Genomic DNA, 54746 nt, shown 5'->3' with positions numbered 1-54746 from the left:
GATCGCGGTCCTGCGCGAGCGGGAGGCGTCCCGTGCCGGGCGCTGAGCAGCAGTACCTGCGCTACGTGGCCCTGGGCGACAGCCAGACCGAGGGCATCGGCGACGGCGACGACACGACCGGCCTGCGCGGGCTGGCCGACCGCCTCGCCGAGCACCTCGCGCTCCACAGCCCGGGTCTGCGGTACGCCAACCTGGCCGTCCGCGGGCGCCTGGCGGGGCAGGTCCGCGCAGAGCAGCTCGCACCGGCCCTCGCCCTGCGCCCGGACCTGGCCACCGTGGTCGCCGGGGTCAACGACGTGCTGCGGCCGCGGTTCGACGCCGACGAGGTCGCCGGCCACCTCGAGGCGATGTTCGGCGCGCTCACCGCCCAGGGCGCCCGCGTCGCCACGGTGACCTTCCCCGACCTCGCACGGATCACCCCGCTCGCCCGCCCGCTCACCGCGCGGGTCAGCGCCCTCAACGACCGGATCCGGGGCGCCGCCGGCCGCCACGGTGTGGTCGTCGTCGAGACGGGACACCATCCCGTGGTCACCGACCCCCGTCTGTGGAGCGCGGACCGGCTGCACGCCAGTCCGCTCGGCCACGAGCGGATCGCCGCCTCGCTGGCGCACGCCCTCGGCCTGCCGGGCAGCGACGACTCCTGGACGCACCCGCTGCCCCCGGCCCGGGCGGCCTCGCCCACGGTCCTCGCCGAACTGCGCTGGGCCACCGCGTTCCTGGGGCCCTGGCTGGGCCGGCGCCTGCGCGGCCGCTCCTCCGGGGACGCCCGTACGGCCAAGCGCCCCGACCTCCTGCCGGTGAGGCCGGTGACCGGCCGGGCGTAGCGCGTTACGGCGGGGGCCACTGCGTGGGGACGGCCGCCGCCGCGAGGCGGTGGCGCAGCATCTTGCGCGCGTACAGCAGGTGCACGATCGCCTCGGCGGCCAGGAGCAGGACGACCAGCCACGGCGCGAGGTGACCGGCGCCCCGGACGACGAGCAGCGGGATGCAGATGCCCGGAACGGCCCAGACGGCGACGGAGGCCGGCCGGCGGCCGTAGCGCAGCGCGATGCAGGCGTGGGCCGCGTGGTAGAGCGCCAGGCCGCCGGCCAGGGCCCACACCGCCCCGGTCGGCAGATGGGCGTGGCCGGCCTCCTCGACGGCGGTGGCCAGGCCCGCGGCCATGCACAGGACACCCGCGGTCACGAAGAAGTGCAGGAAGCCGCCGATGTCCCGGGCGAGGAGGTAGGCCCGGCGGTCGTCGGCCTTGGCGAGCATCAGTTCGGCCGAGGTCGAGCCGAAGTCGAAGTACGACCACCAGAGCGCGGCGAGCAGCACGAAGCCGAGGATGCCCACGACTCCGGCCTGCAGGGTCCAGGTGTGGTCGGCGGAGGTCACCAGCGCGATCACGGATTCGCCGAGCACGATGATGACGAACAGCCCGACCCGCTCGACGATGTGCCCGGTGTCCAGGCGGCCGGGCACCCCGCGGCCGCGTGCGGTCAGGAGCAGCGCCATCTCGGCGGCGATGAGCACGGCCCAGACCACGTACTGCCAGGGTGCGGGTACCGCGGCGGAGGCGGCCCACAGCAGGCCCGACGCCAGGCAGTAGCTCAGGGGGCGCCAGCGCGGAACGCGCAGGGGCTCGGGGTACTTGGTGGCCGGCCACCACAGCCCGAGCAGCACCAGCCGGGTGCCGGCGTACCCGAGCGCGTAGACGGACCCGCGGTCCGTGTCGGCCTCGGGCACGGATGCGGCCATGACGGCGATGCAGAGCATGGCGGACAGCATGAGCAGCCGGCGGCGGGGGTTGTTGTCCACGAAGATGTTCGCCGAGACCGTGAGGTTGATCCACAGCCACCAGGGCGGGAAGTAGAGCGCCAGGAACACGGCGAAGTCGCGCAGGCCGGGATCGCCGTGCAGCTGGTGCGAGAGCTGGGCGGCGAGCGCGACGAAGACGAGGTCGAAGAAGAGTTCCAGCCAGTCGGCGTGGCGCCCTTCGGACGCGTGGCCGTCCGGGTCCGCGTTCGCGCCCGTCTGAGGTGTGCCCACGGGTCCGCCCGGGTCCGTGACGCCGCTCTCGCAGCCTGCTTCCTCGTATGAGATCACGGTATGACCGGTCGAGGGCGCGTGGTCGACAGCGCCGCCTCGACGGCGGCTTCGGCGTGGATCCGTGCAGTGGGGAAGACCGGTACGGGGCTGTCCTCGGCGCCGATGAGCAGCTCGATCTCGGTGCAGCCCAGGATGATCCCCTGGGCGCCGCGGGCCACGAGGTCCTTGATGACCTGCTGGTACGCGGCCCGCGACGCCTCGCGGACGAGGCCGCGGCACAGCTCCTCGTAGATCACCCGGTGTACGAGCGCACGCCCGTCGGCGTCGGGGACGCACACCTCGAGTCCGCCCGCCGCGAGCCGGCCACGGTAGAAGTCCTGCTCCATCGTGAAGGCGGTCCCCAGCAGGCCGACCCGGGTCAGGCCCGCCGCCTTCACGGCGTCGGCGGTCGCGTCGGCGAGGTGCAGCAGGGGCACCGAGATGCCCGCCTGGACGCGGTCGGCGACCTTGTGCATGGTGTTGGTGCAGATGAGCACCAGGTCCGCACCGGCGGCTTCCAGCCGCCGGGCCGCCGCCGCCAGCACCTCGCCGGCCTCCGCCCACCGCCCCTCGGCCTGCAGCTGCTCGATCTCCGCGAAGTCCACCGAATACAGCACGCAGCGGGCCGAATGCAGCCCACCGAGGCGGTCGCGGGTGAGCTCGTTCAACAACCGGTAGTACTCGGCCGTCGATTCCCAGCTCATTCCTCCGAGCAGTCCGATCGTCTTCATGGCGGCACCCCTGAGCGGCTCGGGCGGCCCGCCCCTGCTGCGGCGCCGCCATATCCATAAGCGGATACCGTAGCAGGCGCGCACATCCATAAGGATTGCTTTGGGTAAATGCCTCCGCCGCCTGCGTGCGGACCTTCCATCGGTCCGGGCGCCGGCGGCGGAGGCGTGGTGTTCGGTGGTTGGTCACCCCCACTGTCAGGACTCGGCGGAGCCTTCCCGCATGACGTTTTGGAAGGCCGTCATGCACGGCCCGCAGTGGTGGTCCGTTTCGGCGTTGCCGCCCGGCTGGAGGGGGCGGCCGCAGAGGGTGGCCCGGCGGTCGCGGGCGACGACGTGCCATACGAGGCCAGGCCCTGTGGCCGCCTCACCGACCTGCATTTCATACATGAGAGTGCTCCATGTGGTGGACAGCTCTTGTGTCCACCAAAGCAGTGCGCGGCGCCGGAAGCCTGACGAGTGAGCCGTCCGGGTGACGTGCGGCCGCCCGCCGGGGCCGGGACGCCCCCACCCGGCGCCGGCGGTGTCCCGCAAAACGAAAAATACCCCGGGACCAATTGACGGTCGGGGTATTCGTCTGCGTATATTTGATGTTTCACGCCCTGATGGAAGCAGTGCGTGAAGAAGCTTTACGAGGACATCATATCGGGTCGGGAGTGGAATTGTCAACCGTGGAATTCCGTAATGAGCAGCAATTCGTCGACGAGCTCTATGCGCGCCTCGACGACCTGCGTGACCAGGCGGAACATGCCGTACAGCGGGCTTTGGCCGCGACGGGGAGCGGGCTTCAGGCGCGCTTGGAGCGGGATGTCCTCGTCGCCGAGCAGTCCGGTCTGCTTTCCGCGCTGAACGCGGGCGAGAACGGTCTGTGTTTCGGCCGGCTCGAGTTCTCCGACGGAGAGGACCACCACATCGGCCGAATCGGAATCAGGCAGGACGACGCGGACCGCGCCCCCCTCGTCCTCGACTGGCGGGCCGAGGTCGCACGCCCCTTCTACCTCGCCACCGGGCACTTCCCCATGGGCCTGCGCCGGCGCCGCCACATCACCACCCTCGGACGGGAGGTCACGGCCCTCCACGACGAGATCCTCGACCTCGCCGACACCGAGCGCACGGGCCACGAGGGGGCCGACGCGGACGCCGTCCTGCTCGCCGCGCTCGACGCCGCCCGCACGGGCCGCATGCACGACATCGTGCAGACCATCCAGGCCGAGCAGGACCACATCATCCGCTCGCCCCACCGCGGGGTGCTCGTGGTGGAGGGCGGCCCGGGAACCGGCAAGACGGCCGTCGCCCTGCACCGCGCCGCCTACCTCCTCTACGAGCACCGGGAGCTGCTCGCCAAGCGCGGCGTGCTGATCGTCGGCCCCAACCCGGCGTTCCTCGGCTACATCGGCGAGGTGCTCCCCGCCCTCGGCGAGACCGGAGTCCTGCTCTCCACCCTCGGCGAGCTGTTCCCCGGCGTCCGGGCGACCGGAGCCGACCGGCCCGGCGCCGCCGCCGTGAAGGGCCGCGCGGAGATGGCCGAGACCCTCGCGCGCGTCGTACGCGACCGGCAGGCACTGCCGGAGACCGTACCCGCGGACAGCGGCGAGGACAGCGCGGTGCTCCCGGAACCGGCCGTGGAGATCGACCACGACGACTACGGCACCCTGCTGCTGGACCGGACCATGGCGCACGAGGCCCGGGACCGGGCGCGCGCCACCGGGCTGCCCCACAACCTCGCCCGCCCGTACTTCGCGTTCCGCGTCATCGACGCCCTCACGGAGCAGCTCGCCGACCGGCTCGGCGCGGATCCGTACGGCGGCCCCAACCTGCTGGGACCCGACGACATCGCACAGCTCGGCAAGGAGATCGCCACCAGCGCCGAGGTGCACGCCGCGATCGACAGCCTCTGGCCGCCCCTCACGCCCCGGCAGCTGATCGCCGACTTCCTCGCCGATCCCACCCATCTCCCTGCCCACGAAGCCGAGTTGATCCGGCGCACGACGGACGACTGGACGCCCGCCGACATCCCGCTGCTCGACGAGGCCGCCGAGCTGCTCGGCGTGGACGACAGCGCGCAGCGCGCCGCCGAGGAGCGGGAGCGGCAGGAGCGCATCGCGTACGCGCAGGGCGTCCTGGACCTGTCCCAGGGGTCGGAGAGTTACGAATTCGAGGACATGGAGAACGAGTTCCTCGCCGCGCACGACATCATCGACGCCGAGCGGATGGCGGAACGGCACGAGGAGGCCGACCACCGCAGCGCGGCCGAGCGGGCCGCCGCCGACCGCACCTGGGCCTTCGGGCACGTCATCGTCGACGAGGCGCAGGAACTGTCGGAGATGGCCTGGCGGTTGCTGATGCGGCGCTGTCCCACCCGGTCCATGACGCTGGTGGGCGACCCGGCACAGACCGGTGACGAGGCCGGGTGCGGATCGTGGAAGCGGATCCTGGACCCGTACGTCGGGGACCGCTTCGAGCTGGTGCGCCTCGGCGTCAACTACCGCACGCCCGCGGAGATCATGGACGTCGCGGCCGCCGTGCTCCGGGCCCGCCACCCCGGATTCGAGCCGCCGAGCTCGGTGCGGTCCACGGGGCGGCGGCCCTGGGTACGGGCGACGGACGACCTCGCCCGCACGGTCGCGGAGGCGGTGCGCGGCGCCGCCCCGGCCGAGGGCCGGGGCGGGCGGCTGGCGGTGATCGCCCCGCGTCCCCTCCACGAGGCGCTGGCGGCCGGGCTGCCCGGCGTACGGGCGGGGGACGAGCCGGACCTCACCCGTACGGTCGTCCTGCTGGATCCGCGCCAGGCCAAGGGGCTGGAGTTCGACTCGGTGATCGTCGTGGAGCCGGCGGACCACGAGCCGAGCGACCTCTACGTCGCACTCACCCGGGCCACCCAGACCCTCGGGGTGGTCCACACGGGCCGGCTGCCGCAGGGGCTGGCCGAACAGCCGTAGCCGCGGGCGCGGGGCGGCCGGGGGAGCGGCGGGGCCGGGGGAGCGGCGGGGCCGGGTGCGTCAGACGGTGGCGGGCTCGAGGTGTTCCAGCCGCTCCAGCCGCTCGAGCCGCTCCAGGCGGGCGCGGCTCTCCTCGTCGACCGGCACCATCGTCACGAGGCGCGGGCCCGCCGCCGGCCCGAGCCACAGATTGGTGTGCTCCAGGTGCAGCAGGCCGACGTGCGCATTGCGGATGTACTTGGTCTTGGCGCCCAGGCCGAGCACCTCGTGCCGTGCCCACAGCTCGCGGAACTCCGGCGACCGGGCCTCCAGCCGCGTCAGCAGGGCCTTCCAGGCAGGCTCGGCGAGGTGCTCCGCCATCGCCGCCCGGAACTTGGCCACGATGGTGCGGTTCACCTCGGCGACGTCGGCCATCGACGCCCGCCAGTCCGCGTTGGTGAAGGCCAGCCACAGGCAGTTGCGGTCCTCGGGCGCCAGCGCGTCCAGGTCGCACAGCAGCCGTCCGTACGTGGCGTTGTAGGCGAGGATGTCGTACCGGCTGTTCTGGATGCAGGCCGGGATCGGCCCGAGCCGGTCGAGCATCGCCCGCAGCGCCGGGGTCACGCTCGGGCACGGTGCGTGCGGGGCCGGATCGAGGCTGCCGGCCAGCGCGAACAGATGGGTGCGCTCACTGGAGTCCAGCAGCAGGGCGCGCGCCAGCGCGTCCAGGACCTGCGGGGAGACCTGGATCTCGCGCGCCTGCTCCAGCCAGGTGTACCAGGTGACACCGACGGCGGAGAGCTGGGCGACCTCCTCGCGGCGCAGCCCCGGGGTGCGCCGCCGGCGGCCGCGCGGCAGCCCCACCTGCTCGGGGGTGATCCGCTCCCTGCGGCTGCGCAGGAATTCGGCCAGCTCGTGCCGGCGTACGTCGCTCTCCGGGGCCACAGTGGTCATGGAACCAGGGTGCCGCACCGCTCATCCCGTTGCCAGGTAGTCCTTGTACCAGGATAAGGAGACTCTGGTACCAGGCTGAGCGGGGGGTGATCGTTTCCGGTGTGAGCGAAGCAACCGTACGCACCCCCCGCCCCTTCCCGTCCGCCCCGACGGGCGGCCGCCCGGCCGACGGTCCGGCCCCTGGGCCCGCCCCCGCGGCGATCGGCCCGCTCGGGCTGTTCACCGTGCTGCTGGGCGCCGCACTGCCCCTGATCGACTTCTTCATCGTCAACGTGGCGCTGCCCGCCATCGACAGCGACCTCGCGGCCGGTCCCGCCACGCTGGAACTGATCGTCGGCGGCTACGGCGTCGCGTACGCCGTCCTCCTCGTCCTCGGCGGCCGCCTCGGCGACACGGCCGGACGGCGCCGGCTCTTCCTGATCGGCATGGCGGCCTTCGGAGTCACTTCGCTGGCCTGCGGCATCGCCCCCACCGCCTGGAGCCTGGTCGCGGCGCGCGTGGCACAGGGCGCCGCGGCCGCGCTGATGCTCCCGCAGGTGCTGGCCACCATCCAGGCCACCACCCAGGGCCCGCGCCGGGCGCGGGCGATGAGCCTGTACGGGGCCACCGCCGGGCTGTCCATGGTCGCCGGGCAGATCCTGGGCGGCGTCCTGGTGGCCGCCGACGTCGCCGGCTCCGGCTGGCGCTCGGTGTTCCTGGTCAACGTGCCGGTGGTGGTCCTCGGGCTGGTGCTCGCCGTCCGGGCCGTTCCCGAGACCCGCTCGGACCGCCCGGCCTCGGTCGACGTCCCGGGGACGCTGCTGCTCGCCCTGTCGCTGGTGTCCCTGCTGCTGCCGCTCACCGAGGGCCGGGCCGCCGGCTGGCCGCTGTGGACGTGGGTGTCGCTCGCGGTCTTCCCGTTCGCCGCCACGGCCTTCTACCTGACCGAGCGCCGCGCCGACCGGCTCGGACGCACCCCGCTCGTGCCGCCGAGCCTGCTGCGCCTGCAGTCGCTGCGGCGCGGGCTGGTCCTGGTGGTGCCGTTCTCGATCGGCTTCAGCGGATTCATGTTCGTCATCGCCGTGGTGCTGCAACAGGGCCTGCGGATGGGGCCGGTGGCGGCGGGGCTCGCACTCGTCCCGATGGCGTCGGCCTTCTTCGCGGCCTCCCTGGCCGGGCCGCGGCTGGTCGGCCGGTTCGGCAGCCGGGTCGTCACCGCGGGCGGCGTCCTCCAGGCCGTCGGCGTCGTCCTGATCCTCCTCGCGTTCCTGCGCGGCTGGCCGGACCTCGGGCTGGCCTCGCTCGCCCCGGGCGTGGCCGTCGCAGGCCTCGGCCAGGGCCTCCAGCTGCCCGTGCTGATGCGGCTGATGCTCTCGGACGTACCTGCCGACCGGGCCGGCGTGGGCGGCGGGGTCATGATCACCACGCAGCAGTCCGCGCTCGCCCTCGGCGTCGCGACCCTGGGCAGCCTGTTCCTGGCACTCGCCCCGTCGATGGGCATGCGGGACGCACTCGCCGTCACGCTGCTGGTGCAGCTCGGCATGATCGCCCTGACGGTGCTGCTGAGCCTGCGCCTGCCGAGGGTCGTGCGGTGACCCGCGGGCCGCGGCCCGGTCGGCAGCCGGCATGCGTCGGCGGAGGTGTCCCCACCGCATCCCGCTGAGGAGGGCGCGCCCGCGACGGGCAGCCGGCCCCCGCGGGCGTGTCCGGCCGCAGGGCCGGTGGCCGTCGGGCTCGCGCCGAGGCGGGCTGTCACGAGACGCGTCGGCTCCCGTACAGTCCGTGATGCCCGAGCTCCGCCAGGGACACAGGACCAGCGGTCGAACAGGAGAAGACCCGTGGCCACCGAAGCCGGATTCGACCCCCGCCCGCCCGCTGCCCGTACGGGGCGGCCGGTTCCCGAGCTGGATCCCGCCCTCGTGGCGCGGTGGCGCTCCGACGGGGCCGAACTGGTCGACCTGCTGGCCCTGGTGCGCGAACGGCTCGGCGGCGTCGCCGCGTTCCGCCTCGGGCCGAACCCCACCGTCCTGGTCACCGATCCCCAGGCGGTCCAGCACGTGCTGGCGCTGCAGCCGGACCGGTACGTCAAACGCTCCCACCGCGCCCGCCTGCTGATCGGCGACGGCGTGCTCGCCGCCACCGGCGAGGCGTGGAAGCGCCAGCGCCGCCTGCTGCAGTCCCAGTTCACCGGCACCGGGATGCGCCGCTACGAGCAGCGGATCGCGCAGGCCGCCCGGGCCACCGCCGAGCGCTGGGACGCGTACGCCCGGACCGGGCAGACGCTCGACGTCGGCCGGGAGATGCGCAGCTTCGCCCTGGACACCATCTGGCGCTCCCTGACCGGACACCCCCTCGACGTCGCCACCGAGCACGAACTGAACTCCGTGGCCACCGTGGTGGCCGCCCTGCCGACGCTGCCGGCCGACGCCGGCGACGCCCGGGACGCCGTCCGCGCCGACCTCGCCAGGATCGACGCCGTCGCGCACCACGCCATCGAGGCCGCCCGCGGCGGCGCGCACGGTCCGGACGGCCCGGGTCTCCTGCACATCCTGCTCGACGCGGCGGCCGAGCGCCCCGAGTACACCGACCGCCTGATCCGCGACGAGCTGATCACGCTGCTCGTCGCGGGCCACGAAACCACCGCCACCACCCTGACCTGGCTCTACCTGCTTCTCGACCGCCATCCCGCGGCGCGCGAACAGGCCCTCGCCGCAGGCGCCCCGGGCTCGGCGGAACGCCGCCGAGCCGTCCAGGCCCTGGTCCACGAGACGCTCCGGCTGTACCCGTCCGCCTGGATCCTGCCCCGGTACGCCACCGAGGCCGACACCCTGGCCGGCTACGCCGTCGAAGCGGGCTCCGACGTGGTGGTCTGCCCGTACCTCACGCACCGCGACCCCGAACTGTGGCCGGACCCCGAGCACTTCGACCCCCGGCGCTTCACGACCCCCGGCGGTCGGCCCACCCACCCGGGCTCCTACCTCCCCTTCGGCATCGGCCCCCGCGCCTGCCTCGGCCTGCAGTTCGCCCTCCGCGAGTCGACCGTGCTGCTCGAGCACCTGCTGCCCGCCCACACCCCGGCCTTCCACTCCGTCCCCACCGAGGCCGCGTACAGCATCACGGTCCGCCCGGACGGGCCCACCCCGGCGACCCTCACCTCCTGCTAGGTCGTGCTCTGCGCACGCGACTGCATCCTTTGGCCTACTGGGTTTTCGGCCCTGAGGAGGACGATCTTGCGGCGCCGCCGCGCGAGGGTTGATCCGTGCGAACAACCATCGGTTACACCCTCGAAAGCATCGGCTACGTCATAGGAGCCCAGGGGCTCGTCAGCTTCGCTTCGCAGACCTTCTTCGGCACGGAGTGGGGCTGGCTGCACAAGCTCGTCGACCTCCCGTCCACCGCGTACCTCGGCATCGTCGCCGTGGGGCTGGCGCTCGTCGTCGGCGGGGTGAAGACGCGGAAGGCGCCCCGGCGCCAGGAGGCCGCCTGACCGGCGGCCCTTTCGGCCCGCGACCGCCCAGGGCTGGTGTGAAGCAATGAATCGATGCTTCAATCCTTCCATGCCCTACCGTCGCCCCCCAGCCGTACAGGCCCGCCTCGACGCCCGGCGCGACCGGGTGCTCGAGGCAGCCGTGCGCCTCCTCTCCCGTGAGGGGTACGGCGGCTGCTCGGTCGCCGCGATCGCGGCCGAAGCCGGAATCTCCACCGGCAGCGTGTACCAGTCGTTCTCCGGCAAGTCCGAGCTGGCCGCCGCTCTCTTCCGGACCCTCGTGGCCCGCGAGCTGGATGCGGTCGCCGCCGCGACGGACCGCCCGGGAGGTGCGGCGCAGCGGGTGGCCGCCGCCGTCGAGACCTTCGCCCACCGTGCGCTGCAGGCACCGCGCCGGGCCTTCGCCCTGCTCGCGGAGCCCGCCGACCCCGCCGTCGACACCGAACGCCTCGTCTTCCGCCGGGCGTTCCGCGACGTGTACGCCGCACAGATCGCCGCAGGCGTGGCCACCGGGGAACTCCCGCCGCAATCGCCCGAGTTGACGGCTGCCGCACTCGTCGGAGCGATCGCCGAAGCACTCGTCGGCCCGCTGGCCGACGGGGACGCGGCCCCGGGGGACGTCATCCCCGGCCTGATCACCTTCACCCTGCGTGCCCTTGGAGGACACGATGCCGCAGACGCATGAGGTCACCAACCAGGTTCCCCCGCACCACGGTTACGACGCGGCCGCCGACCCGGCCCTGCTGGAGGCGGTCGCCCGCGAAGGCGCCGCATGGGCGATACCCGAGATCCACCGCCTCGGCGTCCTCGCCGGCGGCGAACAGGCCGCGGAGTGGGGCCGCGTGGTCAACGAGAATCCGCCGGTGCTGCGTACCCACGACCGCTACGGTCACCGCATCGACGAGGTGGAGTTCCACCCGTACTGGCACGAGCTGATGGGCACCGCCGTCTCCCACGGGCTGCACGCCGCGCCCTGGGCGGACGACCGGGCCGGGGCGCACGTCGCGCGGGCCGCGAAGTTCCTCGTGTGGGGCCAGGTCGAGGCGGGCCACTCCTGCCCGGTCTCCATGACGTACGCCGCCGTACCCGCGCTGCGCGCGACCCCGGACCTCGCCGGTTGGCTGGAGCCGCTGCTCGCCTCCCGGACGTACGACTTCGGGCTGCGCCGGCCGGACACCAAGCAGGGCCTGATCGCGGGCATGTCGATGACCGAGAAGCAGGGCGGCTCCGACGTTCGCGCCAACACCACGACCGCCGTCCCGGCCCCGGACGGCACCTACCGGCTGACCGGGCACAAGTGGTTCACCTCCGCGCCCATGTCGGACGTCTTCCTGACGCTGGCGCAGGCGCCGGGAGGGCTGTCCTGCTTCCTGCTCCCGCGGGTGCTGCCGGACGGCAGCCGCAACCGCCTGCTGCTGCAGCGGCTCAAGGACAAGCTCGGCAACCGGTCCAACGCCTCCGCCGAGATCGAGTACGACGAGGCCTTCGGCTGGCTGGTGGGGGAGGAGGGGCGCGGCGTCGCGACCATCATCGAGATGGTCAACATGACCCGCCTCGACTGCGTGCTCGGCGGGGCGTCCGGCATGCGGCTCGGTGTCATCCGTGCCGTCCACCACGCCACCCACCGGCGGGCGTTCGGCAAGGCGCTGATCGACCAGCCCCTGATGCGCAACGTCCTCGCGGACCTCGCCCTCGAATCCGAGGCGGCGACGGCGGTCGCCCTCCGTCTCGCGGGCGCCACGGACCGGGTCGCGCAGGGCAACCAGGACGAGGCGCTGCTGCGCCGGCTGGGGCTGGCCGTCACCAAGTACTGGGTCTGCAAGCGCGCCCCCGGGCATGCCGCCGAAGCCCTCGAATGCCTGGGCGGCAACGGGTACATCGAGGACTCCGGCATGCCGCGGCTCTACCGGGAGGCCCCGCTGTCGTCGATCTGGGAGGGCTCCGGGAACGTGGCCGCCCTGGACTCGCTGCGGGCCATGGCCCGGCAGCCCGAGACCGTCGAGGCCTTCTTCGAGGAGGTCGGCCGGGCGGCGGGGGCCGACCGGCATCTGGACGCGGCGGTGGCCGGTCTCCAAAAGCAGCTGGCCGACCCCGCCGAAGCCGAGTACCGGGCCCGGCAGCTCACGGAGACGATGGCCCTCGCCTTCCAGGCGTCGCTCCTGCTGCGCCACGCCCCGGACGCGGTGGCGGGGGCCTTCTGCGCCTCCCGCCTGGGCGGCGAGCACGGCGGCGCGTACGGCACCCTGCCGACGGGCGTGGACACGGAAGCCATTCTGGCCCGGGCCAGGACCGTGGCCGCGGTGTGATGCCGGTGCGCTGACCTGCACTGACGTGCGTTGGTGCACGGGCTGCGGCGCGGGTCCCCGCCGGACGGCGCGGGCCCCGCGCCCCCAGTCGTGCGGCGGCCCTTCGCCGCCGCCGCGCCCGCCGGTCAGGCGCGGCGCCGCCGGGTGCGCAGGGCCACGTACCCACTGAGCCCGCCCAGCGCGACGCACAGCGGCGAGTACAGCAGCAGGTCCCAGTGGCGGAACTCGGGCGGTGCGGACCCCAGGCCGAGCCCCGAAGCCGCCAGACCGCCGAGTCCGCGTGCCGCCAGTACTCCGGACACCGTCCACAGCCCGGCCCGTACCGGCCGCGACCGGCCGAACCGGCTCGCCGGCCGGGCCCCGGTCACCACCAGCCCGGCGGCGGCGCCCAGCAGGCCGGCCACGGCGAGCGTCAGCGGCCCGGACGGCAGTTGCGCCTCCTCCACGCCGACCACCACGGCCGCGAATTCGGCCCGCGAGGCCAGCGGCCACGGGGAGAACACCCACACCGCGTGCAGGGCCCCCGCCGCGAGCAGCCCCCCGGCCGCGACCGCCGCCGCAGCGCGTACCGCGGCGCCCGCCCCCTCCGCGCGGACCTCCGCGGCCGCGTTTTCCCCTGCACCGACACCCCTGATCGTGGTGCTCATGCCGTCACCCCTCTCCCCGGTTCCATACACCTCTGTATGGATTTTCCGTACAGTACTGTACGGAACATGGCCAAGGGGAGAGTCACCAAGGACGACTGGACGATGGCGGCGCTGCGCGCGCTGGCCCGCGGCGGGCTGTCCGCGGTGGCGGTGGACGTACTGGCCCGCGAACTCGCGGTCTCGCGCGGCAGTTTCTACTGGCACTTCGAGAACCGGGAGGCCCTGCTCGTGGCGGCCCTGGAGGCGTGGGAGCGGCACGCCACCGCGGAGGTCATCACGGCCGTCCGGGAAGAAGCCGATCCGTGGACGCGGGCGCGGGCGCTGTTCGCGGTCGCTCTGGGCACCGAGGAGATCGCCGGGCTGGAACCCGCCCTCGTCGCGCACACCGCCCACCCGGCGGTCGCCGAGGTCGTCGCCCGGGTCACCCGGACCCGGCTCGACTTCCTGGCCGAGATCTTCGGGGGAGTGGGTTTCGGGCCGCAGGAGTCCCGCCACCGCGCCCTCGCCGGGTACGCCGCCTACCTGGGCTGGCTGGAACTGCGCCGGACCGCCCCCGACACGGCCCCCGAGGCGCTGCCGGAAGCCCCGGGCGCGGCGGCGGCCCTCGACCACCTGATCGGCATGATCCTCACGCCCCCGCCGGCGCCGGCCCCGTAGGCCGCGCGACTCCCGTCCCGGTGGGCGAGGAGTCTTGTCGGGATGCCGCGACCGACACCCCCTAGGCCGGGTCCCGCGGAGCCGTGATGCGGCGTACGGCCTCGACCACCGCCGCGCGGTGCCGGGCCAGCCGCTCCGGCGCCCAGCCGGTGCCCGAGTCGCCCGCGGCGGGTCCGCCCACCGCGCCGAACCAGGCCTGGGACAGGCCCATCACGAGCGTGAGGACGTCGGCGGGGTCCAGTGCGGCGTCGACGCGCCCCGCCCGCTGCGCCTCCTCCACCACCGCGATCTTGCCGCGGTAGGAGTCCGCCTCCGTGTCCGTGACGCCGGGCCGCTCCAGCTGCTTCCACACCACGAGCCGCATCAGTGACGGCTGCGCGATGAGGTGGTCGAAGACGGCGCCCGCGTACCCCGGCAGGTCTTCGGCGCTGAACGGGACGGACTCCGATCCCGTCTCCAGCGCGCGTTGGAGCACGGCGTCGAAGAGCTGCTCCTTGTTGCCGTAGTAGACGTAGATGAGCCGCTTGTTCGCCTGCGCGGCCTCGGCGATGCGGTCGACCCGCGCGCCGGCGATGCCGTACGCGGCGAATTCGGAGAAGGCCGCGTCGAGCAGGCGTGCCTTGGTCGCGCTGGAATCCCGTGCCATGGGGCGAAGCCTAGCAAGTAACTATCTGGTTATTGACATGCGGCGCGAGCCGGGTGCATAGTCAAACTATCCAGTTAGTTACTTACGGAGGAAGCACCATGGAGATGCGCGCACTGGGCGGTCGGGGACTCGAGGTCGGCGTCGAAGGCCTCGGCCTGATGGGCATGAGCGCCCACTACGGAGCCACCGACGAGACCGAGTCCCTGGCCACCATCGACCGCGCCCTGGAGCTGGGCGTCACGCTGCTCGACACCGCCGAGGGCTACGGCCCGTTCCTGAACGAACAGCTCCTCGGCAAGGCGCTGGCCGGCCGCCGCGAAGCCGCCGTGATCGCCACGAAGACGGGGGTCGAGTTCACCGACGAGGGTGTGCTGCGCGGCCACAACGGGACCCCCGAGTACATCCGCAGCTCGGCCGACCGCTCCCTGCGCCACCTCGGCACGGACCACATCGACCTGTACTACCTGCACCGCGTCGACCCGGACGTCCCGATCGAGGAGAGCGTCGGGGCCATGGCCGAACTGGTCGCCGCCGGCAAGGTCCGCCACATCGGCCTGTGCGAGGCGGCGCCCGCCACGATCGCCCGCGCCCACGCCGTGCACCCGCTGGCCGCCGTACAGACCGAGTACAGCCTCTTCGAGCGGGGCATCGAACACGACGGCGTCCTCGACACCCTGCGCGATCTCGGCATCGGGCTCGTCGCGTACTCGCCGCTCGGCCGGGGCTTCCTGTCGGGCGCGATCACCACCCCGGACGATTTCGCGGCGGACGACTTCCGCCGTACGGACCCCCGTTTCCTGGGCGAGAACTTCGACCGCAACCTGGCCGTCGTCGACCGGGTCCGACGGCTCGCCGCGGACAAGGGGGTCACCCCCTCGCAGCTGGCCCTGGCCTGGACCCTGCGCCGGGGCGCGGTCCCGATCCCGGGCACGAAGCGCCGCCGCTACCTGGAGGAGAACGTCGCCGCCACCGCGGTGACGATCACCGACGCCGACCTGGCCGCCATCGACGAAGTCGCCCCGCACGGGGTCGTCTCGGGCGACCGCTACGCCCCGGAGCTGATGAAGACCCTGAACGGGTGACCGTGGCGGGCCCGGGACGGCGGCGGCCCGGATGACGCACCGGAGGACGGGGACACGGTCCGGCCGGACCGGACCGCCGCGCAATCGCGCCGGGCGGCAACCGGAGGGGTGGCGCGGGCGTCTCCAGCCTCGGCGGCGCGGTGCCGCACGGCGACAGGGGTGGGTCATGGGACGCGGGCGCAGCAGCAGGGTGATGCTCGGAGCAGTCGTGGCACTGGCGGCGCTGGGGGTTTCGGCGTGCTCCCCGGAGGAGGCGCCCGGGCCCGGCGGTGCTGCGGGGGCCGGTGCCGCATCTCCGTCCGTCGCGCCGTCCGCCACGCCGCTGCCCACCGGCGCTCCGCCGGGCAGCCCCCGGCCGTCGGGTGCGCCGTCGGGTGCGCCGTCCGGCCCGGCGGCGGCAAAGCCCGTCGTACGCACCGGAGTTCCGTGGAACCTCGACCGCCTCGACCAGCGCACCCGCCCGCTCGACGGGAAGTTCACCTCGCGCGCCGACGGGACCGGCGTGCACGTCTACGTGATCGACACCGGACTCGACGTCAAGCACGCCGAGTTCGGCGGCCGCGCGGCCCTCGGCGCCGACTTCGTCGGGGATCCGGACGCCGGCGACTGCTTCGACGGCGGCGGACTGGGCCACGGCACGTTCGTCGCGGGCATCATCGGCGGCGCCACGTACGGCGTCGCCCCGAAGTCGGACATCGTGCGCGTCCAGGGCATCGCCTGCGAGGAAGGCAGCGGCCCGCACACCAAGGACACCTCCCCGAGCACGGGCACCGCGCCGGAGGACTCCGTCGTCAAGGCCGTGGAATGGGTGACCGCCCACGCCCGGCGCCCGGCCGTGGTGAACATGTCCCTCAACCTCAAGAACCGTTCCGCGGCCGTCGACACCGCCGTCCAGCACATGGTCGAAGCGGGGATCACCACGGTCGTCGCCGCCGGGAACTTCAACGACGACGCCTGCGGTCACTCCCCGGCCGGCGCCCACGGCGCGATCGTCGTGGCCGCCGCCACCGCCGACGACCGCCACTGGACCGACGGGGACGCATTCGGCTCCGGGTACGGCCGCTGCGTGGACCTCTACGCCCCCGCCGAGAAGATCACCTCCGCGCTCGCGGGCGGCTCCACCGCCACCAGCGAAGACGGCGCCACCTCGTGGGCCGCCCCGCACGTCACCGGCGTCGCCGCCCTCTACCTCTCCGCACATCCCACCGCGACGCCCGCCCAGGTCCGCAGCTGGCTCACCGCGCAGGCCGTACGCGACGTCCTGACCGGCGTCCCGGCCGAGACCCCCAACCGGCTGCTCCACACCGGGGGCCTCTGACGCCCCGGGCCGGGGCCCGACCTCATCCGCGCGGGTCCACGGGCGTGAGGACCCCGAGCCGGTCCTCGACCGCCTGCGCGGCGTCCAGGCACAGGTCCTCCCGGAACGCCCGCCCGACGATCTGGACCCCGCACGGCAGCCCGTCGGCCACCCCCGTCGGCACGGCCACCGCCGGCACGCCCACGAAGCTGGTCACGCTGCACAGGCGCATGCCCGCCGCCACCCGGTCGCGGCCCGCCCCGTCGCGCGATTCCAGCCCGGGCTCGACCGGCGGCTCGGTGAACACCGGGCCGAGCAGCAGCGGGTACTCGTCCAGGAATTCGGCCCATGAGCGGCGGATGTTCAGCCAGTTGCCCATCAGCTGCACGAGCTCGTCCGCGCTCGCGGGCGGGGTCCGCTCCATCGCCATCGCGATGTACCGGTCCCCGCCCGGCCCGAGCAGCGTGCGCACCACCGGCCAGCTCGGGGCGAACTCGGTCACGGTGATCCGGCCGTAGGCCTCGAGCGCCTCGGCCATGCGCGGTACGTCCGCCACCTCGCGCACGTCGTACCCGGCGTCCCGCAGCGCGGCCGCGGCAGCCTCCACGGCCCCCCGTACCGCAGGGTGGACGCCCTGCCCGCCCGGGTCCGCCACCACGGCGACCTTCACCGGCCCGGGCAGCGGTTCCCCGTAGAGGGGCACCGGTACCGCCCGCGGGTCGCGCGGATCGGTCCCGGCCAGCACCTCGTACGCCAGCCGCAGGTCTCCCACCGACCGCGCCAGCGGCCCGTCGGTGACGAGCATCTGGGACGCCGGGCCCGGGTCGTCCGGGCCGAGCACGCGGTGGTCCGCCGGGAACCGGCCGGTGGACGGCTTGAGCCCCGCCACACCGCAGAACTGGGCCGGGATGCGCACCGATCCGCCCGAGTCGTTGCCGAGTCCGAGCGCCGCCATGCCCGTGGCGACGGCCACCGCATCGCCCCCGCTGCTGCCGCCCGGGGTCCGGCTGCGGTCCCACGGGTTGACCGTGTCGCCGAACAGCTCGCTGCGGGTGTGCATCCCGGCCAGGATCAGGGTCGGCACGTTGCCGTGCCCGATCGGGACCGCTCCCGCCGCGCGCAGCCGTGCCACCGGGGGAGCGTCGGCCGGTGCCACCAGATCGCGGAAGCGCGCGGCACCGAAGGTGGTCGCCACGCCTTCGACGGCGGTGGTCTCCTTCACCGTGAACGGCACACCCGCGAGCGGTCCCAGCACCGCGCCTTCGGCCCGCAGCCGGTCGGTGTGCGCCGCGGCCGCGCGTGCGCGCTCCGCCAAGACCTGAGTGACCGCGTTCACCTGCGGGTTGACCTCCGCGATGCGCGCCAGGTGGCTGTCGACCAGCTCCACGGCCGACACGTCCGCGCGGCGCACCGCCTGCGCCTGTGCGGCGGCCGACATCTTCCACAAGGGATCCGGCATGGCGTGAACCCTCTCCTCTCCACGTTCCGATGCAACTGCATCGGAACACTAACCCGGGAACCGATGCGGCCGCATCGAATAAACTCGCCCGTACGACGGAGGAGCGCGGGAGGAGACCGGGCATGCCCAGGCAGGTGGACCACGAGGGCCGACGCCGCCTCATCGCCGAGGCCGTCTGCCGCCTCGCCGACGAAAGCGGGCTCGAAGGCGTGACCCTGCGCGATGTCGCCGCCCGCGCGCAGGTGTCGATGGGCGCCGTGCAGCGCTGCTTCCGCACCAAGGACGAGATGCTCGTCTTCGCCCTCGGGTACGTCGGCGAGCGCATTGGCGAGCGCGTACGGGCCCGGCTCGTCAGGAGCCCGGCCCAGTCGGCCGGCACCGCCCTGGGCCATGCGGCCACCGAGATCTCCCTGCTGCGCGAGGAGCACCGGGCCGAGGCCAGGGTCTGGCTGGCCTTCGTCGCACAGGCGGCCGTCAGCGAGCCGCTCGCCGAGACGCTGAAGGCCAACTACGCGGCCCTCCAGGAGTCGTTCACGCAGCTCATCGCCGAGGCGGTGGAAGATGCCGACTGCGCCGTACCCCTCGATCCGCAGCGCGAGGCCCGCACCCTCCTCGCCCTCGCGGACGGCCTCACCGCGCACGTCCTCATCGGCCACCTCACCCCGTACGAGGCGCAGGACGTCCTCCACGCGCACCTGGGCGGCCTCTGGACGCACTCCGGGTGACGGTCGTCGCGGATGCGGGAAACCCTCCGGCGCGCCGTGGCCGCGGCACACCCTCCGCGCTCTAATGTCGCGGCATGGCTGACACGTTCGATCACAATCCGCAGGTGTGGACCGCTGGCCGGCTCCGCGAGGCACTGGCTGCGCTGCCCGACGAGACGCCGATCCACATCGGTGTCGCGGACGGCCCCGGGGACTTCGAGGGCTACGGGGAGTACGTCCTCGTGGACGCCGAGCCGGTCGAGGTGGACCTCGACGGCGAGGACGAGGGCGAGGCCGGCCACGGCGGCGAGCCGGGACCCCGCGTCCAGTTCACCTTGTTCGCCGACGCCGCGGCCGGGGCCTACCACCTCGACCTGGACTGACCCCCGGGCCGGCCCAGGGCCGGTCGGCGGCCGTGAGGAACTCGCAGACCAGGCGGTTCGTCTGTTCCGGCGCCGTCGCGGGCAGCGCGTAGTGGGTGAGGTGCGGGAGCGTCTCGATCCGGGCGTGCGGTACGGCCTCGCGGGCTCGGGCCGCGACCCTCTGCGGATCGTGGGCGCCGCTGCGGCCGGCCAGGAGGACCAGCAGCGGGGCGGCGAGCGCCCTGGGGTCCGGGCGGCGGCCGACGATCAGCTTGCGGCCCGCGAAATCCGAGGCCGCCAGGACGAAGAGCCGCTTCCAGTCCGGGTCGGTGTCCGTGCCGGCCGTCTCGCGCTCGAGATGCGCGAGCACGCGTGCCTCCGTCGGACGTACCAGCACGGGCAGTGAGCGCAGCAGGAAACCGGGCCGGTGGCCCGCGAAGCACCGGGTCGGGTCGAGGAGCACCAGCCGGTCGACCCGCTGCGCCGCGTGCAGGGCGTACGTCAGGGCGATCCAGGCACCGTACGAATGGCCCAGCAGGCTGACGCGCCGGGCGCCGAGGCCGTCGAGGAGCGCGTCCAGCCAGGCCATCAGGTCGGCGGTGGTGCGCAGCGGGCGGCCCGCGCGCACGCTGCGGCCGGCGTCGCCGAGGATGTCGACGGCGAGCACCCGGTGGTGCGCGCCGAGCGCTGCGGCGTTGGCGAACCACACGGCGCCGGTGGAGCCGCCGCCGTGCAGGAGGAGGAGCGGAGCGGCCCCGGCGGGCCCGTACGCGTGGACGCGGGTCGTGCCGTACGGGGTGGGGACGTCGATCTCGGCGGTGCCGGCCGGCCACCGGGCGAGCAGTGCGTCGTAAGCGGCGAAGAATGGACGGGATGCGGACACAATGGCCCCCCTGGGCATCGTCTCGTTGACCAATTATCTCGCTCGGCGAGATAGTAGCCGAGTGAGCGATGACGACACCCCCGCCATGCGCCTGGTCCACCTCCTGCGTGCGGTCGCGGTGGAACTCCACCTGCGCGGCGGCGAGTTCGCCGGGCGCAACGGCCTGCACCCGACCGACCTGCGGGCCCTGATCCGGCTGCTCGACGCCGACCGGGCCGGTGAGACCGTCACCCCGGGGCGGCTCGGTGAGGCCCTGAAGCTCAACTCGGCGGGCACCACGGCCCTGCTCGACCGGCTCGAACGGCTCGGCCTGGTCCGCCGCAGTCGCGACGGGCGCGACCGGCGCCGGGTGCTGCTGGTGGTGGAGCCGAAGGCGGTCGAGCTCGGCTGGTCCTTCTTCGGCCCGCTCATCGGAGGCCTGGTCCGTGCGGCCGAGGAGTTCACACCCGATGAACTGGACGTCGTACAGCGCTACTTGACCGCGGCCCTGCATGCCGCGGCGCCCCCCGACGCGCAGCAGGGTCCCGCCCCCGGGTGAAGCCGGCCGGCCGCGGGGAAACCCCTGGGCGCGCGGGAGCCGGGAAGCCGGGGTACCGGGACGGGCCCCCGGCACCCCGGCGGCGTACGCGGCCCCCGGAGGCCGGGCACACCCCGTGGCCCGACGACCCCGGGCGGTTCCCGGCGGCCACCGCTGCATTCCTCGCCACCCCGGCAGCCCGGAACCCGGCGTAGCCTGGTCTGACCGCCGTATCCGCCTGTGACCAGGGAGGCGGCGTATGACCGACCCGTACGGCTTCCTCCGGACCCCCCGGAACCCCGTCCCGTCCCGCCCCGCCGACCAGCGGCTCGGCGACTGGCGCGAGGTGCACGCCGGGCAGACGCTGCTGCCCCTGGTGTCCGAGCAGGCGAACCGCTGCATGGACTGCGGCGTCCCCTTCTGCCACGGAGGCTGCCCGCTGGGCAACCTCATCCCCGAGTGGAACGCGTACGCCGCGCACGGCGACTGGCGGGCCGCGGCCGAGCGGCTGCACGCCACCAACAACTTCCCCGAGTTCACCGGCCGGCTCTGTCCGGCCCCCTGCGAGGACGCCTGCGTCCTGGCGATCAACGCCGATCCGGTGACCATCAAGAACGTCGAGCAGACCATCGCCGACCAGGCCTGGGAGCTCGGGTACACCCCGCCGGCACCGCCCGGCCGCCTCAGCGGGCAGACCGTCGCCGTCATCGGCTCCGGCCCGGCCGGGCTCGCCACGGCCCAGCAGCTGACCCGGGCCGGGCACACCGTCGTCGTCTACGAACGGGACGACCGCATCGGCGGTCTGCTCCGCTACGGCATCCCCGCGTTCAAGATGGAGAAGACGCACCTGGACCGGCGGATCGCCCAGATGCAGGCGGAAGGCACGGTCTTCCGCACGGGCGCGGACATCGGCGGCCGGACATCGGCGGCCGACATACGGCGGCGCCATGACGCGGTCGTCGTCGCCGTCGGGGCCGCGGAGCGCCGGGAGCTGGCCGCGCCGGGCCGCGAGCTGCACGGCATCCACCAGGCCATGGACTACCTGACCTGCGCCAACCGGGTCGGCGAGGGAGACCTGGCGGAACCCGGGATCACGGCCGAGGGCCGGCACGTGGTGATCGTCGGCGGCGGGGACACCGGCTCGGACTGCCTGGGCACCGCCCTGCGGCAGGGAGCGCTGTCGGTGGTCCAGCTCGACATCCGCCCCGAACCCGGACCGGAGCGGCCCGAAGGGGAGCCCTGGCCGCTGGTGCACCCGCAGGTGTACCGGATCTCCCACGCCCACGAGGAGGCGCGCGGACGCCACGGCACCGATCCCCGGCTCTTCTCCAGCGCGACCATGCACTTCGAGGGCGATGCGGCAGGCCGGGTGCGCGCCCTGCACCTGACCGCCGTCGAACCCGCCGGGAGGAGGCCGATGCCGGGCACCGAGCGGGTGCTGGAGGCCGGGCTGGTCCTGCTGGCGCTCGGTTTCTCGGGTCCCGAGCGGGCCTGCGGGCTCGCCGAGCAGCTCGGGCTCACCCGGGACGGCCGCGGCAACTTCGCCCGGGACGCGGACTTCGCGGCCCTCGGCGAGCCGCCGCCGTCGCCCCCGGACGGCTCGTCGTCGGGTGGTTCGCCGCCGGGCGGGTCGGGCGGGGCAGCCCCGCAGGTCAGGACGCCGCCCTGGGCCGAGGCGCCGGCCCCGGGCGTGCCGCCGACGTGGGGCAAGCCTCCGGAGCGGCCGTTCCGGCGCCGGCCCGACGGGGTCTTCGTGGCCGGTGACGCCGGGCGCGGACAGTCCCTGGTGGTGTGGGCCATCGCCGAGGGCCGGGCGGCGGCCGCCGCCGTGGACCGTTACCTCACCGGCTCGACGGCCCTGCCCGCCCCCGTCGGCGCCCACGACCGGCCCCTGTCGGCATGACCGGCCCTCCACCGGCCACCGGACCCCGGTAGCCCGACGCGGCTCCGGCGGGTCCCGCGGGGCTGCACAATCATGGGGTGACTGTTGAAGATCGTTTCCTGTGGCTGGAAGACGTCGAGGGCGAGGCCGCGCTGGCCTGGGTGGGGGAGCGGAACGCCGAGACCGCCGCCGCGCTCACCGGCGACCCGCGCTTCGAGCCGCTGCGCGCCGAGCTGCGCGAGGCCCTCGACGACGCCGACCGCATCCCGTACACCGTCCGCCGCGCCGCGCACCTCTACAACTTCTGGCGGGACGCGGAGCGCCCCAAGGGCGTGTGGCGGCGTACGACGCTCGAGCAGTACCGCAAGGACGACCCCGCCTGGGAGGTGCTCCTCGACATCGACGCGCTCGCGGCGCAGGAGGGCGAGGAGTGGGTGTGGGCCGGCGCCCGGGTGCGCCACCCCGACTACCGGCGGGCGCTGGTCCAGCTCTCCCGGGACGGCTCCGACGCCGTCGTGGTCCGCGAGTTCGACCTCGAGGACCGCGCCTTCGTCGAGGGCGGCTTCGAGGTCGCGGAGGCGAAGACCCGGATCGGCTGGATCGACGAGGACACCGTCTTCCTCGGCACCGACTTCGGGCCGGGCTCGCTGACCGCATCCGGCTATCCCCGTACGGTCCGGCGCTGGCGCAGGGGCACCGCCCCGGCGGACGCCGAGCTCGTCTTCGAAGCCGAGACCGGGGACGTGGCCGCCTCCGGCTGGCACGACGCCACCCCCGGCTACGAGCGCGACTTCGTCTCCCGCTCCACCGACTTCTTCCACGACGAGCTCCACCTCCTCGCCGACGGCGACCGGCTCGTCAGGATCGACGTGCCGGACGACGCCGGGAAGTACGCGTACCGGCAGTGGCTGATCGTCACCCCGAAGACCCCGTGGCTGGGACATCCGGCCGGCTCGCTCCTCGCCTTCCGCTTCGAGGAGTTCCTCGCCGGGGACCGCACCGCGCACGTGCTGTTCGCGCCGGACGAGCGCACCGCCCTGGCCGGGCACAGCTGGACCCGCCACCACCTGATCCTGGAGACGCTGGCCGACGTCGCGACCCGCATCGAGGTCCTCACCCCCGGCCCGGACGGCTGGAGCCGCCGGCCGCTGGCGGACGTGCCGGCGCTGTCCTCGGCGACCGTCACCGACACCGACCCGGACGTCAGCGACGAGTACTTCCTCAACGTCGACGGCTTCCTGCAGCCCTCCACGCTCGCGTACGGGCACATCGGCGCCGACTCCGAGCCGCTCAAGCAGGCCCCCGCCCGCTTCGACGCCCGCGGACTGTCGGTCCGGCAGTTCTTCGCGACCTCCGCCGACGGCACGCAGGTCCCGTACTTCGTCGTCGGCCCGGCCGGCCAGGACCGGCCGGGGCCCGCGCTGCTCTACGGGTACGGCGGCTTCCGGGACCAGCAGACCCCGTACTACAGCCCGGTCACCGGCCGCGCCTGGCTCGCCCGCGGCGGTACGTACGCGGTCGCCAACATCCGCGGCGGCGCCGAATACGGCCCCGCCTGGCACCGGGCCGCCCTCGGCGCGAACCGGGTACGGGCCTTCGAGGACTTCGCCGCCGTCGCCGCCGACCTCACCGCCCGGGGCATCACCACCCCCGGGCAGCTCGGCATCACGGGCGCCAGCAACGGCGGCCTGCTCATGGGCGCCATGCTCGTCCGCCACCCGGAGCTGTTCGGCGCGGTCGTCGCCAAGGTGCCCCTGCTCGACATGCTCCGCTACCACCGGCTGCTCGCCGGGGCGTCCTGGGTCGCCGAGTACGGGGACCCGGACAGCGAAGCCGACCGGCCCCACCTCGAGGCCCTCTCCCCGTACCACAACCTGTCCGCGGACCGGCCGTACCCGCCCCTGCTCCTGATGACCTCCACCCGCGACGACCGCGTCCACCCCGGCCACGCCCGCAAGACGGCCGCCCGGCTGCGGGAACTGGGCCACCGGGTGCTGTTCCACGAGAACACCGGCGGCGGTCACGGCGGAGCCAGCGACAACGAACAGGCGGCCGCCAACCAGGCCCTCGCGTACACCTTCCTGTGGCAGCACCTGGGAGCGGAAACGACATGAGGTGAAGTGATGGGGTGAGGTGATGACGTGAGGTGAGGTGGTGCGGTGGGGGGACGCGAGGTGCGGGGCCCGGGCACGGGAAAATCCGTTGCCCGGGCGGGAGCCGGTCACGCACGATGATCCGCTGTGAGTACCGCCCGTTCGTCCCGCTTGCTTCCCGACCTCTCCCCCTGGCGTTCCAGCCGTGATTTCCGGCTGCTCTTCTTCCAGGGCGCCGTCACGTTCTTCACGTCCTTCATGGCGATGATCGCCCTCCCCCTCCAGATCAAGCACCTGACGGACTCGCCGTTCGCCGTCGGCGCGATGGGCGCGGTGGAACTCGTCCCGCTGGTGGTCTTCGGCCTGTACGGCGGAGCCCTCGCCGACGCGATCGACCGGCGGCGGATGATCCTGCTGAGCGAGGCCGGGCTCGGGGTGCTGGCCCTCGTCCTGCTCGTGAACGCCCTGCTGCCGAACCCGCTGCTGTGGCCCCTGTACGTCGTCGCGGCCGGCGTCTCGGCGCTGGCCGGGCTCCAGCGCCCGGCCCTGGACTCGATGATGGCCCGGATCGTGCCGCACGAGCAGCAGACCGCGGCCGCCGCGCTCAACGCGCTGCGCTACCAGATCGGCGCCATCGCCGGACCGGCGCTCGCCGGACTGGTCGTCGCCTACGCCGGCTACCCGGCGGCCTACGCCGTCACCGTCTGCGGCTTCGTGCTGTCCGTCCTGCTGTGCACCCGGCTGACCCCGGCGCCGCCGTCGCCCGACGCGGACCGGCCCTCGCTGCGCGGGATCGCCGAGGGGGCGCGCTACGCGTGGAGCCGGCCGGTGCTGCTGGGCACGTACGCGGTGGACCTCGCGGCGATGTTCTTCGCCTTCCCGAACACGATCTTCCCCTTCCTCGCGGACGAGCTCGACGCGGTGTGGGCGCTGGGCCTGATGTACTCCGCGGGCGCCGTGGGCTCCCTGGTCCTCGGAATGACCAGCGGCTGGACCTCGCGGGTGCGCAGGCACGGCCTCTTCGTGGTCTTCGGAGCCGTGGTCTGGGGCGCGGCGATCGCGGGGGCGGGCTGGTTCGCCGACATCCGGGTGGTGCTGGCGTGCCTGGCGGTGGCCGGGGCCGGCGACATGCTGAGCGGCCTGGGCCGGGCGACGATCTGGAACCAGACCATCCCCGAGGAACTGCGCGGGCGGCTGGCCGGCATCGAGGTGCTGTCGTACAGCGTGGGCCCGCAGCTGGGCCAGGTCCGCGCGGGCAGCGTGGCGGGCTGGACGGGCACCCGGCCGGCCTTCTGGAGCGGCGGCCTGATGTGCGTGGCGGCGGTGGCAGCCCTGTCCGTACTGCTGCCGAAGCTGGTGACGTACGACGCGGACACGGACGAGGACGCGCTGCGGCGCCGCGAGGCGAAGCGCGCGGACCGGCTGGCGGCCTGACCCGTCCCGTCGTGACGAAACGGTCATGGTCCGGTCATTCTGCGCGCATGCGTGCAGCGGAGGGTGGAGACGAACGGGAACGCGAGCGGCAGCTGAGGAGGACCGGATGAAGAAGGGTGTGCAGCGGACGGCCGTGACGGTGGCCGTGGCCCTGGCCGCCGGAGCCCTGTCCGCGTGGATCGCCGTCGCGGGTGACGGCGACGGGCTGAACGTGACCGCGGCGAGCCGCTTCGCATCCGGGTACGCGCCGTACGCACTCATCGTGGTCGCCGTCGCGGCCACCGCCCCCACGGCAGTGCATGCCGTGCTCCGCGCCGTGCTCTCCCAGCTGCTGATGATCTGGGGCTACTACACCTGGGGCCCGATGATCACCTTCGACCGGACGCCCACGCAGGCCGTGCACTACGCACAGGAGTGGGCGCTGGTCGCCGTCACGGCCGTTCCGGGGGCGGCGCTCGGGACGTACGGGCTGGTCCGCGGCGTCAGACGGCTCGCCGCCCCCCGCCTGCCCGTGAACCCCGCGCCGAGGGAGACGGCCTAGCCCGTCGGCCTGAACCGGGTCGGCGGGTGGGGGGCCGGGCGGGCCGCAGCCCGGTCGGAGGGTTCCGGCGGGGTCTTCGGGCCGACGGCGTACTGGTTCTCGACGAGGTGCTCGTAGATCTCGAAGTCGACGGCCTGCCACCGCCCCATGTCTCCGTGGACGGCCCGGAACTGGGCCGGAGTCGGACTGGTCACTGTTCTCACCTCTCCCGTCAAGGGTGCGGGATCGCAGGTCGTCCTGCACGCCGTACGGACTGGGCCGTACGGGTGACGGCGGGGCCGGCTCTACGGGGCGGGGACGGCGTCGGCCGAGAGGCCGGCGAGATGCAGTGCGCGGTGCACGGCGGGCAGGTCCCAGTCCTCGTCCCGGCCACCGTTCCCGGTCTCGGCGACCAGCAGGTCCAGCGCCCCGGGCGTCAGCCGGTAGTGCTCCGCGGCCTCCAGCAGCCCCTTCGCGGCCGGCCCGTGGCCGGCCAGCAGCCAGAGGAGCTTCTCACTGTCCACGAAACGGCTCATTCCACAGTCCAGGCCGTCGTCCTCGAGGCTCTCGGGGTAGGGCGCGCGGGCCCAGGCGCCGTTCTCGTACCAGTAGACGCAGCCCAGCTCCCAGCCTTCGAGCAGGCCGCGCAGGGTCTCGTACGGGAGCCAGTCCGGGGCCTGCGCCAGCATGTCGACGGGGGGCTCGTGCCACTTGACGCCGCTCGACTCGTCCTCGCCGTAGAGCACGAAACGACCCTGGCCCATCCGGGCCAGGGTCCACCACGTGCAGCCGGAGTCGTCGAGATGGAGCCCGGCGCCGTCGATCCAGTGGCCGGTGCGGTGGACCCCGTGGCTCTCCGCCTCGGTGGTCGCCTCGAGTACCGCGACGAACGCCCACCGCGCCCAGAGCAGTTCCGCCGCGGGCAGGTCTCCGGGCCGGCCCGGCCGGTGAATCGTCATGCTGTCTCTGCTCCCCTTGCCGGTGACACGCGCCTACCGCCTACCGGAAGGATCGTATCGGCAGTCAGCGCGGCGCCGGAGCACCGGAGTTCGGCTGACGCCGTCACACCGTCAGGGCTTCGCCGTCCGCGGGACGTCGGTGCACAGGGCCCAGATGACGAACACGCCGATGGCGATGGCGATGATCGACCAGAGTGGCTGGTACGGCAGCCACATGAAGTGCAGGATCACGTAGAGGCTGGTCAGGGCGATACCGGCGATACGGCCGGCCTCCCAGCCCTTGAGGATCGCCGCGCCGGCGCCGACCACGAGGATGCCGACGATGAGATGGATCCAGCCCCACGCCGTCAGGTCGAACTTGAAGGTGTAGTTGCCGATGCGCTGGTACACCTCGTCGTTGGCGATGGCGACGATGCCTTCGATGATGCCGAAGATACCGGTGATGATCATCACGACGCCCGCGAACGTCGTACCGCCCGATGCCCAGGCTCTGCTGGTAGCGCTCGGCGTCGTACTCGGCGTGCTGCTCATTGCGCCGCCTCTCTCTCGAGTGCGGGACCCAGGTCTCCGTGACGCACCGGTCCCGCAACCCATCGTGCGCACCCATCGCGCGGCGCGCACGTCGGGGAGCCGACGCCGGCCGACCCCGGGGGGCCTGCCCGCCGGCGCCGCTCTGGAAGGATGACGCCATGACACGTGATCGGCAGATGGTCAGCTCCGGGTCCCCTCTCGAACCGCAGATCGGCTTCTCCCGAGCGGTTCGGTCGGGCGAGTACGTCGCCGTTGCCGGGACCGCACCCATCGGGGACGACGGCGCCACCGTGGGAACAGGCGACGTGTATGCCCAGACGGTGCGCTGCCTGGACATCGCCGAACGCGCGCTGAAGGAGGCGGGCGCCGAACTGGGGCACGTCGTGCGAACCCGCGTCATGCTCACGGACATCGAGCAGTGGACGGAGGCTGCGCGAGCGCACGGCGAGCGATTCGCATCCATCCGTCCCGCGTGCACGTTCGTCGAGGTGTCCCGCTTCATCGACCCCGCATGGCTCGTCGAAGTCGAAATCGACGCCGTCGTGGACTGAGCCGACTTGACCGGCGGTTCCCCCTGCTCTGCCCGCCCGTGCCCGACGCCGAGAAAGGCCCCCGCGCGAGCAAAGGCGCAGGACTCAGCGAAGGTCAGGTGCAACCCGGCGACGGGAGAGGGACAGCCTGCGTCGCTCGCGGTCGACTTCGGTGATGACGACCGACACCTCGTCGCCGACCTGGACGACTTCCTCGGGAGTGCTGACGGGTGTCTCTGCCAGCTCCTGAAGGTGGACCATCCCCTCGATGTCGTCGGCGACCCGGACGAAAGCGCCGAACGGGACCAGCTTCGTGACCCGCCCATGCATGGTCTGGCCCACCACGGTGCTGTCCGCGAACACCTGGAACGGATCCGGCTGAGTCGCTCGCACGGACAGCCTGGCCTCTCCGTTCCACGTGTCGAAGTAGAGGAACTCGCCCGAGACGCGCTGTCCGATCCGGACGATGTCCGATGCCGCTTCGAAGCGCCGCCAGGACAGTTCGGGGATCGTGATGAACCCGACGCCTGGGAAGACCGGGTGGGCCGGGCCTTCGTCCAACGCCACGAACACGCCGAACCGCTCGATGGCGGCGACTGTGCCGGAGAGGAGTTCGCCAGGGCGAAGGGAACTCAGGAACTTCCAGAGCTCCGGGCTCTCGGCGGCGGCCATCGACAACCAGGCGATGCCCTCATCCGGATCGACGGCCACGACCTCGCCGGTTATTCGCTGGCCGACCTGCACAGCCCCGGCCGCACGCCCCCGCCAGGACAGTCCCAAGTGGCCGACCATTCCCAGCGGACGCCGCGGAAATCCATCCAGGGTCACCGCCACCCCTCGCGACCGTGTGACCTCTGTTGCGGTCCCACTGCAGAGGTCGCCGACGCGGATCGAGGCCAAGAAGTCCCGGCAGTCTTGATCGTCCAGCTCAGAGCTCATGCCGCCCAGCCTCTCATCCGGAACCGTGCGCAGACCCAGAGGCGGAAAGGATCTGCCTGATCCTGCCTCGAGTACGGCAGGCCTGGCGACCGGGTTGTTGCGCCTGATCAGTGGCCGGGCTGAAGGAATTCAGTGGCTGTGCCGGATGGTGGGAAGGGCGGGCGAAGTCATGGGGGCCTGCGTCAGAGCGTGGGTGCTGCTGTCGTCGGGCTGGTCCCCCTCGTGGTGGGGTTCGCCGTGGTGGTGCTGCGTGCAGACGGTGGCGGTGGACGGGCCGTGGGTGTCGTCGCCGGCGAAGGTGGCGGTGTAGCAGGCTTCGTCGTCATACCTGTGCGGGACCTTGCAGAAGGTATGGCCCCTGCTGTCCGTCGTGTCGGTGCACAGGGAGGTGGAGTCGGTGGTGAACGCGATCCGCTTGCCCTCCACGGGCTCGCCTCCGGCGGTCAGCCTGGCCTTCAGGGTGCGGTCGCCGCCGGCCAGGACCCCCGGCCCGTCCTTGCCCTTCCCTTCCTTCTCCTCGGCCTTCAGCGTCAGTGTGGTCGCAATCCGCGGCTGCTCCAGCACGGGGATGGTCGCGATCGCCACGCCGACGGGGCCGTCGCCGACGTCGACGGTGGCGGCGACGGTATGGGTGGCGGTGTCGATCACCGACACGGTGTCCGAGCCGACGTTGGTGACGTAGACGCGGGAGGTGTCCGGAGTGACCGCCACGCCCTGGGGGAGGGCGCCGACGGGAATGGTGGCGGTGACGGTGTTGGTGGCGGAGTTGATCACCGACACGGTGCCCGGCGAGGTGGCGTTGGTGACGTAGACGTTGGCGCCTCCGACCAGGGCGGCCGCCACCCCCAAGGGGGAGTCGCCGACGTCGACGGTGGCGTCGACGGTGTTGCCGGTGGTGTCGATCACCGACACCGTGGCGTCATTGGTGTTGGTGACGTAGGCGGAGTCCGGATTGACCGCCACACCTTGGGGGAAGGTGCCGACGTCGACGGTGGCGGTGACGGTATGGGTGGCGGTGTCGATTACGGACACGGTGTTCGATCCGGCATTGGCGACGTAGACGCTGAATCCCACCGCCACACCACGAGGGGCCTCGCCGACGTCGACGGTGGCGGCGACGGTGTTGGTGGAGGTGTCGATCACCGACACGCTGCCGCCGATGGAGTTGGTGACGTAGGCGCGGGTGCCGTCCGGGGTGATCGCCACCCCGCGGGGTCCCCTGCCGACGTCGATGGTGGCGGTGACGGTGTTGGTGGCGGTACTGATCACCGACACGGTGGTGCCGTTGGAGTTGGTGACGTAGGCGCGGGTGCCGTCCGGGGTGACCGCCACCCCCTCAGGGCCGCTGCCGACGTCGATGGTGGCCGTGACGGTGTCGGTGGCCGTGTCGATCACCGACACGGTGCCTGCCGCGTTGTTGGTGACGTAGGCGAGGGTTCTGGTCAGCGCGGCGGCGGGTGTTGCCGCGGCGAGGGGGACGACCATCCCGGCCAGTACCGCCAGCCCGGTCACCCAGGACCGCAACAGCGTCCACCAGGAAGCCCGGGCCCCTCGGCTTCGCCGCGCATTCCCCTGTTCCGACGCCGCCGATACCGCACTACCCGACATCACAACCTCCTGCAGTGCACGACACCGAAGTGGCGTTGCCGTGGGCCACGAGCGATGCGCTGACAGGCATGTCAGGGTCGGCCGCGGCGCTGATGATCGCCGCAGCCGACGCTAACGCCGCCCCTCGCCCGCGCCTGCTCAACACCCGTGAAGGCGGGCTGTGCGGACGAGCGGATACCCCCGACGGGCTACGTGGGCTCCGGCGAGGCGGAACGGCAGCTCGTCGGCAGCTCCGTCGCTCGGCGTCGACGCGGTCGCCGGCCGCGGTGCGCTACAGCGAGGGAGGCGTCCAGCAGTCGGGGCCGCCGCCGCGCCAGTCGACCAGGGCGGGGTCCGTGACGTCGAAATCCTCGGCGTCCTCCATGCCCGTGGCGGCGAGGAAGACGGCGATGTCGCTGATCCGGTACGCCGTGCCGAGGCTCTGGCCGTCGCACCGCACCCGGCGCCACCCGCGGTGGTCCGGGGGATGTACGACCACGCGGGGAGCCGGCGCCGGCGTCCCGGGTCCCGGGTCGTTCCCGGGGCAGGCGCTCGTCATGCCGCCCTCACCCAGCCTCGGGCCCTCGCCACGCGGCGGAGCTCGACCGGGCCGCCCGCCGTGCGGGCCGGGCGCGACCAGTACGGATGAGCGGAGATCGCACACGAGAGGGTGATCAGCCGACGGCGGAGCGTGGTCGTACTGGCTGCCGCTGGCCGCCCGGCCAGTTCCCGGTAGGTACGGAGCCAGTCGGCCTGGAGGGTGACCAGGTCGTCGGGGAAGGAGATGCACTGCATTCGCCAATTCAAGCATGTGTTCGATTTATGGCGCGAGTGGAGCGGCACGGGCCAAGTACCGGCCAAAGGGTTGTGCCGCGGGCTTGGCCGGGGGAGGGGCGGGCAGGAGTCGGGGCATGTTGAGGCATCAGCGTGAGCTGCCCCGTCAGATCTCCGACGCCCATGTCGACGCCCTGGTCGCGCTCGACCCGATCACCGGGACGTACCTCGGGACGTCCGTCGGCGCCGGGAGACTGCCCGACTACTCGCCCGACGGGGCCCTGGCCGAGGCCGAGCTCGCGCGCCAGACGCTCGTACGGCTCGGCGGCGCCCACCCGGACGGCGGCGCCGACGTCGAGCGGCGGTGCGCGCGGCTGCTGCGGGAGCGGCTCGGCGCGGGACTCGCCCAGTACGACGCCGGCGAGCACCTGCGCGCCGTCGACAACATCTCCTCGCCCCTGCACCGGGTGCGCAAGGTCTTCGCGGTGATGCCGACCCGTACGCCCGAGGACTGGGCGGCGATCGCGGAACGGCTGCGGGCCGTGCCGGGGTGCCTGAGCGGCTACCGTGCCTCCCTCGCCGAGGGCGCGCGCCGCGGAACGACCGCGGCGCCCCGCCAGGTACGGGCCAACGTGGCGCAGCTGGAGGAGTGGCTGGGCGCCGAGGGCGGCGGATTCGGCCGCCTGGCCGCCGGTGCGCCGCCGCAGACGGCCGCCGAGGTCGGGGCCGCGGCGCGGGGGGCGACGCTGGCCTTCGCGGAGCTGGGGGAGTGGTTCCGGCACGAGTACGGTGCGCAGGCCACCGGCGCCGGCACGGAGGACGCCGTCGGGCGCGAGCGCTACGGCCGCTTCGCGCGCTACTACACGGGCGCGGACCTCGACCTGGACGAGGCGTACGCCTACGGCTGGGAGGAGTTCCACCGGCTGCTGCCCGGGATGCGCACCGAGGCGGAGCGCATCCTGCCCGGCGGGCAGGACCCGTGGGTGGTGCTGGCCTGGCTGGGGGAGCACGGGAAGAGCGTCCACGGCGTGGAGGAGACCAGGCTGTGGCTCCAGTCCCTGATGGACGAGGCCGTGGAGGCGCTGGACGGGCGGCACTTCGACATCGCCGAGCCGGTCCGGCGCGTCGAGTCGTGCATCGCGCCGCCCGGTGGCGCCGCGGCCCCGTACTACTCGCAGCCCTCGCTCGACTTCGCGCGCCCGGGCCGGACCTGGCTGCCCACGCTCGGCCGGACGCGCTTCCCCACCCACAACCTCGTGTCCACCTGGTACCACGAGGGTCTGCCCGGCCACCACCTCCAGCTGGCGCACTGGACGTTCGTCGCAGCCGACCTGTCGCGCTACCAGACGAAGGTCGCCAAGGTGAGCGCCACCACCGAGGGCTGGGCCCTGTACGCCGAACGCCTCATGGACGAGCTGGGGTTCCTCACCGATCCGGCCCACCGGCTGGGCCATCTCGACGCCCAGATGATGCGGGCCGTCCGCGTCGTGATCGACATCGGCATGCACCTGCGGCTGCGCATCCCCGCGCACTCGCCGTTCCGGCCCGGGGAGCGGTGGACTCCCGCGCTGGCGCGGGAGTTCCTCGGCCGCTACTCGAGCCGGCCCGTCGCCTACCTGGACAGCGAGGTCGTCCGCTACCTGGGCCGGCCCGGCCAGGCCATCTCGTACAAACTCGGTGAACGGGCCTGGCTGGAGGGCCGGGAGCGGGCCCGGGCCAAGCAGGGACCGGACTTCGACCTCAAGCGCTGGCACATGGCCGCGCTCTCGCTCGGCTCGCTCGGTCTCGGGGATCTGAGCGACGAACTCGGATCCCTGTAGGCACCGCCCGGCTAAGGGCGCGCGGCGAGGTGTTCGAGGATGGTGCGGACCTCCGCGGTGATCGCGGTCTCGTTCTGTTCGAACTCGGGGCCGGTCAGCAGGTTCGGGTCCGCCGGGAGGCCGGTGAGGACCGGGGTGTGCAGGTGGCCGCCGGGCACGTGCGGGGCGATCTCTCCCCGGAGGCGGTTGGAGCGGTAGGCCACCTCGTTGGACAGGTAGCCCCCTCCGCCGCCCTCCACCGCGCGCGAACCCGGCGTCGGGCCGTCCTCCCGGTCCACCGGCTCGGCGGCGCCCGCGGGGATCTCGGTGACGGCGGTGTTCAGGAGCACCGGGTACGGGCTCTGGACGGCGCGGGTCGCCGCGTCGGTGGGGAGCGTGGTCCGGATGAACTCCGCGCCCGGGCCGAGACCGGGAGCGGTCACGGGGTGCTCGCGGGTGCCGCCGGAGAGGGAACGGGTGTTGTCGGGGTACGGATCCGCCGACCGGGACCGGCCCGCCCAGGCTTCCAGGGTGAAGATGCCGGGGTAGCCCTGGCTGATGGTGGTGATCACGTCCGCCGGACCGGGACCGCCGGCCAGGCGCGGGGCGAAGGCCCGCTCCACGATGCCGGCGTCGAAGTCGGCGTACCGCACCGGCAGGACGACGGCCCGGATCTCGGCGCGGCTGCCGTCGGCGAGGGTGATGCGGCGGCCGTTGAGCCGGAGGGCGGCGGAACCGGAGGGGTTGGCGCGGCGGAGCTCGGCGTCCAGCCCGAAGGGGTCGAAGCCGCTGATGAAGACGCGCCGTACGCCCGGCGCGGTCCGGAAGGCGCTGTCGGTGAGGCCGCGCGAGGCGTCCTCGAAGCGGGCGCGCAGCGAAGCGCGGTCGACGGCGAATGCCGGCTCCCAGCGGGCGAGCGCGGTGGTCATGGCCAGGCGGGTCCAGTACAGCGGCCGGTCGTCCCCGGCCGGGAGGTCACCGCCGGGCCGCTGCCCCTGGGCGCGGCGTACGGCGGCCTGCCAGAGGGCTCCGCCCCAGCTGTCGAGCAGCTGCCCGGCCTCGGCGGGGCTCCGGACTGCGCACAGCGCGGCGGGAAAGCGCCGTACGAAGTCCCCGAACCCGGCGCGCTCCACGAGCGCGGTGGTCCGCGCATCCGTGAGCCGCGCCTGCTCGGCGTCGAGGGGCGGCGAGGGCGCGGTGCGGCACGAGGAGGTGTCCTCCGCGTGCGCGGGCGCGGTGACGGCCAGGGGGAGGATGGTGGCAACGAGGACCGCGAAAGACGCGGCACGGCGTAAGAGCATCATGCAATGTGACATTACATAGATGGGGTCGGCCCCCACCAGACGCCTTTTCCGGTCACTCCGGCACGGGCGTGTCGCGCCGCCGCCGGTGCAGCGTCGCGTCGAGGGCGGAGGACAGTTCGGGGATCGAAGGCCTCGCCGCCGGGTCGGGCCGGAGGCAGTCGTCGATGGCCGCAGCCAGGGCGCGCGGGAGGCGCCGGCGGGCGGTCACCGGTGGGGCCGCCTCTTCGAGCTGCGGAAACCAGTCCGCGCTGCCGCTGCCCGAGCTCCCGCCGTCCGTGGTGCCGCCGACCGTCTCGCCGATGTCGAACGGGACGTCCCCGGTGGCGAGTTCGTACAGCGTGATGCCGATGCCCCAGACGTCGGCCGCCGCCGACAGCGGCCCCCCGCGCGCCTGCTCGGGGGCCAGATAGCCGAACGTGCCCACGCCCGGCGGGGCGGTGCCCGGCGCGCGGGCGACGCTGAGGTCGAGCACCTTCGCGTGGCCGCATTCCACCACGACGTTGGCCGGCTTCAGGTCCAGGTGCAGCAGGCCCTGCCCGTGCAGGTAGTGCATCGCGGAGCACAGCTGCACGCCCAGGACGGCCACGTCCTCGGCGGCCGCCCGCCGGGGCAGACGGCCGATGAGGTGCGACAGCGTCTCGCCCGTCAGCGTCTCGAGGACGACGAGCGGCTCGGGCGACTCGAACGTCTCGTACGCGCGGACCAGGTGCGGATGCGTGAAGCGCTGGAGCCAGCGGCCCTCGCGGACGAGCCGGTCGCCCAGCCGGGGCTCGCCGCGGCAGTCGGGGCGCAGGACCTTCACCACGCACCGGCAGTCCCGTTCCGCGCTCCAGGCGTCGTAGAGGTCGAGCCAGCCGGTCCGGGCCAGGTGCGCCAGTACCTCGTACCCCGGCGCGGGGGCCGCACCGGGCGCGAGGGGCGGGGCCGCCGGCCGGGTGGCGGTGGCGGGGCTCATGACGGGACCTTCGGGCTCACGACAGGACCTTCAGGGGAGCTGCTGCCGTGGTGGCGCCGGCGCCGGGCGCGCCGCCGTTCGCGCGGTGCAGGCGGGCGTAGGCGCCGCCCCGTACGAGCAGTTCCTCGTGCGTGCCGCACTCGGCGACCCGGCCCCGGTCCAGCACCACCGTGGTGGTCGCGTCGCGCACGGTGAGCAGGTTGTGCGAGATCACGACGGTGGTCCGCCCGGCCATCAGCCGGCGCAGCGGTTCCATGATCCGGCGGGCCGACTCGGCGTCCAGGCCGGTGGTCGGTTCGTCCAGCAGCAGTACGGGTGCGTCCCTGACCATCGCGCGGGCGATCGCCAGGCGCTGCGCCTGCCCGCCGGACAGCGTCCGGCCCCGCTGGCCCACCACGGTGTCGTAGCCCTCGGGGAGCAGCCGGATGAACCCGTCGGCGTCGGCCGCACGCGCCGCCGCGACGATGTCCGCCTCCGTCGCGCCGGGCCGGCCGTAGGCGATGTTCTCCCGTACGCTGCCGTGGAAGACGAGCGTCTCCTGCAGCACGACCGCGACGTTCTCGCGCAGTTCGGACAGCTGCAGCTCCCGCAGGTCGGTGCCGTCGAGGAGGACCGCCCCCTGGTCGGGGTCGTAGAAGCGCAGTTGCAGCTTTCCGACCGTGGACTTGCCCGCGCCGCTCGAACCGACCAGCGCCAGCGTCGTACCGGGCTCCACACGGAACGACACGTCGCGCAGCGCCCACCGCTCCGTGCCCGGATAGCGGAACGAGACGCCGCGGAACTCGACATCGCCCCGGGCGCGGCCGATCCTCCGGGCACGGGCGGCTTCCACCTCGACGACCTGGGGGCGCTGGTCGAGCAGTTCGATGATCCGCTCGGCCGACGCGGACGCCGCGTAGAAGGTGGTCGTGAGCTGGGACAGGTCGCGGATCGGACTGTAGAGCTTGCTCAACAGGGCGATGAAGACCAGCAGTCCGCCGAGCGTGAGCTGCCCTTGCGCGAGCTTCCACGTGCCCAGGCCCATCACGGCCAGCGCGCCGGTCAGTTCGATCACCTCGACGATCGGGCCGTAGACGGAGCGGATCCGCGCGGAGACCATCTCCGCGCGGAAGCGGCCCATGCTCTCGCGGGTGAACCGGCCTTCTTCGGTCCCCTGCCGGTTGTACGCCTGCACCAGAGCGATGTTCCCGAGCGATTCCTCGGCTATCGCGCTGATCGAGCCACTGCGCCGGCGCCGCTCCCGTGATGCGGCCTTGACCAGCCGCGAGAAGCGCCGGGCCGAGGCCCAGAAGAGCGGCACGATGATCAGCGCGAGGAGGGTCAGGTCCCAGCTCAGGTAGAAGAGCAGCCCGAGGAAGACGCCCAACTGAATGACGTAGTAGAGGGCGTTGGCCACTCCGGAGAGGAGGAACGTCTCGATCGCGTCGACGTCGCCGGTGATGCGCGACAGTACGTCTCCCAGCCGCCGCCGTTCGAAGAACCCGAGCGAGAGCCCTTGGACGTGCCGGTAGACGTCCGAGCGCAGGGCCAGCAGGAATCGCTCGCCGACCCAGGTGGACATCACGTCGTCGGCGAACTCCAGAACGCCGGAGAGGACGACGAGCCCGAGGTAGGCGAGCGCTATCCAGAGGAAGGGGCTCAGATCGCGCGGAACGAGGACCTCGTCCACCACGATCTTGAAGAGCCAGATCTCGGCCGCGTCGACGAACGGGCCGATCATGCTGAAGAGGAGGATCGGCACGAGCCAGCGCCGGCCGCCACGGGTGTAGGGCCAGAACCGCCGGAACGCCTCGCGCGGGGCGACCGGCGGCGCGGCGGCGACGAGGGCATCGGGATCGTCGGCCACCGACAGCAGCCGGTGCAGCGCATGCCACGCGACACGTCTCATGGACGCGTTCCTCAACGATTGCCGGCTGGGCGGGTCAAGGAGCGGGGTCCGCCCAGCCGTTCTCGGTGGTCAGCAGCCGGAACCGTGGCGGCCGTTGTTCCCGTGGTGGCCTCCATGGCCTCCGTGGCCGGTGTTGCGGTGACGACGGTGACCGTGCCTGCCGGTGTTGTCGTCGCGCCCCGAGGTCATGTCCCTCTTTCCGTGACGGCGGTTTGCTGGGATGAGATGAGTGAAGATCGCCATGAGCTTTCCTCCTGGAGAGGCTTCTACAAGGGCATACGGTCCAGACGGGCCGGGAGATTGCGTTCTCCGGGAAAATCTCCTGATCGGCATCTCATGGCACCGGGTGGCATCTCGCCGCGGACGGGGCCCACGAGTGGGTGAATCGGACAGGTTCGGGCCGGGCTGGTATGAGATGGCCCGGCACACCCTCATTCGATGGGAGATCCACATGAAGATCCGTACCCTGGTGGCCGGAGCCGCTCTGGTCGTCGGTGCGACGCTCGGCGGGATCGGCAGCGCCGCCGCCGACGCGGGGGCCGAAGGCTACGCCATCGGCTCGCCGGGCGTTCTCTCGGGCAACGTGGTCCAGATCCCGATCCACCTCCAGCTGAACGCCTGCGGCAACAGCGTCAACCTCATCGGTCTGCTGAACCCGGCCGGCGGCAACGTCTGCGTCAACTCCTGACCCACCCTGCCCGCGGTGTCACCGGCCCGTCCGGTGGCACCGCGGGTGCACGTCGGTGCCGGTGCCCGCACCGCCGCTACGCGACCCCTCGGATACGGCGGACCAGTACCGAACCCGCCAGCGCCAGAGCCCCCGCGAGCGCGTACAGCGCGGTGTACCCGCCGAAGTGGGTGACCACCGGCGCGGCGATCACCGGAGCCAGCACCTGGGGCAGCGCATTGGCGATGTTGATGACGCCGAGGTCCCGGCCCCGGTCCTCCGCCGTCGGCAGCACATCCGTCAGCAGGGCGAAGTCCACCGACGTGTAGACGCCGAAGCCGACCCCGAGGACGAGCGAGGCGACGATCGCCCCCGTCCAGGTCTGCCAGACGGCGAGCAGCAGGGTGGCCGCCGAGATGACCAGCCCCGACCCGATGACGTAGACCTTCCTGCGGCCCGTACGGTCCGACCGGACGCCGCTGATCACCACCGTGGCCAGGAGGGTGAGCGCGTTGAGCGCCGTCAGGATGAGCACCCCCGTGTCCGCGTCGTCCTCGTAGTGCACGGCATCGGTCAGGTAGTACAGCAGGTACATCGTGCTGACGGAGTACGACAGGTTCATCAGGAAGCGCGTCAACCAGGCCCAGCCGAAGTCGGGATGGCGCCGCGGATCGATCCAGAAGCCGGCGAGGAAGGTCCGCCACCGAAAGGCGGGCCGGGCTTCGGGCCACAGGCGCGTGTCGCGCCGCATCACCACGTACGGGACGGCCGCGAGCACCGAGAAGGCCGCGCACGCGAGGTACCCGGCGGTGACGCCGCCCGCGACCGTGGCCAGCGCCGTGCCGACCAGGATCCCGCCGACCTGGGAGACGCCGAGCCAGCCGCCGACCAGGCCGCGCCGGCGAGCCGGGACCTGGTCGGGCACGGCGGCGGTGAGGGCGGCGAACGCCGCGTTGAGCGCGAGCTGGACCAGGCACCAGCCCGCGATCACCCCGGAGACGCTCGAAGCCCGGGCGAGGACGAGCAAGCCGGCCGCACCACCTGCAACTCCCGCCACCACCCAGGGGATCCGCCGGCCCGCCGGCGACGTCGTACGGTCCGACAGAGCCCCGAAGACCGGGTTGGCGACCATCGACACGGCCGCTCCCACACCCGTCACGAGGGCGAGGGTGGACGCCTTGTGGTCCGGGGCGAGCTGTTCCGCCTGGCGGGCCAGGAGCAGTTGGAGCGGTCCGAACCAGCCGACCCAGACACCGAGATTCGCGAGGGACAGCGCACCGACCCAGCCCCCGCCGACCGGGCTCGCGGTCTCCTCGGCCGTCCGCCCGACGGTCATCTGCCGCCCTTGATCAGGTCGCGGTACCAGGCGTACGACTCCTTCGGGGTCCGCTCCAGCGTCTCGTAGTCGACGTGGACCAGCCCGAACCGCTGCCGGTACCCCTCCGCCCATTCGAAGTTGTCGAGGATCGACCAGATGAAGTAGCCGCGGACGTCCACCCCTTGCGCCATCGCCCGGTGCAGGGCGGCCACATGGCCCTCGTGGTAGGCGATCCGGCGCGCATCGGCGATCCGGCCCGTCGCGGGATCCGGTCCGTCCCCGTACGAGCAGCCGTTCTCGGTGACGTACAGCGGCGGCAGCCGGTCGCCGTAGCGCCCGCGCAGGGAGACGAGCAGTTCGCGCAGCCCGTCCGGGACCACCGGCCAGCCGAAGTCGGTGTGCTCGCAGCCCTCGATCGGCCGGATGCCGAACGGGAGGTCCGCGGGGATCTCGATGCCACCGAACTCGCCCGCGGGGGCGGCCGGTTCGGGGGCGCCGACACGCATCGGGTTGTAGTAGTTGATCCCGTACCAGTCCAGCGGGGCCGAGATGGTCTTCAGGTCCTCGGCCACCGGGCCCGGCAGCAGCGAGGCCAGGCCCTCGTCCGGATACGCGCCGGTCAGGACGGGGTCGGCGAAGAGGCGGTTCGTGAGCGTGTCGTACAGCTCGGCGGCGGCGCGGTCGGCCTCGCCGTCGCTCGCGGCCCACACGGGGCTGTGCGAGGCGGCGATGCCGATCTCGCGGGCGCCCGCCGCACGCAGGGCCTGTACGCCCAGGCCGTGGGCCAGGAGCTGGTGGTGCGCCGCGGGCAGGGCGTCGAAGACGAGACGCTTGCCGGGCGCGTGCTCGCCGAGGCCGTATCCGAGGAGGGTGACCTCGGCGGGCTCGTTGATGGTGATCCACATCGGGACGCGGTCGGCCAGCCGCCGCGCGACGACCGAGGCGTACGCCGCGAACCGCTCGGCGGTGTCGCGGCTGAGCCAGCCGCCCTTCTCCTCGAGGGCGAGCGGGGTGTCCCAGTGGAACAGGGTGGGCACCGGGGCGATGCCGGCGGCGCAGAGCTCGTCGACCAGCCGGTCGTAGAAGTCCAGCCCCTTGCGGTTGACCTGCCCGTGGCCGTCCGGCAGGACCCGCGACCAGGACACCGAGAACCGGTAGGCCCCGACGCCGAGTCCGGCCATCAGGGCGACGTCCTCGCGGTAGCGGCGGTAGTGGTCGGTGGCCACGTCCGCGTGCGAGGCGTCCCGGATGCGCCCCGGCTCCTTGGTGAAGGCGTCCCAGGAGGAGGGGCCCCGGCCGTCGGCGGTGGGGGAGCCTTCGATCTGGAAGGCCGAGGCGGACACGCCCCAGAGGAAATCGGCGGGGAACGCGGGTACGGGCGCTGTCATGCGGGCTCACTTCGGTCGCAGGTGCATCGCTGACGGCACACTTTTGGGCCCCGGAGCCCGCCCTGTCAATGGAAAGTGAACAATCCTCAACTTTCGTCGCGGGGAGTTGGCGGCGGTGTGACGGAACGTGCCGGGCCCGGGTGCAGGGGGCACCCTGGAGGTATGCCCCGGGCCAACGAGCAGGTCGAGGCACTGCTCCAGGAGTACGCCGACCTGATCGCGATCAGCGGCGGCGACGCCTTCAAGGCGCGCGCGTACGAGAAGGCCGCCCGCGCCGTCGGCGGCCACCCGGCCGATGTCGCGCAGCTCGACGCCAAGGGCCTGCGGGAGATCCCGCACGTGGGCAAGTCCATCGCGGACAAGATCGTGGAGTACCTGAGCACCGGGCACGTCCCGGACATCGAGGCGAGCCGGGCCGCCGTCCCGGCCGGGGTGCGGACCCTGACCGCCATCCCCGGGCTCGGGCCCCGCAAGGCCCTCGTCCTGTACGAGGAGCTGGGCATCTCGTCCGTCGAGCAGCTGGAGGACGCCATCCGGGAGGAGCGGCTGCGCGACCTGAAGGGCTTCGGCGAGCAGACCGAGCAGAACATCCTGCACGGCATTTCCGTACTCCGGAACGCCGACGGCCGCATCCTGCTCGGCGCCGCGATGGACATCGCCGAGCAGATCGTCGCCGAGATGGAGCGCATCCCGGGGTGCGTGCGGTGCACGTACGCGGGCTCGCTGCGCCGGATGCGCGAGACGATCGGCGACGTCGACGTCCTGGTGGCGGCCGACCGGTCCGCACCGTTCATGACGGCCCTCGCCGAGCTCCCCTACGCGGCGGAGGTCATCGCGCACGGGGCGAAGAAGACCTCCATCCGCACCGGCGCCGGCCTCCAGGTCGATCTGCGCGTCCTGCCGCCGGACTCGTGGGGAGCAGGGCTGCAGTACTTCACCGGTTCGAAGGCGCACAACATCCGCACCCGCGCGCTGGCGGTGCGCCAGGGGCTCAAGCTCTCCGAGTACGGGCTGTTCGACGCCGAGAGCGGCAAGAACCTCGCCTCGCGGACGGAGGAGGAGATCTACGCCGGGCTGGGCCTGCCCTGGATCGCGCCGCCGCTGCGGGAGGACCGCGGGGAGATCGCGGCCGCGCTGCGGGGCGAACTCCCCGACCTCGTCGCCGACGGCGACATCCGGGGCGACCTGCACACCCACACCGACCTCACCGACGGTCTCGCCTCCCTGGAGGAGATGGTGGCCGCCGCTGCCGCCCGCGGCTACGCGTACTACGCGGTCACCGACCACGCGCCGGACCTCGCCATGCAGCGCATGACGCAGGAGAAGATCCTGGCGCAGCGCGAGCGGGTACGGGCACTGGACCGCACGGTGCGCGGGATGCGGCTGCTGCACGGCACGGAACTCAACATCGGCCCGGACGGCGGCCTGGACTGGCCCGACGAGTTCCTCGGGGACTTCGACCTGTGCGTGGCCTCCGTCCACTCGCACTTCGGTCAGAGCCGGGCCGCCATGACCCGGCGCTTCATCCGGGCCTGCGAGAACCCGAACGTCGCCGTCATCGGCCACCCCACCACGCGGCGGATCGGCCGGCGCCCCGGTGTGGACGCCGACTTCGACGCGGTCTTCGAGGCCTGCGCGCGGACGGGCACCGCTCTTGAGATCAACGCGCATCCGGAGCGGCTCGACCTGCGCGACGAGGACATCCTGCGCGCGAAGGGCCACGGGGTGAAGTTCGCGGTGAACTCGGATGCGCACGCGACCACGCACCTGCCGTACCTGCGCTACGGGGTGGGCACGGCGCAGCGCGGCTGGCTGACGAAGGACGATGTCGTCAACACCTGGCCGTGGGCCCGCCTGCGCCGGTTCCTGCAGGGGAAGCGGGCCTGACACCCTTGTCCGCCCGGTCGCCTACGGCTTTCCGGCCCAGGCGGACAGTGCGTGGTGCCGCTGTGTGCGGCGGGCCGCGGCGTCCGCGGTCCGGGTGGCCCAGGCGATGTGGCCGTCCGGGCGTACGAGGACTTCGGCCACCCCGTCGAGGGCGGCGTGGCCGGGCCGGCCGGTGGTGGTGACGGCGCTGACCCGGTCGGACCGTCCGCCGTCGCCGCCCGCCTTGCCGGCGACGGCGAAGTCCTGCTCCTGCGCCAGGTTCAGCAGCACGAAGCGGCCCTCGTGGAGCAGCTCGTACACCCGGGACGCCGTGGAACCGGCGATGCTCAGCGCGATGTCGGGCATCCGGGCGCCCACGAGCGGATCGGCGCCGGGGCCGGGGGCGGGGTAGCCGACGCCGAGCGCGGAGACCAGGGCGGCGAGCCGGCGGTTGACCTCCGCGCACGCCTGACCGCCCTGGCCCGCGGCATGCGGACGGCTCTGCTCGCGCACCGCGACGGCGCACGGGTCTACGCGGGAACCCACTCGACCGGACCGAACACCCTCGGCTTCGCCGAGACCCTCGTCGGGGTCCTGCGCGAGGCGGGCTTCGGCCACGAGGACGCGGCGCGCACCGCGCTGACCGTCGTCCACTTCACCGTCGGCCACACCCTCGAGGAGCAGGCCGCCCTGCAGCCCGGGGACCAGGGGCCCGCGGACCCCGAGCAACTGGGGGAGGCGCTGACGGCAGCCCGGTTCCCGCACCTCACCGCGGCCCTGCCCGTGTTCACCAGCACCGACTTCACGGCCCACTTCGAGTTCGGCCTGGGCCTGCTGGTCCAGGGTCTGCGCGCACTGCACCGGCCCGAGCCCGCCGGGTGAACGCATCCGGCCCGCCCCCGAGGATCGGGGGCGGGCCGGGGTGCAGGCGGGTGGGTCAGTTGTTCTGGGCGGCGTCCGAATCCGCCTGCGCCGCCGCACTCTCGGCGTCGTCCAGCTTCTGCTGCATGTCCTTGACCCGGGCGTCGTCGGAGCTCACGGACCGGGTGTCCTGGGGCTGGGCCTTCGTGCCGGACGTGCAGCCGGTGAGCAGCAGCGCGGCCGCCGTGATCAGAGTGGCGAGACCCGCGGCGGCGCGGCGGTGCACGGTCACTTGGACCCCTGCGCGGCGCACCAGGTGCTGACGGCCTTGAGGTCGTCCTGCCGCTTCTGCAGGGTGGGCAGCAGGCTCTTGCGGAAGGTCAGGCGGTCGTTCAGGTAGGTGTGGACCTCGGTGTGGCCGGCGGTCTGGGCGTTCGCGACGCGCTGCTCGAGCCGCGCGACGGAGCCGAGGACGGTGACGTCGCCGTTGAGGCGGTTGATCGCCGCGCTGACGCGGGCTTCCGTCTTCGGCAGGCGCTTGCAGATCGCCTGCGCGCCGTCGCCCTTGGGCGCGGACTTGGCCGACTTCGGGGCGGCGGGGGCGGGGCTGCCGCCATCGGCCTGGGCGGGGGCGGCGCTGAGCAGCGCGCCGGCCAGCGCCACGGCGCCGATCGCGGCGGCGGCGGTCCTACGGTTCGGGAGCATGGCTGTATCCCCTTCGGTACGAACGGGCCGGCTCACGGGCGGCCGACCGGTCAGGACGGTAGGAGGTGTCTTTGTGGAATCTTTGTGAGTCCACGGGAGCCCCCCCGTCAGGCCCGGGCCCGGCCGGACCGGCGCCGTTCAGTCCCCCCGGGAGATCCAGTCGCGGCGCCTGGGCAGTCGCAGGGTCGGGGCGTCCGCGGCCGACAGGGGCAGGCGCACTTCCACGCGGGTGCCGGTGCCTGCGGGCGGTGTCCCGATGGCGACCGTGCCCTGGTGCAGCGCGACCTGCTGGGCGACGAGCGTCAGCCCGAGCCCCGATCCGGGGCTGCCCGGGCGGTGGTGGAACCGCCGGAAGACGGCTTCCCGCTCGCCGGGCGGGATGCCGGGCCCCGCGTCGTCCACGGTGAGTACCGCGTACCCGCCCTCGGCGCGCAGCCGTACCGCGATCCTGGACGGCTCGTCCGGCAGGTGGCCGTGCACCACGGCATTGCCCAGCAGGTTGGCGAGCAGGATGGCCAGCCCGGCATCCCATCCGAACACCCGCAGTTCCGGCGGGAGTTCGACTTCGAGCCGGGCCGTGGGATGGCGGCGGGCGGTTTCGCCGACGACCGTGTCCACCAGCTCGGGGAGGTCGAGCGGGGCGAAGGCGGACACCTCCACCAGATCGCCCCGGGCGAGCATCCGCAGGGCCGTGAGCAGGTCCAGCAGCCGGGCGTGGTCGCTCTGCAGGTCCCGTACGATCTCCGCCCGTTCGGCGGGGGAGAGGTCGGGATGGGCGGCGAGGACGTCCAGGTCGGTCCTCATGCTCATCAGCGGTGTGCGCAGCTCGTGCGAAGCGGCGGAGGAGAAGGAGCGGGCGGTGTCGAGCGCCTGCGCCGTCCGGGCGGCCTGCTCCTCGTAGCGGGCCAGCAACTGGGCGATGGCGGCGGACAGTTCGTCCACCTCGGCGATGTTCACGGGCGCGGTGGCGAAGGCGGCCGCGCCCGCGCCCGGGTCGAGTTCGGCGGCCCGGCGGCTCAGCCTGCGTACGGAGGCGGTGGCGCGGCCGGCCAGCCCGTACGCCAGCAGCCCGGAGACCGGCGCCGCGAGCAGGGCGACCAGCAGGACCCGGCGGCGCACGGCGACGACCTGCGGGTCGGCGGCCGAGGCCGGGGTGAACAGCCAGAACGTGCCCGGCGCCGGTCCGGCCACCGGGACGCTCAGCACCCGCCAGGCATGTCCCTTGGCCCGGACCGTGACCGGCCCGCCCGGGGTCTGCTCGGGCAGTCGTACCGGGTCTGCGGGCTGCGGTCCGCCCTCCAGGACGACCGTTCCGTCCGTGGACCGTACCCGGATCCCGGCGTCGAGGACGTCGCCGAGGACCTTGCGGTGCTGGTTCTGCTCCGCCTTCGGCCGCCCGTTCAGGTCGGCCGTGAGCATCGCCTTGACGTCCGGCAGGACGGCCGAGGCCCGGTCCTGCAGGCGGGTGTCCTGCTGCTGGTGCAGGTCCCGGCTGACCAGCCCGAGCACCAGCAGGCCCGCGGCGAGCACCAGCAGGGGCACCACCACGGTCACGGAGAGCGCGATGCGGGTGGCGAGCTTCACGAGCCGCTCCGGGCCCCGGGGACGCGCAGGACGAAACCGACACCGCGCACGGTGTGGATCAGGCGGGGCCGCCCGCCCTCCTCCAGCTTGCGGCGCAGATAGCTGACGAAGGTGTCGACGGCGTCGCTGCGCACCTCGAAGTCGTAGCCCCACACCCGGTCCAGCAGCTGGTCCCTGGTGAGGACGATCCCCGCGTTGCGCACCAGCTGGACCAGGAGCTCGAACTCGCGTCGGGTGAGGTGGAGTTCGGTGCCCTCCTGGCGTACCTGCCGGCTGGCCTCGTCGATCACCAGCGGGCCGGCGCGCAGTACGTCCGCCGCGGGAACCTGGGCCGGCCGGCGCCGCAGCAGGGCGTGCAGCCGCAGCACGAGCTCCTCCAGGGCGAAGGGTTTGACCAGGTAGTCGTCGGCCCCGGCCTGCAGCCCGGCGATCCGGTCCGCGACCTCGTCGAGGGCCGACAGCATCAGGACGGGGGTCTCGTCGCCCCGGGCGCGCAGGCTGCGGCAGACCTCCGTGCCGGTCAGGCCGGGCATCGAGACGTCGAGCACGAGGACGTCCGGGGTCTGGTCGGCGAGCAGGCCCAGCGCGGCGGGCCCGTCCTCGGCGAGGAGCACGGTGAAGCCACTCAGCCGCAGCCCGCGTTCCAGCGAGCGGCGGATGGCGGCGTCGTCGTCCGCCACCAGTACCAGTCCGGTGGATGTGCTGCCGGTCACACTGCCCTCCTCGCGCGCGGCCCCGTCGCAGGCCGGGCGCCGACCCTCTCACGGCGGCCGGACCACCCGGAAGCCGGGGTGCCGGGCGGGGTGGGCGTGACCGCCGTGCCATCGCGCGCAACAACCCTCCGGGGCCCCTGGCGATGTCGTGAATCCTTCCTTGACAGGGTAGAGGGGCACCCTCACACTGGCGTTGCGTTCACCGCAATCCGTTTCGCTATACGCACCGAGGTGTCATGAAGATTCCCGTGTGCCGACTCGCCGATCTCCCGCGAGGCGAGGCCTGCAGACTCGATTCCGATCCTCCGATCGCGGTGTTCCGTACCGAGGACGGCGAGGTGTACGCCATCGACGACACCTGCACCCACCAGGACGCCGCGCTGTCGGACGGCTGGCTCGAGGGGTGCGAGGTCGAATGCCCCCTGCACGCCTCGAAGTTCGACCTGCGCACCGGGAGCGTCGACTCCCCGCCGGCCAAGCGCCCCGTCCGCACCCACCAGGTCCTCGTCGAGGACGGCACGGTGTACGTCCTGCCGTCCCCGGCGCCCTGTGCGGCCGTCCAGCGGGCGGAAGGCCGCGCGTGAAGACCGTGGCCGTCGTCGGCGCCTCGCTGGCCGGCCTGTCCGCCGCCCGCTCGCTGCGCGAGCAGGGCTACGACGGGCGGCTCGTCCTCATCGGGGGCGAGCCCCACCGCCCGTACGACAGGCCCCCGTTGTCGAAGGAGTTCCTCGCCGGCGAGATCGACGAGGACGCACTCGCCCTCGAAGCGGAGGGCGAGGACCTCGCGGCCGTGTGGGAGCTCGGCGTGCGAGCCGTCGGGCTCGACACCGGGTCGTGGGCCGAGCACCACGTACGGCTCGCCGACGGCCGGTCGGTCCGGGCCCACGGCATCGTGATCGCGACCGGCGCCGCCGCGCGGACCCTGCCGGGGAGCGGGCCCCTCGGCGGAGTGCACGTCCTGCGCACCCTGGACGACGCCCGCGCGCTGCGGGCGGATCTGGCCCGCGGCGGCCGGCTGGTGGTCGTCGGCGGCGGATTCATCGGAGCGGAGGTCGCCTCCACCGCGAGGCGGCTCGGCCTCGACGTCACCGTCGTGGAGGCGGCGCCCACGCCGCTGGCCGGCCCGCTCGGTACGGAGATGGGCTCCCTCGTCTCCCGGCTGCACGGCGACCACGGCGTCCGCCTGCTGTGCGGAACGGGCGTGAGCGCACTCGCCGGTACGGGGAGGGTGGAGGCCGTCGTACTCGACGACGGCCGCCGCCTCGACGCCGACACCGTGGTCGTCGGAGTGGGCGCCCGCCCGTCCACCGACTGGCTGGCGGGGTCCGGACTGGACCTGGCCGACGGCATACGGTGCGATGCGGCCGGCCGTACGAACATCCCCGGCATCGTCGCCGTCGGGGACTGCGCGGCCTGGTACGAGCCCGCGGTCGGGGCCCACCGCCGGGTCGAACACTGGACCGGCGCCCGGGAGCGCCCGGCCGCGGCGGTCGCCGCCCTGCTCCGCGGAGGGCAGGGCGCAGCGCAGGCGCCCCGGCCCCCGTACTTCTGGTCCGACCAGTACGGGACCCGGATCCAGTTCGCCGGGTACGCCGCCGAGGCCGACAGCGTCACGGTCGAGGAGGGCGCGGCGGCCGACCGCAGTTTCCTCGCCGTCTACCGCAGCGCGGGCCGGCCGGTCGCGGTGCTCGGCCTGAACCAGACGCGGCTGTTCACACGGTGGCGGCGCCGGCTGGCCACCGCCGAGGCCCGGACGGCCGGTTGACCCACGGCGGGTCCTGATCCGACGCCACGACACCACGACGCCCCCAAGCGCCGCACCGCTGCCCCCGACGCCCCGAACCACGACGTTCCGCGAGGAGTGCACGTGACCACGACCGGCCTGCCGGAAAGCCTGATCGCCACCCTCCCCGGCGACTACTACACCGCCCCGGCCGTCTTCCGGCTGGAGCAGGAACGCATCTTCGAGACGATGTGGTTCTGTGTGGGGCGCTCGTCCGAGCTGGCCAAGCCCGGCGCCTTCCGGACCGTGGACGTCGGCCGCGAGAGCGTCCTGGTGACGCGGGCGCGCGACCATGCGGTCCGGGCCTACTTCAACGTCTGCCGGCACCGCGGCGCGAAGCTGTGCACGGAGCCGGCCGGCGAGGTCAGACGGGCGTTCCAGTGCCCGTACCACGCCTGGACGTACGACCTCGACGGCAAGCTGATCGCCGCCCCCAACCTCACGAAGATGCCCGACGTCGGCCGGACCGAGTTCGGGCTGGCGCCCGTGCCCGTACGGGAATGGCTCGGGTACGTCTGGGTCTGCCTCGCGGACAGCCCGCCCTCCTTCGAGGAGCAGGTCATGGGCGCGGCCGTCGAGCGGCTCGGCGACGCGCAGTCCATCGAGCGGTACGGCATCGAGGACCTGGAGGTCGGGCGGCGGATCGTCTACGACGTCAAGGCGAACTGGAAACTGATCATCGAGAACTTCATGGAGTGCTACCACTGCGCCACGATCCACCCCGAACTCACCGAGGTGCTCCCGGAGTTCGCCGACGGCTACGCCGCGCAGTACTACGTCGGACACGGCGCGGCCTTCGGCGAGGGCATCCAGGGCTTCACCGTCGACGGCTCGGAGGGCCTCGACCGGATCCCCACCGTCTCGCCGGACCAGGACCGCAAGTACTACGCGATCACCGTACGGCCGCAAGTCTTCATCAACCTGGTGCCGGACCACGTGATCTTCCACCGGATGTACCCGGTCGCGGCCGACCGCACGATCGTCGAATGCGACTGGCTCTACCTCAAGGACGTGGTGGACGGAGGCAAGGACGTCAGCCGGTCCGTCGAGCTCTTCGACCGGGTCAACCGGCAGGACTTCGACGCCTGCGAGCGCTGCCAGCCCGCGATGAGCTCCCGCATGTACGCGAAGGGCGGTGTGCTGGTGCCCAGCGAGCACCACATCGGAGCGTTCCACGACTGGGTCCGGGCCCGGCTGGGCACCGGGCACGAGCAGCCGCCGCAGGAGCGGTGAAGCGGACGCTCAGCCCAGGTGGCCCATGCGGTGGCTGATCTCCTGTGCGCCCTTCAGCAGCAGCGGCGCCAGCTCGTGCATGCGCTCCTCGGTGAAGCGGTAGCTCGGCCCCGACGCGCTGATCGCGGCGATGACCACGCCGTCCCGGTCGCGGATCGGGGCGGCCATGGCGTGCAGCCCGATCTCGTACTCCTCGAACGTCATGGCGTACCCGCGGTCCAGGGACGCGACGAGGTCCTTCTCGAGCTTCGTCCTGGCGGTCAGGGTGCTCGGCGTGTACTTCTTCAGGCCCGCCTCCGCCAGCAGCTGCACGCGCTGCTTCGCCGGGAGGTGGGCGAGGAGGACCTTGCCGCTGGAGGTGGCGTGCAGCGGGGTCAGCTGGCCGACCCAGTTGTGCGCCGTCACCGCGCCCGGGCCGCGCACCTGGCAGAGGTTGATCGCGTACTGCTCCTCCAGGATCGCGATGTTGACCGTCTCGCCGAGCTCCTCGGCCAGCCGCTCGCACACCGGGCGGCCCACCTGGGTGATGTCGATCCGCCCCGTGACCGCGCCCGCCAGCCGCACGATGCCGAAGCCGAGCCGGTACTTGCCGCGCTCGGTGGCCTGTTCGACGAGGCCCCGCGCCTCCAGTGCCCCGAGCAGCCGGAACGCCGTCGACTTGTGGACGTCGATCTCCGCCGCCACCTCGCTGACGCCCGCCTCGCCGCGCTGGGCGAGGATCTCCAGCACGCTGACGGCGCGGTCGACGGACTGCACCCCGCCCGCCGGGGCGCCCGCTGTTTCGGTGGCTGCCTCGTAGTTGCTCATGGCGAAACTATACGCGCCGTCATCAACAGCAGGCCGGGGCGAGCCGAGGCCGAAAAGTTGCGCGGAACGCAACCTGGTGCGCCTGGCGATACCCGTACTAGCATGCGCCGCATCTTGACGGCTGGGGGCAGCCCTCGGCCGGAGACGACGGAGGGACGAGACTCCGATGGTGCCCCAGCAGTACGACTTCGTCATCGTCGGCGGCGGCTCGGCCGGCAGCGCCCTGGCCGACCGGCTCTCCGCGGATCCCGGCAACCGCGTCCTGGTCCTCGAAGCCGGCCGCCCGGACTACCCGTGGGACGTCTTCATCCACATGCCCGCGGCGCTCACGTTCCCCATCGGCAGCCGCTTCTACGACTGGAAGTACGAGTCCGAGCCCGAGCCGCACATGAACGGGCGGCGCATATACCACGCCCGCGGCAAGGTGCTGGGCGGGTCGAGCAGCATCAACGGAATGATCTTCCAGCGCGGCAACCCCCTCGACTACGAGCGCTGGGCCGCCGACCCCGGCATGGAGGCCTGGGACTACGCGCACTGCCTGCCCTACTTCAACCGGATGGAGAACTGCCTGGCCGCGGACCCGGCGGACGAGTTCCGCGGCCGCTCGGGGCCCCTCGTCCTGGAGCGCGGCCCGGCGAGCAGCCCCCTCTTCCCGGCCTTCATGGAGGCGGTCCGGCAGGCCGGGTACCCGCTGACCGACGACGTCAACGGCTACCGGCAGGAGGGCTTCGCGGCCTTCGACCGCACCATCCACCGAGGGCGGCGGCTGTCCGCCGCCAGGGCCTACCTCCACCCGGCCATGAAACGGTCCAACCTCGACGTGCGGACCAGGGCCTTCGTGACCCGGATCCTGTTCGAGGGCAAGCGCGCCGTCGGCGTCGAGTACCGCCGCGGCCGCGGGGCGCCCCGGCAGGTGCGGGCCGGCGAGGTGATCCTGTCCGGCGGCGCGATCAACTCCCCGCAGCTGCTCCAGCTGTCCGGGGTCGGCCACGCCGACGAGCTGCGGGCCCTGGACATCGACGTCGTCCACGACCTGCCGGGCGTGGGGGAGAACCTCCAGGACCACCTGGAGGTGTACGTCCAGTACGCCTGCAAGCAGCCGGTGTCGATGCAGCCCTACCTGAAGTGGCGCCACCGCCCCTGGATCGGCCTGCAGTGGCTCCTGCGTACGGGCCCCGGCGCGACCAACCACTTCGAGGCCGGCGGTTTCGCGCGGAGCAACGAGGACGTCGCGTACCCCAACCTGATGTTCCACTTCCTGCCCGTCGCGGTCCGCTACGACGGCTCCGCGCCCGCCGGGGGCCACGGCTACCAGGTGCACGTCGGCCCGATGTACTCCGACGCCGTCGGCTCGGTCAAGATCAGGAGCAAGGACCCCCGGGTGCACCCGGCCCTGCGGTTCAACTACCTCTCCACCGAGCAGGACCGCCGCGAGTGGGTCGAGGCGGTCCGGACCGCCCGCACCATACTCGGCCAGCCCGGGCTGGCCCCGTACAACGACGGCGAGATCTCGCCCGGGCCGGAGGTCGAGACCGACGAGCAGATCCTCGACTGGGTGGCCAGGGAGGGCGAGACCGCGCTGCACCCGTCCTGCACCGCCAGGATGGGCACCGGCGAGGGGGCGGTCACCGATCCGGCGAGCCTGCGCGTGCACGGTCTGGAGGGGCTGCGCGTCGTGGACGCCTCCGTGATGCCCTACGTGACGAACGGGAACATCTACGCACCCGTCATGATGGTGGCCGAGAAGGCCGCCGATCTCATCCTGGGCAACGAGCCGCTGCCGCCGTCCAGGGCCGAGTTCTACCGGCACCACCGCCTCCGCAGCGAGGCAGAGCAGGGGCAGAGCCCCGGCCACACCTGAGGAGGAGCGGCATGTCCGCCCGGCCCGCGCCGTATCCCGAACGCCCCGTACACGCCCCGGTCACCGGGGGCGGCCTGGCCGAGCTCCTGCGCCGGGTCCGCTACGAGGTCCTGCCGGCGAAGGCCACCGAGGACAAGGTCCTGGCCCACGTCCCGGCGGACGTGCCCGTCACGGTCACCGCCTCCCCGGCCAAGGGCCTGGGCCCGACCCTGGACCTCGCCACCCGCCTGGCCGGGCACGGCTACCGGGTCGTCCCGCACGTCCCGGCCCGGCAGATCGCCGACGCCGGCCACCTCCAGGACATCGTGGACCGGCTCGTCGCCGCCGGCATCGAGGACGTCTTCGTACCGGCCGGCGACGCCGACCCGCCGGCCGGGGCGTACGGCGCGGCCCTGCCCGTCCTGCGCCGGCTCGGCGAGCTGGGCAGCCCGTTCGCGCACGTGGGCATCACCGGCTACCCGGAGAGCCATCCCCTCATCGACGACGACGTCACCGTCCAGGCCATGTGGGACAAGCAGCCGCACGCGACGTACATCGTCAGCAACCTGTGCTTCGACCCGGCGACCCTGCGGCAGTGGCTCGGGCGGGTACGGCGCCGGCAGATCGTGCTGCCCGTGCACGTCGGGGTCGCCGGGCCCGTCGAGCGCGCGAAGCTGCTGTCCATGGCCACGAAGATCGGCGTGGGGGAGTCGGCCAAGTTCCTCACCCGGCACCCCTCGTGGTTCCTGCGCTTCGCGGCGCCCGGCGGCTACTCCCCGGAGCGGCTGCTGCGCCGGAGCGCCCCCGCGCTCGGCGCGCCCGAGGCCGCGGTGGCCGGGCTGCACCTGTTCACGTTCAACCAGATCGCCGAGACCGAGCGCTGGCGCCGCGCGATGCTGGAGCGCATCGGCGGCTGACCGGCTGACCGGCTGACCGGCTGAACGGCCGGGCGGGGCGCCGCACCACCGCCCTGCCCGGCCGCCCGTCCCCCTTGACGTACCGCACCCCGTGGGCGATCGTGTCGTTCCATTCCGAGCAATACGATGCGCAATACGCAACTCGCATACCGGTGTTATCCGGATGGAGGCTCCGCGCGTGGCAGATCTGTACGTCGGTGGGAAGTGGCGCGAAGCGGTGGCGGGCGGCCGTCGGGACATTCACTGCCCCGCCGACGGCGCGCTCGTGCGGACCGTGTCCGAAGCGACGCGGGCCGACACCGAAGCCGCGATCGCCGCCGCGCGCAGCGCCTTCGACGAGGGGCCGTGGCCGCGCACACCGGAGCGGGAGCGCGGTGCGCTGCTGCTGCGCACCGCCGAGGTGCTGGAGCGGGAGGCCAAGGAGTTCGCCCGCGCCGAATCCCTCGACACCGGCAAGCGCCTGGTGGAGAGCGAGTACGACGTCGCCGACGTCGCGGCCTGCTTCCGGTACTTCGGAGGGATCGCGGGCACCAGCGCGGGCCGGGTGGTCGACACGGGCCGCGAGGACGCCGTCAGCCGCGTCGTGTACGAGCCGGTCGGGGTGTGCGGGCTGATCACCCCGTGGAACTACCCGCTGCTCCAAGCCGCGTGGAAGGTCGCGCCCGCCCTCGTCGCCGGCAACACCCTGGTCCTCAAGCCCAGCGAGCTCACCCCGTCCACCTCGATCCTGCTCGTGCGCGCGCTGGAGGAGGCCGGACTGCCCGCCGGCGCGGCCAACCTCGTCCTGGGAGCGGGGGCCGAGGCCGGCGCGCCGCTCGCCGAGCACCCGGGCGTGGACATGGTCTCCTTCACCGGCGGCCTGGAGACGGGCAGGCGGGTCATGGCGGCCGCCGCGGCCACCGTGAAGAAGGTCGCGCTGGAACTGGGCGGCAAGAACCCCAACGTGGTCTTCGCCGACGCCGACTTCGAGGCGGCCGTGGACTTCGCCCTGACCGCCGTCTTCCTGCACTCCGGGCAGGTCTGCTCGGCCGGCGCCCGTCTGGTCGTCGAGGACCGGCTGCACGAAGCCTTCGTCGACGAGCTCGTACGCCGCGCCCGCACCATCCGGCTGGGCGGCCCCTTCGACCCGTCCGCCGAGACCGGGCCGCTGATCTCCGCCGCGCACCGGAACAA

At 73.2% G+C, this 54746-nt stretch carries 55 protein-coding genes (2 of these 55 running past the window's edge); 29 read left to right on the top strand and 26 right to left on the bottom strand.

Translation table 11 applies throughout. From position 1 onward, the window contains the following. Both ACFYXK_RS11470 and ACFYXK_RS11465 read left to right on the top strand, forming a co-directional pair. On the top strand, window positions 1-46 hold the 3' portion of the coding sequence (locus ACFYXK_RS11470; RefSeq protein WP_389410927.1) for a PadR family transcriptional regulator. It extends 524 nt beyond the left edge of the window; the window shows 46 of its 570 coding nt (coding positions 525-570); its start codon lies beyond the left edge, outside the window; its stop codon occupies window positions 44-46. Beyond that, complete coding sequence (locus ACFYXK_RS11465) at window positions 33-824, top strand: SGNH/GDSL hydrolase family protein (protein ID WP_389410926.1); 792 nt, start codon at window positions 33-35, stop codon at window positions 822-824. The genes ACFYXK_RS11470 and ACFYXK_RS11465 overlap by 14 nt, the downstream gene beginning before the upstream one ends. A 4-nt stretch (window positions 825-828) precedes the next feature. Here the strand turns inward: ACFYXK_RS11465 and ACFYXK_RS11460 are convergent, their stop codons facing one another. From ACFYXK_RS11460 to ACFYXK_RS11450, 3 genes are all read right to left on the bottom strand, one after another. Beyond that, window positions 829-2031 carry a low temperature requirement protein A gene (locus ACFYXK_RS11460; protein ID WP_389410925.1) on the bottom strand — a complete coding sequence of 401 codons (1203 nt, stop codon included), beginning with the start codon at window positions 2029-2031 and terminating at the stop codon, window positions 829-831. Between the two features lie 53 nt (window positions 2032-2084). Next, entirely contained in the window at window positions 2085-2801 is a 717-nt protein-coding gene (locus ACFYXK_RS11455) for an aspartate/glutamate racemase family protein (RefSeq protein WP_389410924.1), read from the bottom strand. Window positions 2802-2996: 195 nt separating this feature from the next. Further along, a complete protein-coding gene (locus ACFYXK_RS11450; RefSeq protein ID WP_053787543.1) occupies window positions 2997-3188 on the bottom strand; it encodes a hypothetical protein in 192 nt (63 codons plus the stop codon). 215 nt (window positions 3189-3403) lie between these two features. On the opposite strand from ACFYXK_RS11450, the gene ACFYXK_RS11445 reads away from it, so the two are divergent. Then, window positions 3404-5737, top strand: a complete 2334-nt coding sequence (locus ACFYXK_RS11445) for a HelD family protein (protein WP_389410958.1) — start codon at window positions 3404-3406, stop codon at window positions 5735-5737. 60 nt (window positions 5738-5797) lie between these two features. Here ACFYXK_RS11445 and ACFYXK_RS11440 read toward each other — a convergent pair whose 3' ends face one another. Continuing rightward, entirely contained in the window at window positions 5798-6670 is an 873-nt protein-coding gene (locus tag ACFYXK_RS11440) for a helix-turn-helix domain-containing protein (RefSeq protein WP_389410923.1), read from the bottom strand. 101 nt (window positions 6671-6771) lie between these two features. On the opposite strand from ACFYXK_RS11440, the gene ACFYXK_RS11435 reads away from it, so the two are divergent. The 5 genes from ACFYXK_RS11435 (at window position 6772) to ACFYXK_RS11415 (ending at window position 12442) form a co-directional block, all read left to right on the top strand. Next, window positions 6772-8244 (top strand): MFS transporter, encoded by a 1473-nt coding sequence (locus ACFYXK_RS11435; RefSeq protein ID WP_389410922.1) that lies wholly within the window; start codon window positions 6772-6774, stop codon window positions 8242-8244. A 243-nt stretch (window positions 8245-8487) separates the two neighbouring features. Further along, entirely contained in the window at window positions 8488-9813 is a 1326-nt protein-coding gene (locus ACFYXK_RS11430) for a cytochrome P450 (RefSeq protein ID WP_389410921.1), read from the top strand. A 95-nt stretch (window positions 9814-9908) separates the two neighbouring features. Next, entirely contained in the window at window positions 9909-10136 is a 228-nt protein-coding gene (locus ACFYXK_RS11425; RefSeq protein ID WP_389410920.1) for a hypothetical protein, read from the top strand. 70 nt (window positions 10137-10206) lie between these two features. Further along, a complete protein-coding gene (locus tag ACFYXK_RS11420; protein WP_389410919.1) occupies window positions 10207-10821 on the top strand; it encodes a TetR/AcrR family transcriptional regulator in 615 nt (204 codons plus the stop codon). Beyond that, the gene (locus ACFYXK_RS11415) at window positions 10805-12442 is read left to right on the top strand and encodes an isovaleryl-CoA dehydrogenase (RefSeq protein ID WP_389410918.1); all 1638 of its coding nucleotides are present in this window, start codon (window positions 10805-10807) and stop codon (window positions 12440-12442) included. The genes ACFYXK_RS11420 and ACFYXK_RS11415 overlap by 17 nt, the downstream gene beginning before the upstream one ends. A gap of 125 nt (window positions 12443-12567) precedes the next feature. Here ACFYXK_RS11415 and ACFYXK_RS11410 read toward each other — a convergent pair whose 3' ends face one another. Beyond that, window positions 12568-13089, bottom strand: a complete 522-nt coding sequence (locus ACFYXK_RS11410) for a DUF3995 domain-containing protein (RefSeq protein WP_389410917.1) — start codon at window positions 13087-13089, stop codon at window positions 12568-12570. Between the two features lie 66 nt (window positions 13090-13155). Between ACFYXK_RS11410 and ACFYXK_RS11405 the strand changes: the two genes are divergently transcribed. Continuing rightward, a complete protein-coding gene (locus tag ACFYXK_RS11405) occupies window positions 13156-13746 on the top strand; it encodes a TetR/AcrR family transcriptional regulator (protein WP_389410916.1) in 591 nt (196 codons plus the stop codon). 61 nt (window positions 13747-13807) lie between these two features. On the opposite strand, the gene ACFYXK_RS11400 is transcribed toward ACFYXK_RS11405, so the two are convergent. Next, window positions 13808-14392: a TetR family transcriptional regulator gene (locus tag ACFYXK_RS11400; protein ID WP_389410915.1), complete on the bottom strand. Its 585-nt coding sequence runs from the start codon at window positions 14390-14392 to the stop codon at window positions 13808-13810. Window positions 14393-14490: 98 nt separating this feature from the next. On the opposite strand from ACFYXK_RS11400, the gene ACFYXK_RS11395 reads away from it, so the two are divergent. Then, window positions 14491-15474: an aldo/keto reductase gene (locus tag ACFYXK_RS11395; RefSeq protein WP_389410914.1), complete on the top strand. Its 984-nt coding sequence runs from the start codon at window positions 14491-14493 to the stop codon at window positions 15472-15474. A gap of 166 nt (window positions 15475-15640) precedes the next feature. Beyond that, complete coding sequence (locus ACFYXK_RS11390; protein WP_389410913.1) at window positions 15641-16792, top strand: S8 family peptidase; 1152 nt, start codon at window positions 15641-15643, stop codon at window positions 16790-16792. Window positions 16793-16814: 22 nt separating this feature from the next. Here the strand turns inward: ACFYXK_RS11390 and ACFYXK_RS11385 are convergent, their stop codons facing one another. Continuing rightward, on the bottom strand, window positions 16815-18230 hold the full coding sequence (locus ACFYXK_RS11385; protein ID WP_389410912.1) for an amidase: 1416 nt from the start codon (window positions 18228-18230) through the stop codon (window positions 16815-16817). A gap of 122 nt (window positions 18231-18352) precedes the next feature. Here ACFYXK_RS11385 and ACFYXK_RS11380 point away from each other — a divergent pair, with 122 nt between their 5' ends. Beyond that, window positions 18353-18955 carry a TetR/AcrR family transcriptional regulator gene (locus ACFYXK_RS11380; protein ID WP_389410911.1) on the top strand — a complete coding sequence of 201 codons (603 nt, stop codon included), beginning with the start codon at window positions 18353-18355 and terminating at the stop codon, window positions 18953-18955. A 74-nt stretch (window positions 18956-19029) separates the two neighbouring features. Continuing rightward, window positions 19030-19317 carry a DUF6225 family protein gene (locus ACFYXK_RS11375; RefSeq protein ID WP_389410910.1) on the top strand — a complete coding sequence of 96 codons (288 nt, stop codon included), beginning with the start codon at window positions 19030-19032 and terminating at the stop codon, window positions 19315-19317. Here the strand turns inward: ACFYXK_RS11375 and ACFYXK_RS11370 are convergent. After that, window positions 19265-20197 carry an alpha/beta fold hydrolase gene (locus ACFYXK_RS11370; RefSeq protein ID WP_389410909.1) on the bottom strand — a complete coding sequence of 311 codons (933 nt, stop codon included), beginning with the start codon at window positions 20195-20197 and terminating at the stop codon, window positions 19265-19267. The two genes, ACFYXK_RS11375 and ACFYXK_RS11370, sit on opposite strands and share 53 nt — an antisense overlap. 67 nt (window positions 20198-20264) lie before the next feature. Here ACFYXK_RS11370 and ACFYXK_RS11365 point away from each other — a divergent pair, with 67 nt between their 5' ends. The 5 genes from ACFYXK_RS11365 to ACFYXK_RS11345 all read left to right on the top strand — a co-directional run bounded on the left by ACFYXK_RS11365 (window position 20265) and on the right by ACFYXK_RS11345 (window position 26646). Continuing rightward, the gene (locus ACFYXK_RS11365; protein WP_389410957.1) at window positions 20265-20717 is read left to right on the top strand and encodes a MarR family winged helix-turn-helix transcriptional regulator; all 453 of its coding nucleotides are present in this window, start codon (window positions 20265-20267) and stop codon (window positions 20715-20717) included. A gap of 238 nt (window positions 20718-20955) precedes the next feature. Continuing rightward, a complete protein-coding gene (locus ACFYXK_RS11360; protein WP_389410908.1) occupies window positions 20956-22599 on the top strand; it encodes a glutamate synthase subunit beta in 1644 nt (547 codons plus the stop codon). A gap of 77 nt (window positions 22600-22676) precedes the next feature. Further along, entirely contained in the window at window positions 22677-24692 is a 2016-nt protein-coding gene (locus ACFYXK_RS11355) for a prolyl oligopeptidase family protein (protein WP_389410907.1), read from the top strand. A gap of 126 nt (window positions 24693-24818) precedes the next feature. Beyond that, window positions 24819-26105, top strand: coding sequence for an MFS transporter (locus ACFYXK_RS11350; protein ID WP_389410906.1), 1287 nt, complete (start codon window positions 24819-24821; stop codon window positions 26103-26105). Window positions 26106-26211: 106 nt separating this feature from the next. Further along, complete coding sequence (locus ACFYXK_RS11345; protein ID WP_389410905.1) at window positions 26212-26646, top strand: hypothetical protein; 435 nt, start codon at window positions 26212-26214, stop codon at window positions 26644-26646. Here ACFYXK_RS11345 and ACFYXK_RS11340 read toward each other — a convergent pair. The 3 genes from ACFYXK_RS11340 to ACFYXK_RS11330 form a co-directional block, all read right to left on the bottom strand. Then, window positions 26643-26840 (bottom strand): hypothetical protein, encoded by a 198-nt coding sequence (locus ACFYXK_RS11340; protein ID WP_389410904.1) that lies wholly within the window; start codon window positions 26838-26840, stop codon window positions 26643-26645. The genes ACFYXK_RS11345 and ACFYXK_RS11340 overlap by 4 nt on opposite strands. A 90-nt stretch (window positions 26841-26930) precedes the next feature. Continuing rightward, the gene (locus ACFYXK_RS11335) at window positions 26931-27584 is read right to left on the bottom strand and encodes a hypothetical protein (protein ID WP_389410903.1); all 654 of its coding nucleotides are present in this window, start codon (window positions 27582-27584) and stop codon (window positions 26931-26933) included. Window positions 27585-27695: 111 nt separating this feature from the next. Further along, window positions 27696-28115 carry a hypothetical protein gene (locus tag ACFYXK_RS11330; protein WP_389410902.1) on the bottom strand — a complete coding sequence of 140 codons (420 nt, stop codon included), beginning with the start codon at window positions 28113-28115 and terminating at the stop codon, window positions 27696-27698. A 158-nt stretch (window positions 28116-28273) separates the two neighbouring features. Between ACFYXK_RS11330 and ACFYXK_RS11325 the strand changes: the two genes are divergently transcribed. Then, window positions 28274-28666, top strand: coding sequence for a RidA family protein (locus tag ACFYXK_RS11325; protein WP_389410901.1), 393 nt, complete (start codon window positions 28274-28276; stop codon window positions 28664-28666). 84 nt (window positions 28667-28750) lie between these two features. Here ACFYXK_RS11325 and ACFYXK_RS11320 read toward each other — a convergent pair whose 3' ends face one another. The 4 genes from ACFYXK_RS11320 to ACFYXK_RS11305 form a co-directional block, all read right to left on the bottom strand. Beyond that, a complete protein-coding gene (locus ACFYXK_RS11320) occupies window positions 28751-29584 on the bottom strand; it encodes a S1 RNA-binding domain-containing protein (RefSeq protein WP_389410900.1) in 834 nt (277 codons plus the stop codon). Window positions 29585-29713: 129 nt separating this feature from the next. After that, complete coding sequence (locus tag ACFYXK_RS11315) at window positions 29714-31096, bottom strand: YncE family protein (RefSeq protein WP_389410899.1); 1383 nt, start codon at window positions 31094-31096, stop codon at window positions 29714-29716. Window positions 31097-31463: 367 nt separating this feature from the next. Then, on the bottom strand, window positions 31464-31670 hold the full coding sequence (locus ACFYXK_RS11310; RefSeq protein WP_389410898.1) for a hypothetical protein: 207 nt from the start codon (window positions 31668-31670) through the stop codon (window positions 31464-31466). Between the two features lie 56 nt (window positions 31671-31726). After that, complete coding sequence (locus ACFYXK_RS11305; RefSeq protein WP_389410897.1) at window positions 31727-31966, bottom strand: hypothetical protein; 240 nt, start codon at window positions 31964-31966, stop codon at window positions 31727-31729. A 116-nt stretch (window positions 31967-32082) separates the two neighbouring features. On the opposite strand from ACFYXK_RS11305, the gene ACFYXK_RS11300 reads away from it, so the two are divergent. Then, a complete protein-coding gene (locus ACFYXK_RS11300) occupies window positions 32083-33765 on the top strand; it encodes a DUF885 domain-containing protein (protein WP_389410896.1) in 1683 nt (560 codons plus the stop codon). Window positions 33766-33776: 11 nt separating this feature from the next. On the opposite strand, the gene ACFYXK_RS11295 is transcribed toward ACFYXK_RS11300, so the two are convergent. The 3 genes from ACFYXK_RS11295 to ACFYXK_RS11285 are packed head-to-tail and all read right to left on the bottom strand — an operon-like array spanning window position 33777 to window position 37891. Then, a complete protein-coding gene (locus tag ACFYXK_RS11295; RefSeq protein WP_389410895.1) occupies window positions 33777-35048 on the bottom strand; it encodes a pyroglutamyl peptidase in 1272 nt (423 codons plus the stop codon). Window positions 35049-35100: 52 nt separating this feature from the next. Further along, a complete protein-coding gene (locus ACFYXK_RS11290) occupies window positions 35101-36003 on the bottom strand; it encodes a serine/threonine-protein kinase (protein ID WP_389410894.1) in 903 nt (300 codons plus the stop codon). 16 nt (window positions 36004-36019) lie between these two features. Next, window positions 36020-37891, bottom strand: a complete 1872-nt coding sequence (locus tag ACFYXK_RS11285; protein WP_389410893.1) for an ABC transporter ATP-binding protein — start codon at window positions 37889-37891, stop codon at window positions 36020-36022. A gap of 451 nt (window positions 37892-38342) precedes the next feature. On the opposite strand from ACFYXK_RS11285, the gene ACFYXK_RS11280 reads away from it, so the two are divergent. After that, on the top strand, window positions 38343-38579 hold the full coding sequence (locus ACFYXK_RS11280) for a chaplin (RefSeq protein WP_389410892.1): 237 nt from the start codon (window positions 38343-38345) through the stop codon (window positions 38577-38579). A gap of 76 nt (window positions 38580-38655) precedes the next feature. On the opposite strand, the gene ACFYXK_RS11275 is transcribed toward ACFYXK_RS11280, so the two are convergent. Next, entirely contained in the window at window positions 38656-39894 is a 1239-nt protein-coding gene (locus tag ACFYXK_RS11275; protein ID WP_389410891.1) for an MFS transporter, read from the bottom strand. Continuing rightward, window positions 39891-41264: a GH1 family beta-glucosidase gene (locus tag ACFYXK_RS11270; RefSeq protein ID WP_389410890.1), complete on the bottom strand. Its 1374-nt coding sequence runs from the start codon at window positions 41262-41264 to the stop codon at window positions 39891-39893. The genes ACFYXK_RS11275 and ACFYXK_RS11270 overlap by 4 nt, the downstream gene beginning before the upstream one ends. Window positions 41265-41426: 162 nt before the next feature. On the opposite strand from ACFYXK_RS11270, the gene polX reads away from it, so the two are divergent. Beyond that, window positions 41427-43151: a DNA polymerase/3'-5' exonuclease PolX gene (gene polX, locus ACFYXK_RS11265; protein ID WP_389410889.1), complete on the top strand. Its 1725-nt coding sequence runs from the start codon at window positions 41427-41429 to the stop codon at window positions 43149-43151. A gap of 21 nt (window positions 43152-43172) precedes the next feature. Here the strand turns inward: polX and ACFYXK_RS11260 are convergent, their stop codons facing one another. Continuing rightward, complete coding sequence (locus ACFYXK_RS11260; protein WP_389410888.1) at window positions 43173-43643, bottom strand: hypothetical protein; 471 nt, start codon at window positions 43641-43643, stop codon at window positions 43173-43175. Between ACFYXK_RS11260 and ACFYXK_RS11255 the strand changes: the two genes are divergently transcribed. Continuing rightward, window positions 43620-44012: a TetR/AcrR family transcriptional regulator C-terminal domain-containing protein gene (locus tag ACFYXK_RS11255; protein WP_389410887.1), complete on the top strand. Its 393-nt coding sequence runs from the start codon at window positions 43620-43622 to the stop codon at window positions 44010-44012. The two genes, ACFYXK_RS11260 and ACFYXK_RS11255, sit on opposite strands and share 24 nt — an antisense overlap. Before the next feature lie 55 nt (window positions 44013-44067). Here ACFYXK_RS11255 and ACFYXK_RS11250 read toward each other — a convergent pair whose 3' ends face one another. From ACFYXK_RS11250 to ACFYXK_RS11235, 4 genes are all read right to left on the bottom strand, one after another. Next, the gene (locus ACFYXK_RS11250; protein ID WP_389410886.1) at window positions 44068-44283 is read right to left on the bottom strand and encodes a hypothetical protein; all 216 of its coding nucleotides are present in this window, start codon (window positions 44281-44283) and stop codon (window positions 44068-44070) included. After that, window positions 44280-44696: a hypothetical protein gene (locus ACFYXK_RS11245; protein ID WP_389410885.1), complete on the bottom strand. Its 417-nt coding sequence runs from the start codon at window positions 44694-44696 to the stop codon at window positions 44280-44282. Before ACFYXK_RS11245 ends, ACFYXK_RS11250 begins: the two co-directional genes overlap by 4 nt. A 138-nt stretch (window positions 44697-44834) precedes the next feature. Beyond that, a complete protein-coding gene (locus ACFYXK_RS11240) occupies window positions 44835-46280 on the bottom strand; it encodes a sensor histidine kinase (RefSeq protein WP_389410884.1) in 1446 nt (481 codons plus the stop codon). Beyond that, the gene (locus ACFYXK_RS11235; protein WP_389410883.1) at window positions 46277-46993 is read right to left on the bottom strand and encodes a response regulator transcription factor; all 717 of its coding nucleotides are present in this window, start codon (window positions 46991-46993) and stop codon (window positions 46277-46279) included. The genes ACFYXK_RS11240 and ACFYXK_RS11235 overlap by 4 nt, the downstream gene beginning before the upstream one ends. 236 nt (window positions 46994-47229) lie before the next feature. Between ACFYXK_RS11235 and ACFYXK_RS11230 the strand changes: the two genes are divergently transcribed. The 3 genes from ACFYXK_RS11230 (at window position 47230) to ACFYXK_RS11220 (ending at window position 50009) form a co-directional block, all read left to right on the top strand. After that, window positions 47230-47577 (top strand): bifunctional 3-phenylpropionate/cinnamic acid dioxygenase ferredoxin subunit, encoded by a 348-nt coding sequence (locus ACFYXK_RS11230; RefSeq protein WP_389410882.1) that lies wholly within the window; start codon window positions 47230-47232, stop codon window positions 47575-47577. Further along, on the top strand, window positions 47574-48758 hold the full coding sequence (locus ACFYXK_RS11225; RefSeq protein WP_389410881.1) for an NAD(P)/FAD-dependent oxidoreductase: 1185 nt from the start codon (window positions 47574-47576) through the stop codon (window positions 48756-48758). The genes ACFYXK_RS11230 and ACFYXK_RS11225 overlap by 4 nt, the downstream gene beginning before the upstream one ends. Before the next feature lie 102 nt (window positions 48759-48860). Then, complete coding sequence (locus ACFYXK_RS11220) at window positions 48861-50009, top strand: aromatic ring-hydroxylating dioxygenase subunit alpha (protein ID WP_389410880.1); 1149 nt, start codon at window positions 48861-48863, stop codon at window positions 50007-50009. A 9-nt stretch (window positions 50010-50018) separates the two neighbouring features. Here the strand turns inward: ACFYXK_RS11220 and ACFYXK_RS11215 are convergent, their stop codons facing one another. Beyond that, window positions 50019-50816 (bottom strand): IclR family transcriptional regulator, encoded by a 798-nt coding sequence (locus tag ACFYXK_RS11215; RefSeq protein WP_389410879.1) that lies wholly within the window; start codon window positions 50814-50816, stop codon window positions 50019-50021. 166 nt (window positions 50817-50982) lie between these two features. Between ACFYXK_RS11215 and betA the strand changes: the two genes are divergently transcribed. The 3 genes from betA to ACFYXK_RS11200 all read left to right on the top strand — a co-directional run. Beyond that, window positions 50983-52677 (top strand): choline dehydrogenase, encoded by a 1695-nt coding sequence (betA, locus tag ACFYXK_RS11210; RefSeq protein ID WP_389410878.1) that lies wholly within the window; start codon window positions 50983-50985, stop codon window positions 52675-52677. 11 nt (window positions 52678-52688) lie between these two features. After that, window positions 52689-53573, top strand: a complete 885-nt coding sequence (locus tag ACFYXK_RS11205) for a 5,10-methylenetetrahydrofolate reductase (protein ID WP_389410877.1) — start codon at window positions 52689-52691, stop codon at window positions 53571-53573. 178 nt (window positions 53574-53751) lie between these two features. Continuing rightward, window positions 53752-54746: the 5' portion of an aldehyde dehydrogenase family protein gene (locus ACFYXK_RS11200; protein WP_389410876.1), read on the top strand. Its footprint extends 475 nt past the window's final position; the window shows 995 of its 1470 coding nt (coding positions 1-995); its start codon is at window positions 53752-53754; the stop codon falls past the right edge of the window.

The organism is Streptomyces sp. NPDC002209 (genome assembly GCF_042890265.1).
In the GTDB taxonomy this organism is placed as follows: Bacteria; Actinomycetota; Actinomycetes; order Streptomycetales; family Streptomycetaceae; genus Streptomyces.
This window is presented reverse-complemented; position numbering and strand designations above follow the sequence as displayed.

Bases quoted from the DNA above. Each gene is read 5' to 3' on its own strand.
- ACFYXK_RS11420 (WP_389410919.1), top strand. From the start codon at position 10,207: ATGCCCTACCGTCGCCCCCCAGCCGTACAGGCCCGCCTCGACGCCCGG.
- ACFYXK_RS11305 (WP_389410897.1), bottom strand. From the start codon at position 31,966: ATGCAGTGCATCTCCTTCCCCGACGACCTGGTCACCCTCCAGGCCGAC.
- ACFYXK_RS11280 (WP_389410892.1), top strand. From the start codon at position 38,343: ATGAAGATCCGTACCCTGGTGGCCGGAGCCGCTCTGGTCGTCGGTGCG.
- ACFYXK_RS11290 (WP_389410894.1), bottom strand. From the start codon at position 36,003: ATGAGCCCCGCCACCGCCACCCGGCCGGCGGCCCCGCCCCTCGCGCCC.
- ACFYXK_RS11360 (WP_389410908.1), top strand. From the start codon at position 20,956: ATGACCGACCCGTACGGCTTCCTCCGGACCCCCCGGAACCCCGTCCCG.
- ACFYXK_RS11380 (WP_389410911.1), top strand. From the start codon at position 18,353: ATGCCCAGGCAGGTGGACCACGAGGGCCGACGCCGCCTCATCGCCGAG.
- ACFYXK_RS11450 (WP_053787543.1), bottom strand. From the start codon at position 3,188: ATGTATGAAATGCAGGTCGGTGAGGCGGCCACAGGGCCTGGCCTCGTA.
- ACFYXK_RS11215 (WP_389410879.1), bottom strand. From the start codon at position 50,816: ATGAGCAACTACGAGGCAGCCACCGAAACAGCGGGCGCCCCGGCGGGC.
- ACFYXK_RS11345 (WP_389410905.1), top strand. From the start codon at position 26,212: ATGAAGAAGGGTGTGCAGCGGACGGCCGTGACGGTGGCCGTGGCCCTG.
- ACFYXK_RS11230 (WP_389410882.1), top strand. From the start codon at position 47,230: ATGAAGATTCCCGTGTGCCGACTCGCCGATCTCCCGCGAGGCGAGGCC.
- ACFYXK_RS11325 (WP_389410901.1), top strand. From the start codon at position 28,274: ATGACACGTGATCGGCAGATGGTCAGCTCCGGGTCCCCTCTCGAACCG.
- ACFYXK_RS11405 (WP_389410916.1), top strand. From the start codon at position 13,156: ATGGCCAAGGGGAGAGTCACCAAGGACGACTGGACGATGGCGGCGCTG.
- ACFYXK_RS11365 (WP_389410957.1), top strand. From the start codon at position 20,265: ATGCGCCTGGTCCACCTCCTGCGTGCGGTCGCGGTGGAACTCCACCTG.
- ACFYXK_RS11390 (WP_389410913.1), top strand. From the start codon at position 15,641: ATGGGACGCGGGCGCAGCAGCAGGGTGATGCTCGGAGCAGTCGTGGCA.
- ACFYXK_RS11300 (WP_389410896.1), top strand. From the start codon at position 32,083: ATGTTGAGGCATCAGCGTGAGCTGCCCCGTCAGATCTCCGACGCCCAT.
- ACFYXK_RS11455 (WP_389410924.1), bottom strand. From the start codon at position 2,801: ATGAAGACGATCGGACTGCTCGGAGGAATGAGCTGGGAATCGACGGCC.
- ACFYXK_RS11275 (WP_389410891.1), bottom strand. From the start codon at position 39,894: ATGACCGTCGGGCGGACGGCCGAGGAGACCGCGAGCCCGGTCGGCGGG.
- ACFYXK_RS11410 (WP_389410917.1), bottom strand. From the start codon at position 13,089: ATGAGCACCACGATCAGGGGTGTCGGTGCAGGGGAAAACGCGGCCGCG.
- ACFYXK_RS11335 (WP_389410903.1), bottom strand. From the start codon at position 27,584: ATGACGATTCACCGGCCGGGCCGGCCCGGAGACCTGCCCGCGGCGGAA.
- ACFYXK_RS11285 (WP_389410893.1), bottom strand. From the start codon at position 37,891: ATGAGACGTGTCGCGTGGCATGCGCTGCACCGGCTGCTGTCGGTGGCC.
- ACFYXK_RS11245 (WP_389410885.1), bottom strand. From the start codon at position 44,696: ATGCTCCCGAACCGTAGGACCGCCGCCGCCGCGATCGGCGCCGTGGCG.
- ACFYXK_RS11330 (WP_389410902.1), bottom strand. From the start codon at position 28,115: ATGAGCAGCACGCCGAGTACGACGCCGAGCGCTACCAGCAGAGCCTGG.
- ACFYXK_RS11295 (WP_389410895.1), bottom strand. From the start codon at position 35,048: ATGATGCTCTTACGCCGTGCCGCGTCTTTCGCGGTCCTCGTTGCCACC.
- ACFYXK_RS11395 (WP_389410914.1), top strand. From the start codon at position 14,491: ATGGAGATGCGCGCACTGGGCGGTCGGGGACTCGAGGTCGGCGTCGAA.
- ACFYXK_RS11440 (WP_389410923.1), bottom strand. From the start codon at position 6,670: ATGACCACTGTGGCCCCGGAGAGCGACGTACGCCGGCACGAGCTGGCC.
- ACFYXK_RS11400 (WP_389410915.1), bottom strand. From the start codon at position 14,392: ATGGCACGGGATTCCAGCGCGACCAAGGCACGCCTGCTCGACGCGGCC.
- ACFYXK_RS11445 (WP_389410958.1), top strand. From the start codon at position 3,404: ATGGAAGCAGTGCGTGAAGAAGCTTTACGAGGACATCATATCGGGTCG.
- ACFYXK_RS11385 (WP_389410912.1), bottom strand. From the start codon at position 18,230: ATGCCGGATCCCTTGTGGAAGATGTCGGCCGCCGCACAGGCGCAGGCG.
- betA (WP_389410878.1), top strand. From the start codon at position 50,983: ATGGTGCCCCAGCAGTACGACTTCGTCATCGTCGGCGGCGGCTCGGCC.
- ACFYXK_RS11320 (WP_389410900.1), bottom strand. From the start codon at position 29,584: ATGAGCTCTGAGCTGGACGATCAAGACTGCCGGGACTTCTTGGCCTCG.
- ACFYXK_RS11375 (WP_389410910.1), top strand. From the start codon at position 19,030: ATGGCTGACACGTTCGATCACAATCCGCAGGTGTGGACCGCTGGCCGG.
- polX (WP_389410889.1), top strand. From the start codon at position 41,427: ATGCCCCGGGCCAACGAGCAGGTCGAGGCACTGCTCCAGGAGTACGCC.
- ACFYXK_RS11255 (WP_389410887.1), top strand. From the start codon at position 43,620: ATGCGGACGGCTCTGCTCGCGCACCGCGACGGCGCACGGGTCTACGCG.
- ACFYXK_RS11205 (WP_389410877.1), top strand. From the start codon at position 52,689: ATGTCCGCCCGGCCCGCGCCGTATCCCGAACGCCCCGTACACGCCCCG.
- ACFYXK_RS11415 (WP_389410918.1), top strand. From the start codon at position 10,805: ATGCCGCAGACGCATGAGGTCACCAACCAGGTTCCCCCGCACCACGGT.
- ACFYXK_RS11370 (WP_389410909.1), bottom strand. From the start codon at position 20,197: ATGCCCAGGGGGGCCATTGTGTCCGCATCCCGTCCATTCTTCGCCGCT.
- ACFYXK_RS11270 (WP_389410890.1), bottom strand. From the start codon at position 41,264: ATGACAGCGCCCGTACCCGCGTTCCCCGCCGATTTCCTCTGGGGCGTG.